We start from the raw sequence: 57671 nt of genomic DNA on the forward strand, positions 1-57671 counted from the left end.
AACTCGCTGCGCCCGGTCACGAACAGGACGGCGCCGGCGATCGCCCACACGGCCGCGACGATCAGCGCGGCCCAGCCGCCGTCCATGACGTTCTCGAGGCCCTGCCAGAGCGCGACGGACAGGAACAGCACGACCATGTAACCGGCGAAGCCGGCGCCGCCGAACATGCCCGCGCCCTTGGCCGCCTTCGCGGCTTCGGCCTTCGTCTCGGCCTTGGCCAGTTCCACCTCCTGGCGCAGCAGGGTGGAGACGTCCTTCATCACGTTGGACAACAGCTCGCCGACCGAGGAATCGGCGACGTCGACCGGCGGGGGCGCCTGCGGCGCGGGGCCGGGAGGCTGCGTCATCACGGCACCTGCCCGGGCGTGGAGTAGCGCGTGGGCTGCGGGAGCGGTTCCGGCGGCGCGGCGTACCCGCCCGGAACCGTCTGCTCACCGGGCTGGGGCGCGTGGCCACCCGGCGGCGCGTTCAGCCCGCCGGCGCCCGGCTGCGGGGCGGTGAACCCGCCCGGCGCGGCCGGCGGCGGCGAGCCGGCCACCCCCGGCTGCGGCGTGGAAGCCGGGGGCACGGGCGGGATCCCGGCGGCGGGCGGCCCGTCCGGCGAGCTCCCGGAGTTCTGCTGCTGCTGGGCCACGACCCCGCGCGTGAGCCGTCCGACGAGAGCACCCGCGACGGCCGCGCCGACGAGGAACGCGCCCGGACGACGGCGCGCGAACCGCCGCACCTCGCCGAGCAGGTCGCCGGGTTCGCGGTGCTCCAGCCAGTCCGCGACCGTCCGGGTGCGGTCCGACACCTGCCGCACGACGTCGGCGGCGACGCCGGGGGAGTCGGTCTGCTCGGCCATCCGGTCCAGCTGGCCGGCCAGGTCGTGGAGGCTTCGCACCGCCTTCCGCTGACCGTCCTTCGCCTGGGACTCCAGCTGTTCCCGGCCTTCGCGGAGCAGGTCGCGCGCTTCCCGTTGAGCGTGCTCCGCGACGTGTTTCGCTTCCTGCGCGGCGGTCTGCGCCACCTCACCCCCGCGATCGACGGCCGTGGTGGCCACCTCGCGGGCTTCGTCCTTCGCGGTGTCCGTCGTCGACGGCGGCGACTGGCCGCCGGATCCCTGTGTCATCTCGACCTCCTGGCGGGTGTGGCACTTCCGGTGCCCCGGTTGCTCAGGGCGGCGGGCTACCCGGGCGCTCCGGCGGTAAACGGGCGCGAGTGTCCGGCGTGAGGGAGTGACGGGCGGCCGTCGGTGCTGGGGCAGCCGTCCGGTCGCGCTGCCGGTGGAAGGGAACTTCGCCCTCGGCGTCGGCGAATTCCCGGGCTGACCCCCACGGCTCAGCCCAGCACCGTGCCCGAGTTCGCGGTGTTCCGGTTGCGCCGCCGCGAGAACGCACCCAGGTCGATCTCCAGGCCGGTGCGCGGGGCCCGGAACCGGACGGGCACCGCGTCGTGGTCGGCGCCGTTCTCCACCCGGTCGATCAGCTCCGCCATCAGCTGCCCCACGACCGGTGCGTTCTTGAACTGGTTGCCGCTCGTCCCGATCGCGAGGTAGAAGCCCTCGAGCCCGGTGCGGTCGTAGATCGGAGTCCAGTCGTCGGCGACGTCGTAGACGCCTGCCACGCCGCGCGCCCGGTTGGGCACCCCCAGGCCGGGCAGCCGGCGCGCGGCCCGCGTGACCTGGGCCTCGAAGACCGCGGCCGTCGGGTGGACGTCGGCCGCGTCCGGGTCGTCGGTCCACTGCATCGGGTCGCACTTCGGTTCCGTGCCGCCGACGAGCAGGCCCCCTCCTGCTTCACCGCGGAAGTAGGTGCCCAGATCCATGTCCGCGACCACCGGCCCTCGATAGCCCTCGAGGACCGGCACGTGCGCCACTTCCTGCCTCATCGGCCGGACCCCGACGGTGAAGTCGGCCCCCACGCCGGCCAGCCGGTTCACCGCGCCCGACCACGGACCGGCGGCGTTGACCACGACGGCGCAGGGAATCCGGGTGCCGTCCGACAGCCGCACCGACGTCACGCGCCCGCCGGCCTGCTCCACCGCCGCCACGGTGCTGCGGAAGCGGAACTCCGCCCCGCACGCCGAAGCCGCGGCGGCGAGGTTCACGGCGGCGAGGGCCGGGTCCGAGACGTAACCGGCATCCGGGGTGTGCACACCACCGAGCGAGTGGTCCGCCTCCGCCCAGAATTCCTCGTCGTCGAGCCGCTTCGGCGGCCAGTAGCGGCCGACGTCGATACCGGGAACGCGCTCGGCCAAGGTGGCGCTGTCCCATTCCTCGTAGGGGACACCGATCTCGTCGAACAACGGGAGCCACGACGCACGCGGAGCCGCCTCGACGTCCAGCATCACCAGCCCGCTCTTGCGGAACACGGCGAGGTCGCCGACGTCGTGCCCGAGGTGCCCGGCCCAGTCGAGCCAGCCGAAGTGCGCCTCCCACGCCGTCGCCACCCCGGCGCGCGTGGAGAAGTTGAACCGGACGACCGCACTCGATGCCGAGGTCGACCCCTGGCCGGGCCCGGCGGCCCGGTCGAGCGCGGTGACCCGGTGCCCCGCCCGGGCGAGCTCGAGGGCGATCGACGAACCGATCACCCCGGCCCCGATCACGACCACGTCGGCGCTCGAGCGCTCACCGGGCACGGCAGGTCCTGAGGTAGCTGAGGAACGAGGCCTGCAGGCCGGTCACGTGCGTTTCGCGCAGCACCGCGCTGGTGACGGCGCCGCCGCGGGCGGTCAGGCGGTGCAGGACGGTGGCCGCGTTCTTCGCGAGGTTCTGGTAGACGGCCAGGTCGCCGAGCAGCTCCTGGTCGTTGACGGTCAGGTGGAGCTTGGCGGCGGGCAGGCTGTCGCCCAGTTCTTCGAGCCGCGCGAAGATCTGGCTGTCTTCACCGACGACACCGGGACTGCCCGCGCCGATGCTTTCGAAGAGCGTGCTGCCGCTGAGCCAGGCGTAGAGGCCGAAGAGCCCGCCGTAGGAGTAGCCGAAGAGGCCGTGACCGCTCGCGGCCGTGCCGTAGTCGCGTTCGATCCGCGGGTGCAGTTCCGCGGTGAGGAAGCCCAGGAACGCGTCGGCGTGGGTTTCGTTCAGTTCGGCGAGGTAGGCGTCGGCTTCCTCGCGGGTCATCGAGCCCGTCCGGATTCCCGTTTCGACGGCGTCGACGAACTCCCGGGCGATGGGCTCGCCGGGCGGTACGAGGTCCCTGTTGCGCAGCCGTGCCCAGTGCGGTGCGTCCTCGCCCGCGTAGCCGACGCTGACCTGGATGTAGGGCCGGATCTGCTGCATGGGGTCCTTCTGGGTGACGATGAGCGGAGCCGTCATGCCCACGGCCCAGTTGCCGTCGAGCACGTACAGGGCAGGCGCTTTCGTCGTGGCGCGGTCGTAGCCCGGTGGCGTGGTGACCCAGACGCCGTAGTCGTGCCCTGCGCCGGAACGCAGCTCGAAGTAGTCGGTGTCGGCCAGGCAGCCCTGCCACATGGTGCTCATCGGAGGTCCTTCACGATTCGGCCGGCCTTGAGGACGAGGACGGCATTGGCGGGATCGGCGAACAGCTCGGGGTCTTCGACCGGGTTGCCGTTCCACAGCACGAGGTCTGCCTGCGCGCCGGGAGCGATGACGCCGGCCTGGCCGGCCAGGCCGAGGATCTCGGCGTTGGTCCTGGTGGCCGCCACGAGCGCGGCCATCGGGGTTTCGAGCTCCGCGCGCAGCCTGAGCTCTTCGCCCCGGCGGTCCTGGGCCGGGCCGATGAGATCGGAACCCAGCCCGATCCGCACCCCGGCCTCCTTGGCGACGGCGAGCGCTTCGGCCATCCGCTCCCGGACACCCAGCACGCGGTCGCGGGTCGAGGCGTCGAGGCCGGCTCCGGCGGTGTCGTGCAGCAGCTGCTCGACGACGGCGAACGTGGGCACGAGCGCGACGTCGTGCGCGGCCATCAGGGTGGCCGTGGCTTCGTCGAGGTCGGTGCCGTGCTCGACGCACCGCACCCCGGCCTCGACGGCGTTGCGGATGCCGTCGTTGTTGTGGGCGTGCACCGTCACGTAGGTGCCCCGGGCCGCGGCTTCCTGGACCGCGACCGCGATCTCCTCGACGGTGAACTGGGTGTCGGTCAGCCGGTCGTGCGCGCCCACCACACCGCCGGTCACGCAGAGCTTCAGGAAGGAAGCTCCGCGCCGGAAGGCCTCGCGCACGTTGCGCCGCAGCTCGTCCGCGTTGCCCGACATCGTGGACAGGGCGCACAGGCCGGGGAGGTGGTGGCCGCTCCACAGCTCGGTGGGTTCCCAGTCGGCTCCGTAGTAGCCGTGCCCGCCGATCTGGCACTGCACCGGTCCGCACGACAGCACACGCGGGCCCCTGACCTTGCCCTTCGCGATCGTGGTCACGAGGCCGCCGTCGACCCCGCCGGTGTCCCGGACGGTGGTGAAGCCGGCGTCGAGCGTCGCCCCGGCCGCGGCGAAGATGTCCGCCGCGAGCTCGGCGGCGCTGATCCGGAACGAGAACTGCGGCTGGATCGGGCTCGCCAAGCCCAAGTGGACGTGGGCGTCGATCAGGCCGGGTGTCATCGTCAGGCCGCCGGCATCGAGGCGCATCCCCGCTGCGCCGGAGGCGCCGACCTGGGCTATGCGCCCGTCTTCGATGCCGACGTCGACGTCGACCGGGTCGCGACCCGATCCGTCGACGACGGTCGCGCCGACCACTGAACACCGTTCCACGAGTCGTTCCTTCCACTGGCGCATCTCTTTTCCAATGGATAAACTGTGGGAGTGACCTTGTCAAGCACGGAACGCACCGGCGACGCACGCGAGCGGCTCTTGGCCCGGCTTCTCGACGCCTTCGCGGAAGGGCTTCCCTCGCCGGAGGTGTCGCTCCGCGAGATCGCCGTCAGGGCCGGAACCAGCCATGCTCTCTTGCGGTACCACTTCGGGTCGCTCCCCGGTGTCCTGGCCGCGATGCTCAAGGCGCAGCGATCCCGTGACAACGAGGCACTGCTCGAGACCGCCCGGCAAGGCACCTTCGACGACCTCGTCGTGGCGATCTGGCGGGCCTACACGCGCCCGGAGCGGCTGTCGCGGGTCCGCGGCTTCTTCCACGTCGTAGGACTCGCCGCGTACCGCCCGGAGGACTTTCGCGAGTTCATCGACTCGCTCGACGACCTGACCGGGATGCTGGCCTCGCTCGCGGAACGCAAAGGGCACGGCACCGAGGAAGCGCTGACGGTGGCCACCGTCACCGTCGCCGCGATCCGGGGGCTGCTCTTGCAGGAGGTACTGAGCCCGACCGCCCGGCCGGAGGACGCGGTCGCCGTGATCCTGCGCATGGGCGCGGTGTGACGGGCGAGGCGAAAGGGCTGTTCGAGGTCGGCCTCGTGGCCGCGGTCGGTGCCGGTGAAGGTCGCGGACCGCCCCGGCGAACTGGGCCTGACGAGCACCGACGACGCCCTGAACGAGGGCTGAACAGTTGCGGTGGGGTAGCGGCTGAGAGCTTTGCCGACGTCCGGCAGCGACGTCCCGCAGTGACGCCGTTGTCAGCTCTCGGCGCGTGGCAGGTCGTCGGCGAAGTGAGCACGGGCAGTGCTGTCCGAAAGCCGGGAAAGCACGTCGAGGAGTTCCTTGGGTGAGCGCATCAGCCGCGGGTCGGTTCGCAGCACGCGCATGGCTTCTGCGGTGGGTACCCAGCAGGTGATCCGACCGTCGACCTTCACGAGCACTGTCGAACTGGTGCAGAGGACGATCTCGTCGTGAACCTGGCACGCATCGAGCAACCGGGCGATCGCGTTGGCTTCCTGTTCGTTCTGCCCCGCGCCTGGCTCGTTCCGGATCGAGATGTCCCGAGCTTGGACGACCTTGCCGTTCACCGTACCGGCCAGGTGGTTGGCCACCGCGGTCGCGACGATCCGGCCGAGCTCTTCCCCGGCTTGCGGATCCTTTTTCGTGACGAACAGCCGCTGGAACCACGACCCGTGCTCGGGTACGTCACGGGAAACGATGGAGAATCCGGCGATCTCCAGGAGATCGACCAGAGCGTCCCGTACCGGTTGGCCCTCGTCGCCGGAGGTGAAGACGGTGATCTCCTCGGCGTCGCTTGCCGTTGCCCGGCGCGACGCGTCCATTCGGTGCCGCGTGTCCGCGGCCTCGTCCAGCCGGCCCTGCGCGGTGAACAGTTCACCGGCCTCGGCCCAGCAACGCCGAGCAGCGTCGAACTCACCGGTGTCCGCGTGGATCTCGCCGACGATACGCAGGGTGTTGGCGACCTGGTAGAAGTCGCGCAGATCACGGCGCAGTCGCAGGGCATCGCCATAGAGAGTGAGGGCTTGCCGGTACTGGTCCGAGTGCCGGGCGAGGTAGCCCAGGGTGTCCAGCGTGTCGGCCTCCCCGGCGCGATCGGGGTGGTAGCGGTGCAACTCCTGCGCCGCCGAGCAGTGATCGCGAGCCTGGTCGAAGTGCCCGAGCCGGGCGGCGTACCGGCCGACGGCGTTGAGCACCTCCGCTTCGGAAAAGCCGTCACCGAGCGAACGGACGCGGTCGAGCGCTCGAAGAGCGTGGTCGAGCGCCCGGCGGCGGTTTCCCTGGCGTTCCCAGATCATCGCCAGCGTTCGATGGGCGTCGGTTTGCTCGGTGGCACCGACCGATTCGGACAGGTCGAGGCATCGCTGCGCGAAATCGAGCGCTTCCGCGTGTCGGCCGGACCTGGAACAGGCATCGCCGAGGACGCGGAGCGCGAGCGCCAGCGGTCCCGGCTCGCCGAGCTGCTCGGCGGCCTCGAGCGCCGTCCGCCAGCTCGCGAGCCGGTCGTCCAGGCTCCCCTTGCGCTGGAGGTAGGTGTCCATGGCGATGGCCAGCTGCCACACGGCGTTGTACCGCCCCAGCGTCGAGGCAAGCCGTTGCACCGGAAGCAGGCAGTTGTACTCGGTGTCGAACCACGCCAAGGCTTCGGTCGCGTCCGCCAAGGGCAAAGGGATGGTTCCGGGCGAGAGCTGACCGAGTTCGAGACGTTCTTTGCGTTGTGACAGCTGCTGGTTCGCGTCCTTGGCCGTGTGCAGGTAGAAGTCGATCACCCTGTTCCGGGCGTCCGATCGCGCGGCTTCGCCGTCCAGCGAAAGGGTTTGTTCGAGAGCATAGGCACGGATGAGATCGTGCAGTCCATATCGACCGGGCACCTGACTGGTGACGAGGCTGCCCAGTTCCAGCGCTTCCAGCACGGCCCGAGCCTGGTCGATGCTCCGCTCGCCCAGGGTGGCGGCGGCGTTGATCCCGAAGTCCGGCCCGGGTAGCAGGCTCAGGAGCCGGAAAGTACGCGCGACCTCGGCCGGAAGAGCTCGGTAAGACCAGGAGAGTACAGAGCGGACACCGAGCTCGGGTTCGTCGTTCTCGAGTGCGGGTACGGCGCGCAGCTCCGCAGCGAGCTCAGCCAGCGGCTGCCGGCCGCGTGAACGGGCGGCGCTGGCGACGAGGGACAAGGCCAGTGGAAGGCCGGCGCAAGCCCTGCTCAGATCGTCGATCGCCTGGGGCTCGGCGGCGACGCGTTCCGCGCCGACGAGGTGGGCCAGCATAGCCCGGGATTCCGCCGCCGGCAGCAACTGCAGATCGAATCTGCCGGCGCCGTAACGTGCAGTCAACTCGGTGAGTGGTCGGCGGCTGGTCACGACAACGGTGCTCGAGGCAGTCCGCGGGAGCAGCGGGATGATCTGAGCGGCTGTGCTCGCGTTGTCCAAGATGATGAGCATCCGTTTGCCCGCGATCAGGGAACGGTACAGCCCCAATTGGGCGGCGGGATCTTCCGGCACCCGGGACGAGGGTACTTCGAGGTCGTCGAGCAAGCCACGAACGGCCGTACCCGCGGGCAGCGGCTCGGCGGGCGAATATCCCCGGAGATCAACGTACAACTGCCCGTCGGGGAACTGGTCGATCCGTCGCCGTGCCCATTCCAAGGCCAGCGAAGTCTTGCCGACTCCCGCCATCCCGGTGATCACCAGCACCGGGGTTCCGGCGGCCCGTTTCGCATCGAGGGTGGTGAGTAGTTCTTCTCTCGCGAAAAACGAGTCGGCAGCAGGAGGGAGCCGGTGCGGAACGGGAGCCGGGCGGGGCGTTTTCGATTCGCGCTGCAAGGGGCCTCCTTCTCCGGTCGCCCTCCCACTATGCACTGCAGTGCGCCCCGGCGACACCGCGCCGCACCCGCGGGCCGGGACCGGAACGATGCTGACCCCGGCGTCGCTCGCGGCCTCAACCGCGAGAATGCCCGCGGGATTCTGCGCCGGTGATCAGCAGGACGGCGCTTCCCGGAATCGGATCCTGTTCGAAAGGCTGCCAGGATGATTGGTCGACATTTCCTCGCCGGGGCCGTGCACCGGTCTCAGCGATCTGTGCGAGGGGAGTAGGTGGTACCGGGCCGGCCCGTGCGTCCCCTCATCTGCCGGATCATTCCTGGAGCCGGGCGAACAGTTCTCTTGCCTCCCGGGATCTGGCTTCGGCTTCCTCGTCCCGGCCCAACGCGCGCAGCGGGGTGGCCATCCTGTCCAGGGTGTTGGCTATGTGCCTGAGGTAGCCGTGGGCGCGGCGCAACGTGAGCGCCCGCTCGTAGTGCTCGACCGACCTGTCCGGCCGGCCGGCGCGGTCCTCGACGTAGGCGAGGGTTTCGCGGCCGGACGCCTCGCCCTCCGGGTTGGGACGCAGGGCGAGAGCGGCCTCGCCGAACGAGCGAGCCCGGTCGAGGTCGCCGAGCCGGGCGGTGAACCACGCGACCGCGTTCAGGGCGTGGGCTTCGCTGGTGGTGTCGTGCAGTTCTCGCGACAGCCTCAGGTTCTCCTGGGCGTGGTTCAGCGCGTCGGCGTCCTCGTCCTGGCGGCCGAGTGCCCAAGCCAGGGCGCGATGGGTGTGCGAGAGCTGGTACAGATCCTCCGACTGCTCAGCGAGGACGATCGCTTCCCGCAGGTGTGTCAGTCCCTCGGAATCCCGGAGGGCCCGGGTAAGCGCTTCGCCGAGCCGTCGGTGGGACGTGATCAGGGTCGGACCGGGTGTCCGCGCGCGCAGTGCGAGTCTCCAGGTGCGGATGTCGGCGTCCGGGTGATCCCGTCGGTGGTGGTACGTCGTGAGTGTGCGTGCCAGGTGCCAGACGACGTCGTGCCACTCGTGCTCCGCGGCGGTGTCGACGGCGGCGAGCAGGCACTGGTGTTCCGCGTCGAACCAGGCCAGCGCCGCATCGAGGTCCGCGGGTGCTTCCGGCCGGCAGTCCGGTGACATCGGCGGCAAGACCGCGGGCGCGCCGTACGGCTGGAGGTGACGGTCTGCCGAGTGGGCGGTGTACAGGTAGTGGTCGGTCACCCGCCGCGTTGCCTCGACGTCTTCGGCACGGACCTCGGCACGGATGAGGTCGTGCATGCGGTAGCGCCCGTCGGCCACCGTTTCCAGCAGGCTGAGGCGCGCCAAGGCAGGCAGCTCGGAGACCGACCCGGTGAGGCCGGCCGCGGCGGCGAGGCCGATGTCCGGTCCCGGTGCGGTGGCGAGCAGCCCGAGGACGCGCGCCTGCGGCGCGGTCAACTCGCGCAGCGACCAGGACAGCGCCGCGGGGAAGCTGTTGGCCGGGTCCTCGTCGTCGAGCCGGCCCAGCTCGTCCGCGATTCGTGCCAGGGACATCTCAGGACTCGTCTCGACGCGGCTGGCGACGATCGCCAGTGCGAGTGGCAGTCCCGCACAGTGCTTCACGATCCGCTGCACGGCCGCGGGATCCGAGGCGATCCGGACGGATCCGAGGCGCGCGCGCAGCAGGTCGTGGGACTCGGCGTCGCCGAGCACGCCGAGTATCCGGTGCCGGGCGCCGTGCCGGGTGTTCAGCGAAGTGAGCCGACGGCGGCTGGTCACCAGTACGGTGCAGGAGGACCCACCCGGCAGCAGTGACTCCACCTGGGCCGCGTCGGCAGCGTTGTCGAGGACCACCAGCAGCCGCTTGTCCGCGGTCAGGCTTCGGTAGAGCGCGACTTGAGCATGCGGATCCGGCGGTATGTCGACGGCTCCGAGCGCGTCGAGGAACCCCCCGTACCGCGGCAGCGGGAGCCATCGGTCGATCCGGGGAAAACCCGCGCAGGTCGACGAACATCTGACCGTCCGGGAACCGGTGTCCGTGGGTGTGGGCCCACTGCACCGCCAGCCACGTCTTGCCGACGCCGCCGCTCCCTACGACCGCGTGCACCCCGGGCTCGTCGGCCAAGCCGGCCAAGTCACCGGCCCGGCCCACGAAACGTGCCGGCGACGCGGGCAGCTGCCGGGGTGCAGGTCGTCCACGCGCGATGACGACCTCTCCGGCCTGCACGACCGTCCCCGTCACGTCGCCGTTGACGACGTTGTGCACCCCGGGCCGGTCAGGCATGCCCACCAGCATGCACCGGCCGCCGCGGTACCACCAGATCTCCGCGCGGCGACCACCGTTGCCGGCGACTCGCGCCGGACGCCGATCGACGCTCCCGAGGGGGATCGGTCCAGTGTGGACGCCGGCTGCGTCAGGCCCCTGCGGCGTCCCGGTGCGTCGCGGCGTGGAACCGGTCGAGGTAGAGCGGCCAGCCCGATCCGGAGCCGAGGCTCGTGAAGCTTTCCCAGTCTTCGCCGTGCCGGTCCAGGTGCCGGTGTTCGAGGGTGACGCGGGTGCGCTCGGCGCCATCGGCGATGAAGCGGATTTCGACCTCGCTGGTGTGACCGGGGTCGGATTCCAGTTGCCAGCGCGGGCTGATGTCCCAGCTGAGGAGCAGCCGGTCCGTCGGCTCGCAGGCGAGGACCCGCGCCCAGGCGCAGCGGCTGCCGTCGGTGCCGACGTCGTGGACGGTGCCGCCGGCGCGGGGCTCGAGGACCGTCCGTTCGATCGGCACCGCGAGCAGGTTGTGCTCGCGCGGCTTGATTTCGTCGAATCGCTCGGTGAACACGCGGAAGGCCCGCTCCCGGGGGACATCGACGGAGATGGCGGCTCGCACCGTGGTCGAGGCTGGTGACGTGCTGCTCATGGGCATCCTTCCGGGTCGGCTCACCGGAGGACGACCGGCTGCCCGGCTTCTCGACAGTCCCAGCACCTTTCCGAGGCTCTGATTTTTGAGGAACGCTCGTTCTTGACTGATCGTTCCTCAAAACGCTACCGTCGTGGCATGGGCAGGCAACGGGCGTTCGACGAGGACGAGGTGGTGCGCGCCGCCGTGAAGTTGTTCGGCGGGCGTGCTTACGACGGGGTTTCCATCGACGACCTCGTCACCCACCTCGGCGTGCACCGCAACAGCCTGTACAAGACTTTCGGCAGCAAGCGGGGCCTCTACCTCGTCGCCTTGCGCCGCCACCTCGCCGAGGACGTCCGTCCCCTGGCCGAAGCGCTTACCGCGGCACCGGATGCCGCGGCCGCGCTGGAGCTCGTCACGTCGGCCGACCTCGGGCTGCTGCTGCTCGCGGTGGTCGAACGGGCGCCGGTCGACGAGGAGGTGGCCGCCGAGGTCGCCGCGGCGCTGGCCGCCGTCGACCAGGCGATCGCCGACGCGCTCGGCATTCCCACCGCCCTGGCCGCCGCTCTCACGGCGGCCGCGCTGGGCATTCTCCTGCGCGGCAACCCCGACGGTGTCGGCGCCGCGCTGACCCACCGCCTCGATCCCCTCGACTGACAAAGGAAAACCGAAATGGCACTGGTCACCATCGATGGCGACGACCTCGTCGTCGTGATCAAAGGTCTGGACAAGCTCTGGGCGTTCAAGAGCAGCCTGACCATCCCGCTGGCCAACGTCCGCGGCGCGACCGCGGACCCCGGCATCGCCGCCGACCCCAAGGGGATGCGGGCGCCGGGTGCCCACGTGCCCGGTGTGATCACCGCGGGCACGTTCCACCTCGACGGCGAAAAGGTCTTCTGGGACGTCAAGGACGCGTCGAAGGCCGTCGTGATCGAACTCGCCGACGAGCGCTACACCCGCCTCGTCCTCCAAGTCGACAACCCGCGTGCGACCGTCGCGCTGGTCGAGAACGCCCTGCGCTGAAAGAGGTTGCCGATGTTTTCCCACCTCGCCGCGGTCACGGTGTCGCTGGCCGTCGTGACCGCCGCCCCGGCCGGGGCGGCACCCCGCGTCGTGCCCGCCGCCGACCGTGAAGTCGTCTTCACCGCCGATGGGACGACGACGTACGGCACGCTGCACGTACCCGCGCACCGCGCCGGGCACCGGCTGCGCGCCGCGTTGGTGCTGCCCGGCAGCGGACCCACCGACCGCGACGGCAACCAGCCGGGCGCGCTGCCGAACACCCTGGCGCAGGTGGCCGGCGTGCTCGGCGCCGACCGGGTCGCCACGCTGCGGTTCGACAAGTACGGCACCGGCCGCACCGGGCTCGGCGCCTACCGCGACCACCCGGAGACACTGGACTACCCGGCGTTCGTCCGCCAGGCGAGGGCCGCCTACGAGGTGTTGCGCGATCAGCCGGAGACCGACCCGCACGCGCTGATGGTCCTCGGGCACAGCGAAGGCGCGATGACCGCGCTGCTGCTCGGCGGCACCGTCCACCCGCGCCCGATCGGCGTGGCACTGCTGCAACCGCAGGCGATCCGCCTGCTGGACCTGGTCGCGCTGCAGCTGCACGCCCAGACCGCCGAGGCGGTCCGGCAGGGCCAGTTCACCCCGGAGCGGCAGCAGGTGATCGACGCGGCGATCGACGCCGCCGTGACCGCCCTGCGCGCACACCGGCCGGTCGGCACCACCGACCTGCCGCCCGCCGTCGCGCAGCTCTTCACGGCCTTCCAAGGACCGAGCGGCCGGTTCGTGGACAGCGACGACGCCGTCTACCCGCCGTCCGCCGCCGCGGCCCTGCGGCCGGGGACCGGGGTGCTGCTGACCTGCGGTACGAACGACACCCAGGTCCCTTGCGCCACAACGGATGCCTTGACGTCCGCGCTGCGCCGCGCGCACGTCGGCGGGCCGGGCCGGGTGCGACTGTCCGGTGTGGACCACCTGCTGCACGACGCCGATCACCCGGACACCCCCGCCCCGGCCGTGCTCGACGCCCTGCACCGGTTCGCGGGGAGCGAGTGACGTCGGATTCGCTGATCTCCCGCAGGGTAGGGTGCCTCCGATGACCGCCCCGGGCTTGTCCCTGCCGCAGCGAGTACGCCGGGTGCTGGCGATCCGGCCCTTCCGCCGGCTCTGGGGCGTGACGTTCCTGTGCAGCACCGCCGACTGGCTCGCCTTGCTCGGCGTGGCCGATCTCGTCTCCAGCGCGGCCGGCAGCTACGCGGTGAAGAGCTTCGCGTTTTCCGGTGTGGTGTTCAGCAACCTCCTGCCCGGGTTGCTGTTCGCCCCGGTCGGCGGGTTGCTCGCCGACCGGTTCGACCGGCGGAAGGTGATGGCCGTCGGCGACGTGCTGCGGTGCGTCCTGCTGCTTTCGGTCGTGGTGGTCGATCTGCCGTGGTGGCCGTTCGCCGGCGCCTTCCTCACCAGCAGCGTCGCGATGCTGTGGATCCCGGCCAAGGACGCCGCCGTGCCCAACCTGCTGCCTCGGCCGGACCAGGTCGAAACGGCCGGCCAGCTCGGCTTGGTGATGACGTACGGCATCTCGGTCGTCGCCGGCGGCGGGCTCTACGCCCTCGCCGGCATCGGGCCTTCACTGCGGCTGCCCGACGACGTGCTGGGCACCAACGGTTCCGTCAAGGTGGCCATCGCCCTCGCGGCCGGGCTCTACCTCGCGAGTTCGTTCCTGATCGCCCGGCGGATACCCGAGCTGTCGGGAACGACGGACCGCAACCGCGTCGGCAAGGGTGGAGCGGACCGCCCCGGCGTCGCCGCGATGGTGCGCGACGCCGGCCGCTTCATCCGCACCACACCGCTGGTGCGCGGCCTGCTCGTCGGTGCGGTCGGCGCGTTCGCCGCCGGGGGAGCGGTCGTCGGGTCGGCCCAGTCCTACGCCAAGAGCGTGCTGGCGGGCCAGGCCGGGTTCGGGTTGCTGTTCGCCGCGGTGTTCGTCGGCCTCAGCGCCGGGATCGCCGGTGCGCCGATGGTGGCGGCGCGCCTGGCGCACGAGCGGTTGTTCGGCGTGGCGATCGTGGGCGCCGGGCTTTCCCTGGTCCTGGTGGCGTTGTCACCGCACCTGTTCGTGTCGCTGGCCGGCGTCCTGCTGGTCGGCGCCTGTGCCGGCGCCACGTTCCTGACCGGCGTGACGATCATCGGGTCCCAGGTCGCCGACGAGGTGCGCGGCCGCGTCAACGCCCTCTACCAGTCCCTGCTGAAGATCGTCCTCGGCGTCGCGGTCGCGGTCGTCCCGCTGCTGGTCGGGCTGACCAACGCGCGGGCGGTCCACTTCTTCGGGAACGAGGTGCTCGTCGACGGCACCCGGCCGGTCCTGCTCGGCGCGGCGGCCCTGGCGTGCGCGGCGGGCGTGCTCGCCCACCGCCAGATGAACCCGCACCGGCCGAACCGCCTGCTCGCCGACCTGCGCGGCAGCCTGTCGCGCCGTCCCCGCCGCCCGGCCGGGTTCCTCATCGCGGTCGAAGGTCCCCCGCGCGCCCGCACGGCGGGTCACGCGGCCGAGCTGGCCGGCTGGCTCCGGCGCTCGGGGGAGCACGTCGTGGTGCTCGCCACGGACCCCGGACGTGACGACCCCCGCTTCGAGGAGCTCATGACCAGCGCGGCGTTGACCGGTCCGCGCGCTCGCGCGCTGGCCGCCGCGGCGATCCGCGCGGACACCATCGAGCAGGAAGTCCTTCCCGCGCTCGAGTCGGGAGCCGTCGTCGTCGTGGAACGGCTGATCGACTCGCCGCTGGACCGGTCGGCGAGTTCGGCCGGGATCGGCTCGGACGTGATGGCCGGCCTGGCCGGCTGGGTCACCGGGCGGCTCCGTCCCGACCTCACCGTCCTGCTCGACCAGGACACGGGCAGTCCCCCGCGGTCGGCCGACGCCTGGAGCGACCGGATCCGCGGCCTGCTGAGCGATCTGGCCGCGACGTCACGGTGCGTCGTCATCGAAAGCGCGGAAGCCACCGCGAGTCAGGACCAGATCCGCGCCGCGGTCGGCGAAGCGCTCGCCCGGCCCCGCCGGCCGCAAGTCGTGTTTGCGCGGGCCCGGACGACGGGTACCGGTACGGCAGCCGAGCCGGACGGGGTGCCTGTCGATGAACGAGCTGCCGGACGTGATCGCCGGGCGGTACGAGATCGGGTCGCTGATCGGTGAAGGGGCCACCGCCCGGGTGTACCGGGCCGTCGACCGGGAACTGGGCCGGGCGGTCGCGGTCAAGGTCTACGACCGCCACGCGGTGGCCGTGGACCAGCTGCGCCGGGCGCGGGAGAAGCGGCTGCTGGCCAGCGTCCAGCACCCGCGGATCGTCGCGTTGCACGACAGCGGCACCGAGGGGGACCGGCCGTACCTGGTGATGCAGCTCGTCGACGGGGAGAACGTCGCCGAACGGCTGCTGGCCGGGCCGTTCACCGCCGAGGAGGTGGGCGAGCTGGCGATCCGGCTGGCGGACGCGCTGGCCCACGTCCACGCCCGCCAGATCGTGCACCGCGATCTGAAGCCCGCCAACGTCCTGCTCGGTCCCGGCGGTCCGGTGCTCACCGATTTCGGCATCGCGCACGCGCTGGACTCCACGCGCATCACCGGCACCGGGCTGGTCACCGGCACCGCCGCGTACCTGGCGCCGGAGCAGATCCTGGGGGAGCAGGCCGGGCCGCCGGCCGACGTCTACGCCCTCGGCCTGATCCTGCTCGAGTGCTTGACCGCGCAGCGTGAGTTCCCCGGCACCCTGGCGGAGTCGGCGATGGCACGGCTGCACCGCGCGCCGCGCGTCCCCGCCGATACCCCGGCTCCGCTCGCGGACACGCTCCGCCGGATGACCGCCCGCGAGCCCGCGGACCGGCCGGCCGCCGCGGAGATCCCGGAGCTGCTGCGCGAGCAGCCCTGCACCGTCCGGGCGGTCCCGGTCGTGGCCCCGGCACCGCCCGGCCGACGACGGGCGTGGGCCGGCGGCCTGGCGGCGGTGGCCGCGGCTGCGGTGCTGGCGGCGGTGCTCGCGAGGCCGGCCGATCCCGGGCCCGAGCCGGCTGTCGTGCCCGAGGCTGTGCCGCCCACCGGTTCCGTCGTGGTCCCGGTTCAGGTCACCTCGTCCCCGGCGACGGCGCTGGTGGTGGCATCCTCCCAAGCCGCCCCACCGGCGGCGGCTGGAGTGGTCGCCGCACCGCCGAAGGCCGGCCCGGAGAAGCAGGCGAGTGGGCCGGCGAAGCCGCATAGCGAGCCGCATCCGGATGTCAAGCAGGCGAAGGGGCGGGGCGGGGCGCCGGGGAAGCCGTGATGTGGTGGTGGTTCGGCGGGGAGCACCAGCGTCTGCTCGGTGGCAGGTCGCGGTGGAGGAGCCTGCGTGTGGGCCGGTGAGGCCGCGTGGTGATCCGCACCGGGACGTTAAGCAGGCGAAGGGGCGGGGCGGGCCGCCGGGGAAGCCGTGACGTGGTGGTGGTTCGGTGGGGAGCACCAGCGTCTGCTCGGTGGCAGGTCGCGGTGGAGGAGCCTGCGTGTGGGCCGGTGAGGCCGCGTGGTGATCCGCACCGGGATGTCAAGCAGGCGAAGGGGCGGGGCGGGCCGCCGGGGAAGCCGTGACGTGGTGGTGGTTCGGTGGGGAGCACCTACGTCCGCTCGGTGGCAGGACGCGGTGGAGGAGCCTGCGGGTGGCCCGGTGAAGCCGCATGGCGAGCCGCATCCGGATGTCAAGCAGGCGAAGGGGCGGGCCGCCGGGGAAGCCGTGACGTGGTGGTGGTTCGGTGGCGAACACCAGCGTCCCGTGTGGACGATGGTTCAGGACTGTTCGCGTCCGTCCGGTGGCAGGACGCGGCGCAGGAGCCGGCGGATGCGGTCGAGGTCGACGTCGGCCGCCAGGCGGGCCTGCTCCGGCGGTTGCTCTGTGAGCGCGTCGACGCCGAACAGCAGGCGGGGGAGTGCCGGGTGGACGGTGAGGCCGATCAGGTCACTCGCCGCGGCGTGCGCCTCGCCGGGCGCGAGCCCCAGCGTCTGCACCAGGTGTGACGCGAGGTCGGCGGTCGTGACCTCGAAAAGGACGTCGTAGAACCCGGCCGCCAGGTCCGGCAGGCGTTCGGCTTCGGCGATCCCGAGGCGGAGCATCCGGCCCACCGACGACCAGCGCAGCAGCTGCACGAAGCGCCCGCAGTACCGCACGACCGCTTCCAGCGGGTCTTCGGCGTACGCCGCGGGCGTGCCCATCCGCTCGCCGAACAGGGCGCGGATGCGCTCGACGACCGCGAGGAACAGCGTGTCCTTGGTCGGGAAGTGCGCGTACAACGAACGCTTCGACGTCTCCGCGCGCGCCGCGATGGCGTCCATGGAGGTCCGTTCGAAGCCGGCTTCCAGGAACGCGAGCTTCGCCGCGTCGAGGATGTGCTCGCGCAGCGCTGCCCCGCGTCGGGCCATGGCGTCCACCTCAAAGTATACGGTACGGTAGAGTTTACTTCTGGTTCCGCTGAACGGAGACATCATCCATGATCGTGGTCACCGCCCCGACCGGGCAGATCGGCAGCAAGCTCGTCGCCACCCTGCTCCAGCGGCGCGAGCCGCTTCGTCTCGTCGTCCGCGACCCCGGGAAGCTGCCCGCCGGAGTGCGGGACCGGGCCGAGATCGTCGTCGGGTCGCACCGCGATCGCGACGTGCTGGACCGCGCCCTCGACGGTGCCGGCGCCCTGTTCTGGCTGATGCCGGCGGACGCGACCGCGAGCAGTCCCTACGAGGCCTACGTGAGCGCCTCGATCCCGGGTGCCGACGCCGTCGTGCGCCACGCGGTTCCCCGGGTCGTGGTCGTCTCCGCGCTCGGCCGCGGCTCGGGGATCTACGCCGGGCACGTGTCGGCCTCGCACGCGATGGAGGACCTCTTCCGCAGCACCGGCGCGCACCTGCGGGCGCTGGCGCTGCCCGCGTTCATGGACAACTTCCTGAGGCAGGCGGCCGGCATCGGGGCCGGGGTCCTCTCCGGCACCCTCCCCGCCGGCTTCGCCACGCCCTGGATCGCGACCGAGGACATCGCGGCGCTCGCCGCCGGGTACCTCCTCGACCGCGCTTGGACCGGGCAGGACACCGTCGACGTCCTCGGTGGCGAAGACCTTTCGCACCACGACATCGCCGAAATCCTCACCGACGTCCTCGGAGCGCCCGTCGCGTACCGGCCCGGGGACCGCGCCGCCGTCGAGCGTTTCCTCGTCGGCCGTGGTTTCTCCGAGGCGATGGCCCGTTCCGTGACGGACATGGACGTCGCCGGCGAACGCGGCATCAACAACGGCACGCCCCGCACCGCCGGGAACACCACGCCCACCACGTTCCGCGAATTCGCCGTCGAAGTGATCAAGCCGGCGGTGGTCGCTGCCGGGCGCTGACGGCGAGAGCACTTCCGGCGGCGGTCGGCGGGTGGGACGTCACCAGTCTCGCTGACGAGCTCGATGCGGCAATGGACTTGTGCGGGTCGGTCCGAAAAAGACCGAAGTTAAGCGGGTTGAACTGGGCGACAGTTTGTGCAACGATCGCCGCCGTCTCAGCAACCTGTTCTTCGCCGGAGTGACCTCAGCCAAGGAAGAAACGCACTATGCGATCCGCTCTTCGTCGACGAAGCCGAAGCATGATCCTCGCGGTCGCCGTCATCGGAACGGCCCTTGCCGGGTGCACCGTGGGTTCCGGGTCCGCGACCTTGGCCACCGCGACGAACCTCGCGGTCGTGCCGACCCTGCACGACGCGCTGCCGCAGGCGATCAAGGATGCCGGGGTGCTCAGGTTCGCCGGTGATTCCCATCCGCCCTACCGCACGGTCGCCCAGGACGGCATGGTCACCGGGATCGACGCCGACTTCCAGGCCGCGATCGGGCAGGTGCTCGGGGTCAGGACGCAGACCGTCGTCGTCGCCGGTCTGCCTGCCGCGCTGCAAGGCATGCTGGGCAACCGGTACGACGCGTTCAACGGCCCGGTCAAGGCCACCGCCGAGCGGGAGAAGCAGTTCGACACGATCACCTGGATGACCACCCGCACCGCCTACGTCTTCCCCGTCGGTTCGACGGCCGGGATCGCGCGGGTCGAAGACCTCTGCGGCAAGCGCATCGCGGTGGTGACCGCCAGCGTCGTCGAGGAGCAGCTGGGCAAGCTGTCTCGCTTCTGCACCGATCACCGGCACCCGGCGACGCAGACCGTCGGCCTCGACGACACCGACGCCACGCTGCTGGCCACCCGCTCGGGCCGCGCGGACGCCGCCGGGATGACGGAGGCGGCCGCGATCGACGTGACGCAGCGGCAGGGCGGGAACAAGTACGTCACCCAGACCGAGGCGCAGGGGGCGACGAAGGACGATCTGGCGTTGTACGTCCCCAAGTCCTCGAAGCTGGGCCCGGTCCTGCAGCAGGTGTTCGAAGAGCTGTTCCGGAACGGCACGTACGTCGGGATCATGTCGCGCTGGGGGCTGAACCAGGTCTCGGTCCCGAAGCCGGTGCTCAACGCGGCCACCTCGGGCTAGGCACGCGCTAGCCGAACACCCGGCGCTGGATCTCGCGGCGGTAGTCCTCCAAGGTGTTGTCGAGGTGGACCGCGGCGGCTTCGGCGGCCGCTTCCGGGTTGCCGGCGCGGATGGCCTCGAAGATCGCCGCGTGTTCCTCGATCGCCTCGGCCGCGTGGCCGCCGACCGTGCCGTGGAGGCCGATGGTGCTGGACTGGCGTTGCAGCCGCCGGGCTTCGCGGACGGACGCCAGGAAGAACTGGTTGTGGGACGCGGCCGCGATGCCGAGGTGGAAGTCTTCGTCGCCGCGGTCGAACAGGGCGGCCTCGCCGGTCAGGTGGCCTTCCCGGCAGGTTTCCGCGGCCGCCTCGATCGTGCGGAGCTCGGCCGGGGTGGCCCGGGTCGCGGCCAGCCGGGCGGCGGTCGTCTCCTGGACGCGGCGGAACTCGAACAGCATGTAGACGTGGTCCAGGTCGGTGGGCAGGAAGAAGCCCGACCACCGGGCCGAGCCGAGCATCCCTTCGTCGTCGGCCACGTAGAGGCCCCGGCCCTTCTGGGCGCGCACCCGGCCGAGGGCGGAGAGGATCTTGATCGCCTCGCGCACCACGGTGCGCGAGGTGCTCAGCCGGGCGGCGAGCTCGTTCTCCGTGGGCATGCGGTCCCCGGGCCGCAGCCGGAGCTCGGCGATGAGCTCGAGGACCCGTTCGGCGACGAGTTCGTACCCCGGCCGGTACGGGGCCGACGGCGGCTCGTCCACCGGCTCACCTCCTTCGCGCTCGGTGGTCGGAGTGTAGAGGGCTGCCGATGAGTATGACTCATTATGACTCGCCTCTTGACGAACCCCCGGCCAAGACGCTGAGATGGTGCCGCCGAAGCAGCCGTCTGCCGAAGATGTGTCTGACACATATCAGGTGCCACGATGAAGTGGAGTACCTCATGACAGTTCGTGCGCGCGCCACCGCAGCCCGTCGGCGGGCGGGCCTGGTCCTCGGTGCGGTGGCCACCCTCGCCGCGGTCACGGCCTGCGGGAACGGGGGGAGCGGCGGCGGCCAGGGCGGGTTCCAGCCGGTGCCGCAGACCGGCGGGAAGATCGTCGTCTGGGTCGACTCGACGCGGCTGCCCGCCGCCCAGGCGTACCAGAAGCAGCACCCCGCGGTGCAGCTGGACATCGTCACCTACGACGGCGACGCCAACGGCTCGAACTACCTGCAGACCAAGGTGGGCCTGTTCAACCGGACCCGCAGCGGCTGGCCGGACGTCGTGTTCAGCTCGCAGAACAACGAAGCGACGTGGGCTGTGCAGGCCGGGTTCACCGCGCCGCTGGACAAGGGCCAGGTCCCGGCCGCCACCCTGAACGGCTGGACCGCCGGCGCCAACGACCCGTGCACGGTCGACGGCACGCTCTACTGCCTGCGCAACGACCTCGCCCAGACCGTGCTCTGGTACAACGCGTCCCTGATGCGGTCCTGGGGTTACCAGGTCCCCAAAACCTGGGAGGACTACCAGGCGCTGGGGCAGCGCGTCGCGGCGGAGCACCCGGGCTACCTGGTGGGCGCGGCCGGCGACAGCTTCGCCCCCGAGATCTACCTCTGGGCCGGCAAGTGCGGCGCCAACGAGATCACCGGCCCCAAGAAGGTCAAGGTCGACACCACCAGCCCGGCCTGCACGCGGATGGCGGCCCTGCTCGACACGCTCGTGCGCAACAAGACGATGTCGACCGGGAGCGTGTTCAGCTCCGACTTCGCCAAGAACGCCGCGGACAAGATCCTCATGCTGCCCGGGCCGTCGTGGTTCGGCGGGTCGGTGTTCCAGGAGTCGCTGAAGACCCCGGCCGGGCAGATCGCCGCCGCCCCGCTGCCGCAGTGGGCCGGCGACCCGGCGCCGTCGGTGGGCAACGTCGGCGGCGGCACCTGGCTGCTGTCCGCCCACAGCGCCAACCTCAAGGACGCCACCGACTTCCTCACCTGGGTCACGACTTCCGACGAGTACCAGGGCAAGACCGCCCCGGGCTACCCGGCGTACGGCCCGGCGGCCAAGACGTGGCTGGCGAAGCAGGCCTCCGGCGGGTACTACGCCAACGACGTCACCGGCCCCCTGCAGGCGGCGGCCCCGCAGGTGTGGCGCGGGTGGGGCTACGGTCAGTTCAGCCAGGAGGCGATCTGGGCCGCGACCGTCACCCCGGGCCTGACGGCGGGCAAGCCGATCGTCTCGATGCTCCCGGAGTGGCAGACCGCGATCACCGACTACGCGCAGTCGAACGGGTACGAGGTCAGCCGGTGACGCGACGGCGGACGTTCCGGCCGGGCCGGTCCGGGCACCTGTTCGTCGCCGCCTACGTCGTCCTGCTGATCGCGTTCGGCGTCGTCCCCACGGTGTACGCGGTGTACTTCGCCTTCACCGACGCGGGCGACGAATTCGCCGGCGTGGCGAACTTCGTCGAGGCCGCGAGCGACTTCCGGTACCTCGCCGCGGTCGGGCACGTGACGCTGTACCTCGTGCTCTGGCTGGTGTCCCTGGTGGTGTTCGTGGTCGCGCTGGCGCTGCTGCTGCACCGCCTGGGAGCGGCCGCCGTCAGCAGGGCGCTGCGGTTCCTCTACTACATCCCGGGCGCGCTGGCCGGGGCCGCGAGCGTCATGGTGTGGCTGTTCCTGCTCGACCCGGCGGTGAGCCCGGTGAGCGCGCTGCTGCGCGCGTTCGGGTTCGACACCTTCGGCCAGGTCGTCGCGCCGGAGCACCTCCCGGTCCTGTTCACGCTGATCGCCTTCTGGACCGGGGCGGGCGGCTGGATCGTCGTGCTGTACGGCGCGCTGAACACCATCTCGCCCGAGCTGCTGGAGGCCGCGCGGATCGACGGCGCCGGGGCGTGGCAGACGGCGTGGCGGATCCAGATCCCCCTGCTGCGCAAGTGGATCGTCTACATGGTCATCCTGGCCTTCGCCGGCGGGACCCAGCTGTTCGTCGAACCGCAGCTGCTGTCGCAGGCGAGCGTCGGCGTGGCCGGGCGCGACTACTCGCTCAACCAGCTCTCCTACGACTTCGCCTTCCAGATCAACAACGTCAACACCGCCGCGGCGATCTCGGTGGAGCTGCTGGTGGTCGGGCTCGTCGTCGCCGGGGTGTTCGTCGCGCGATCGGGGTTCTTCGATGCCGACTGAGGGCGCCCGCCGGCGCGTGAACCCGCTGCCGGCCTTGATCCTGGTGCTGTTCCTGGTGTTCTTCGTGCTCCCGCTGCTGTGGCTCGTGCTGGCGGCCACGAAGACCGACGACCAGCTCGTGCACGGGAACCCGCTGTCCTTCGGCTCGTGGCGGGCGCTGGCGGACAACTGGAGCGCGCTCACGTCCTTCCAGGACAACGCCATCTTCCACTGGCTGGGCAACTCCGCGCTCTATTCGTTCGTGGCGCTGGCGATCACGCTGGGCGTGGCGATCCCGGCCGGCTACGCGCTCGCCATGACCGAGTTCCGCGGCCGCAAGACGCTCCTCGTCGCGACGCTGGTGGTCATGCTGATGCCGAACGCCACCCTCGTCGTGCCGCTGTTCCTCGAACTCAACGCGGTGCGGCTGATCGGCTCGATGTGGTCGGTCGTGCTGCCGTACGCTTTCTACCCGTTCGGCGTGTACCTGACCTACATCTACTTCACCACCGCCGTGCCCCGCGACCTGCTCGACGCGGCCGAGCTCGACGGCTGCACGCAGTTCGGGGTGTTCCGGCGCGTCGCGCTGCCGCTGGCCGCGCCGATCGTCGCACTGGTCGGGTTCTTCAGCTTCGTGGCCAACTGGACGAACTACTTCCTGCCCTACGTCCTGCTGCCGCAGAGCGACCAGTTCCCGGTCCAGGTGGGCCTGGGCACCCTGCTGAACTCGGTGCCGCAGTTCAACCCGACGGTCGGCACCGCGGCGGTGCAGCGCCCGGAGCTGGCGCTGGCCACGCTGCTGGCGATCACGCCGGTGCTCGTCGTTTTCCTGTTCTCCCAGCGCTTCCTGGTCGCCGGGATGCTGGCCGGCGCGACCAAGGAGTGACGTGCACCCCGTCATCACGGCCTCGGTGCCGCTGCTCGAACCGCCGGGCTGGGCGCTCGCCCAGCGGGAGCTGTTCGCCCTGCTCGACCGCGCCTGGCGGCAGTTCGCCCGGGACTTCACCGGCCCGGACGGGCGGCTCGTCTACGCGGACGCGCTCACCACCCGCGACGGCGTCGACGACTTCTACGAGACGTTCTTCAACTGGCCCCAGCTCTACCTGCTCGGCGGCGCCGACGACCTGCTCGCCGAGTCGGAGCGGCACTGGGAAGGCGTCACCCGGCAGCTGACCGAGCTGGGCATGCTGGCCGGCGGATACGAACGCGGCTACGACTGGTTCCACCAAGGCGAAAGCCTGCTGCTGCTGTACTTCCTGTGCATGGCGGCGCCCGGGCGGTGGCGCGCTCGCGCGCTGCGGTTCGCGGAGCTCTACGTCGACCCGGCCCACGGCAACTACGACCCCGCGCACCGGATCATCCGCCGTCCGCACAACGGCAGCGACCCCGCCCGCGAAGGACTCTTCGACGGCGGCTCGTACCCGTGGCTGCCGCACGAAGCCGAGCTGTACGGCTTCCCGCTCGAATGGCTGCTGCCGGCGGACGCCGGGGAGCCACCGCGAGAGCGTGATCCCCGCCTGGGCGAAGAGATGCGGCGGCGGATCGGGGTGGGGGACACCGCGGTCAACCTCGCCGCCTCCGGGCTCGTGTTCAACGCGCTGCTGCTGTCCGGCGAAGAACGCTACCGCGAGTGGCTCGCCGAGTACGTCGGCGCGTGGCGGGAGCGCGCGGCGGCCAACAACGGCATCCTCCCCGACAACGTCGCTCCCGACGGGACCGTCGGCGGGCTGCTGGAGGGCCGCTGGTACGGCGGGCACTACGGCTGGTCCTGGCCGCACGGCTGGTACAGCGTCGGGCACGCGGCCGTCGTCGCCGCCCTGTCCGCCGCGCTCGCCACCGGCGACGACACGTTCACCGACCTGGTGCGCCCGGCGCTGGACGAAATCATCGCCCACGGCAAGGTGATGGCGTTCACCGAAGCGGACTCCAGCCTCGCGTCCAAGTGGACGGTGCAGCTGCGCGAGGACGTCGGCACCCCGACGCTGCACGTGCCTTTCCGCCACGACGACCGGGGCTGGTTCGACCACAACCCGATGCTGATGGGCGTGCCGGTCGCGCTGTGGCACCACTCGGGCGCGGCCGTCGACCGGGACCGCCTCGACCGGCTGCGCGCGGCCGGCGGCCACGACTGGCGGACCGTCCGGCCGTTCCGCAGCAAGGAAGAGGCCGGGCACGAGGAGCCCTGGTTCGCCTACCTGGCCGGGGACAACCCGGAGTACCCGGAGCGGATCCTCGCCGCCGCCCAGGCCCAGGTCCGCCACCGGCTGGCGCGGATGGCGCGGTACCGCGGCCGTCCCGTTCCCGAGGCCGACATCCACCTGTGGCAGCAGTCCAACCCCGTGGTCACCGAAGCGCTGGTGCAGCTCACGTGGGGCGGTCCGCAGGTGATCTACAACGGCGGCCTGCAACAGGCCCGCGTCCGCTACCACGACGCGGCCGCGCGACGCCCCGGCCTGCCCCCGTCGGTGGCGGCGCTGGTCTCCGCCATCGATCCCGGGGCGACCGTGGTCGAGCTGGTCAACCTGGACCCGGCAGCGCCGCGGTCGGTCGTCGTCCAGGCCGGCGCGTTCGCCGAGCACCACTTCCGGACCGCGAGCTACACGACGTGCGACGACCCGTCGTGGATCGGCGGCCTGTACGACTACGGCCACCGCGAACCGGTTGTGACGCAACGCTCGATCGACCTCGACGGCCCGTGGCTGCGGGTGGAGCTGCCGCCCTCCACCCGGATCCGCCTGACGCTGCGGCTGGCGCTGCGGGCCCGTCCGCCGTCGTACGCGACTCCGTTCGAAGAGCCGGAAGGGACGGGGTGACCCGCCCACTTCGCTGGCTGCGAGCGGGGGAGCGCGCCACACCCGCCCTCGCCGTCGCCCGGTCTACTGGCCGCCGCCGAGGCGGTACTCCGCGTTCACCAGCTCCAGCAGCTCGGCCACCGACGTGTCCGCGGATGCCCGGTCGAACGTGATTTCCCCGTGCTGCACCAGGTTCACCCGGTCGCAGACGTCCACCACCTGGCCGTAGTTGTGGGCGATGAGGATGATCGCGATGTCCCCGCGCTGCTTCAGTTCCTGCAGCAGGCGCAGGATCACCGCGCTCTCCTTGGCGCCCATCGCGGCGAGCGGCTCGTCGAGCAGCAGCAGCTTCGCGTTCGAATACACCGACCTCGCGACCGCGATCGCCTGCCGCTGGCCGCCGGAGAGCATGCCGACCTCGGTGGTCACCGACGGGATGCTGATGCCGATCGAGTCGAGCGCCTCGCGCGCGCGGCGCTTCATCTCCCCGCGCCGCAGGAACGGCAGCGGGCGGTGCGTCAGCTCGCGGTTCAGGTGCAGGTTCAGGTAGACGGGCAGGTCGTCGACCATCGCCAGGTCCTGGAACACCGTCTCGATGCCCAGCGACCTCGCGTGCACCACCGACTTCAGCGTCACCGGCTCGCCCTCGAACAGGAGACGGCCGCCGTCGGGCTGGTGGTAGCCGGTGAAGATCTTGATCAGCGTCGACTTGCCCGCGCCGTTGTCCCCGATGAGCCCGAGGATTTCGCCGCGCCCCACGTGCAGGGAAATGTCGGTGAGCGCGGCGACCGGCCCGAAGCTCTTGCTGATGCCTTCGGCACGGATGACGTCGGTCATGCCACCTCCCGGGAGCCGACGCGTTTGCGCACCACGATCAGCGTCACGTTCAGCACCATCGCGCCCAGGATGGCGGCGCCGAGCACGACGTTGAACGCGTTCGCGCTGATCCCGGTCAGGTTGAACCCGTCGAACACGATGCCGAGCAGCAGCGCGCCCAGGAACGCACCGGCCACCGTCCCCGATCCGCCGAGCAGCGCCGTCCCGCCGATGACGGCCGCCGCCACCGCGAAGAACATCGTCGTGAACCCCCCGTTCGTCGGGTCGTACGAGCCGACCCGGGTGCCCTGCAGGATGCCGGCGAGCCCGGCCAGGGTGCTGGTGACCGCGAAGTTGACCACCTTCACCCGGTTGACCGGGATACCGGACTCCGCGGCGCCGACCGGATTGCCGCCGGTGGCCTGCGTGTGGATGCCGAAGCGCGTCGCCGAGAGCACCACCTGCATCACGACGACCACGCCGATCGCCCACAGGAACTCCGTCCAGCGCGCGCCGCCGAACACCTCGAGCACCGCGCTGTCCTTCGGCGCCCCGACCGGCCGGGCGTTGGAGATGACGAGCACCAAGCCCTGCAACAGGAACGCCATGCCGAGGGTGGTGATGAAGGACGGGATCGTCAGCACGGTCCGGATCAGCCCGTTCACCACGCCGATCAGCGCGCTCAGCACGATCGCGGCGAGCAGCGCGAGCCACAGCGGCCAGCCGTTGACGAAGAACTGCATCAGCAGGAACGGGGACAGGGTGAAGACGAAGCCGGCCGACAGGTCGATCTCCCCGCAGATCAGCAGCATCACCTGCCCCGCGGCGATGATCGACCACGGCGCCACGTACTGGGCGATCGTCTGGTAGTTGTCCGCGGAGTTGAACGCGCCGGTCGTCACCGTGAAGTAGATCCCGGCGGCGATCGTGACCAGCAGGATGCTCAGTTCCTTGACCCGCATCACGCCGAGCAGCAGCGATCTCACGTCGTCGCCCCGCTACCGGCTCAGCACCGACGCGGGCGGCAGCGGGATCGAGCCCGGCATCGCGATCACGTCCTTGTTGTCGCCGCCTTCGAACCGGCTCTTGGCCGTCGCGTACGGGCCGACGTTCTCCTTGGTGACGAACGTGAGGCCGGTGTCGGTGACCGGCGGCGCGACCAGCGTGCCGGACAGCCGGAACAGGTACAGGTAGAGCACCGACAGGAAGCCCTGCAGGTACGGGGACTGGTCGATGGTGAAGTCGAGCGCGCCGCCCTTCACCCCGGTGACCGTGTCGTCGAGCAGGTCGAACCCGCCGCCGCCGATCTTGCCGGTCAGGCCGCGGTCGGCGATGAGCTTCGCGCACGCGGCGGTGCTGCCCGCGTCGACCGCGTAGATCCCTTTGGCCGCGGTGTTCCCGGTGTAGGCGGCGGTCATCGCGTTGAGCTCGCCGGCCTGCTCGGCGCCGGTGTTCACCGACTGGACGCGCACGCCGGGCGCGGCCTGCTTGAGGGCGTCGGTGATGCCGTCGAGCCGCGGCTGGACGTTGTTGCCGCCCGGCTGGGAGATGCCGACCAGGATGTCGCCGGAGGTGACCTTCTGCGCGATGCGCTGCCCCATCCGGAAACCGGACAGGTACAGGTCCTGGCCGACGTAGGTCAGCGGGTAGTTGCCGGCCGCGTTGGCGTTGTATGCGATGACGGGAATGCCTTGGCCGAGCGCGCGTTTGGTGAGGTCGACGAACGCGTTGTCGTCGGTCAGGGCCACGGCGATCCCGTCGGCCTTGCCGGTGATCGCGGTCTCCATGGCGCTCGCCATCTGGGCGACGTTGCCGTTCTCCGAGCCGGTCCACTGTGGCTCGGGCACCCCGAGCAGGGCCGCGGCGTCGGCGAGGCCGGTTCGCGTCGGCACGAAGAACGAGTTCGTGGTGACGTGGTTGACGAACACGAACCGCCACTGCGGCGTGCCCGGGAATGGCCCGGACCGGCCCCCGTTCTGGCCTTCTTGGACGCTCGTGCACGCGGTGAGCAGCGCGCTCGCCGCCACGCCTCCGGCCCCCAGATACTTGAGCGCGGATCTCCGGGAAGTGCCTGTTCCAGCTGTCATGGTGACCCCGAATCCATCTCAGCGGCAGTGCTTCGGCTACGACGGGTCTCTCGCGGTGAGGCGTCAAAAAGGTAGCAGACGTATGATGTCTCGACCAGACTTTTGTGGACGCAACCTTGCTTCTGGACTTTTTGGCGGCGGAAGCGTAGCCATACGTATGTTGTCTGTCCGGAGTGTTCGAGGGAGAGGTGGCGACCTTGCCCGAGGTGATCAGCGCGATCGAAGCCGTCGACGTCCGCTTCCCGACGTCGCTGAGCCTCGACGGTTCCGACGCGATGAACCCGGAACCCGACTACTCCGCCGCCTACGTGACCATCCGCACGAGCACGGGGGAGGAGGGGTACGGCCTCGCGTTCACCGTCGGCCGCGGCAACGACGTGCAGGTCGCCGCCGTCCGGGCCCTGGTGCCGTTGGTCGCGGGGATGCCGGTCGAGGACGCGCTCGCCGATCTCGGCGGTTTCTCGCGCCGCCTCACCGGCGACAGCCAGCTCCGGTGGCTGGGCCCCGACAAGGGCGCGATCCACATGGCGGCGGCGGCGATCGTCAACGCCGTGTGGGACCTGCGGGCGCGCCGCGAAGGCAAGCCGGTCTGGCGGCTGCTCGCCGGGCTGCCGCCGGCGGAACTGGTCGATCTGGTCGACTTCCGGTACCTGCGGGAAGCGCTTACCCGGGACGAGGCCCTCGACATCCTCCGCCGCGCCGAACCCGGCCGGGCCGCGCGGCAGGCCGAGCTGCTCGCGTCGGGTTATCCCGCCTACACCACGACTCCCGGCTGGCTCGGCTACGCGCCGGAGAAACTCGCGGCGCTCGCGGCGGAGGCGGTCGAGGCCGGGTTCACCCAGATCAAGCTCAAGGTCGGGGCCGACCTCGACGAGGACGTCCGGCGGCTCCGGCTGGCCCGCGAGGTCGTCGGCCCGGACGTGCGGATCGCCATCGACGCCAACCAGGTGTGGGGTGTCGACCAGGCCATCGCGTGGCTGCGGCCGCTGGCGGAGTTCGACCCGTACTGGATCGAAGAGCCGACCTCACCCGACGACGTGCTCGGCCACGCCGCGATCCGCCGGGCGGTCGCGCCGATCAAGGTGGCCACCGGGGAGCACACGCACAACGCGGTGATGTTCAAGCAGCTGCTGCAGGCGGAGGCGATCGACGTCCTGCAGCTCGACGCGAGCCGGGTCGCCGGCGTCACCGAGAACATCGCGATCCTGTTGCTGGCCGCGAAGTTCGGCGTGCCGGTGTGCCCGCACGCCGGCGGGGTCGGGCTGTGCGAAATGGTGCAGCACCTGGCGATGTTCGACTTCGTCGCGGTGAGCGGGACGCGGCACGACCGCGTCATCGAGTACGTGGACCACCTGCACGAGCACTTCGTCGACCCGGTGCGGGTCGAGCGCGGGAGGTACCTGGCTCCGGAGCGGCCCGGCCTCGGCGCCCGGCTGCACCCCGGATCCCTCGCGCGCTACCGGTACCCCGACGGTCCGGCCTGGCAAGAAGAAGCGGTGGTGGTCGCATGAGCACCGGCCCGCACACCCGTCCGCAGCCCGTCAACGAGGAGAGGTCATGAAGATCCGCTACCTGTGCGCCGTCGCGCTCGTCGCGGCCGGCGTGCTCGCCGGCTGCAGCAGCGGCGGCACGACGGCGTCCGGCGGCACCGTCGTCGGCGTCGACTACCCGCGCTCGGACACCGACTTCTGGAACGCCTACATCAAGTACGTGCCCCAGTTCGCCGGGCGGTTCGGGCTCGACCTCAAGACGACGAACTCGCAGAACGACGTCGCCACGCTGACCGCCAACGTGCAGACGATGATCAGCCAGGGCGTCAAGGGTGTCGTCATGGCGCCGCAGGACACCGCGGCGATCATCCCGACGCTGCAGCAGCTGGCGGGCAAGAAGATCCCCGTCGTGTCCGTCGACACCCGACCCGACCAGGGCAACGTCTACATGGTCGTCCGGGCGGACAACCGCGCCTACGGGGAAAAGGCGTGCCGGTTCCTCGGCACGAAGCTCGGCGGCCGCGGCAAGGTCGTGATGCTGCAGGGCGACCTCGCCTCGATCAACGGGCGCGACCGCACCGAGGCCTTCGACGACTGCATGAAGCAGAACTTCCCCGCCGTCACGGTGTTCGGCGAAGCCACCAACTGGGACGCCGGCACCGCGGCCCAGAAACTGCAGACGCGGCTGACCGCGAACCCGGACATCAAGGGCGTCTACATGCAGTCCAGCTTCGCGCTTTCCGGGACGCTGCAGCTGCTGAAGCAGCGGGGCCTGCTCGTGCCGCCGTCCGATCCGAAGCACGTGTTCGTCGTGTCCAACGACGGTATTCCCGAGGAGCTCGAGAAGATCCGGGCCGGCGAAATGGACGCGACGGTGTCCCAGCCCGCGGACCTGTTCGCCCAGTACGCGTTGCAGTACGTCAAGGACGCGATCGACGGCAAGAAGCCGGTGCCGGGCCGGACCGACCACGACAGCACCATCGTGGCCGTGCGCGACGGCCTGATGGAGGACCAGCTGGCCGCGCCGCTGGTCACCGCCGACGGCGCGGTCTTCGGGCCGGTGGCCAGCGTCAAGGTCGACGACAAGTCGTTGTGGGGCAACAGCAAGAGCTGACCGCCTCGGGAAGGAGGTGACCATGAGCACGGTGCCCGTCGTCGAAGCGCGGCAGGTGGTCAAGCGCTACGGCGCCACCACCGCGCTGGACCACGCCGACCTCACCGTCCTACCGGGACAGACGCACGCCCTCGTCGGCCGCAATGGCGCCGGGAAGTCGACGCTCGTCGCCGTCCTCACCGGCCTGACCGCGCCGGACTCCGGATCGCTGCTGATGAACGGCGAGCCCGTGCCCCGGCTGTCCGAACGGGACGGCTGGCGGTCGCGGGTCGCCTGCGTGTACCAGCGCTCGACGATCATCCCGGACCTTTCGGTGGCGGAGAACCTGTTCCTGAACCGGCAGGAGACGCTGCGCGGGTTCGTGCGCTGGTCCGCGGTGCGGCGGGCGGCCACCCAGCTGCTCGAACGCTGGTCGGTGGACGTCGACGTCCGCCGGCCGGCGGGGGAGCTCGGGGTCGAGCAGCGGCAGTTCATCGAGATCGCCCGATCGCTGTCCTTCGGCGCGCGGTTCGTCATCCTCGACGAGCCGACCGCGCAGCTGGACGGCGGCGCCATCACCCGGCTGTTCGGCCACATCGCCGAGCTGCAGCGCCAGGGCGTGACGTTCCTGTTCATCAGCCACCACCTGCAGGAGGTCTACGACATCTGCGACACGGTCACGGTCTACCGCGACGCCCGCCACGTCCTGACCGCCCCGGTCGCCGACCTGCCGAAGCCCGACCTCGTCGCGGCGATGACCGGCGAGAACGCCGTCGTGGCCGAAGAACGCGCGTCGTCGGCGCGGCGCGGCCCGGCCGTGCTCCGGGTGCGCGAGCTGAGCCTCGCCCCGCACTACGCGGGCGTGTCCTTCGAAGTCGCGCCCGGCGAGATCGTCGGGCTGGCCGGCGCCGGCGGCAGCGGCAAGACCGAGGTCGCCGAAACGCTCGCCGGACTGCGGGCGGCCGATTCGGGCACCGTCGACGTCGGTGACCACCGCCCCCGCCCCGGCGACGTTCCGGCGGCACTCGCCGCCGGGCTCGGCTTCGTCCCGGAAGACCGCCACCACCAGGGGCTCGTGCCCGGGATGTCGGTCGCGGACAACACCACGTTGTCCGTCATGGACCGGCTCGGCCCGGGCATCTTCGTCCGGTCCGGGCTTCGCGACCGGCTGGCCGGGACGATGATCGACCGGCTCGAGGTGAAGACACCCGGCCCCGGGCTCGCGGTGTCGGCGTTGTCCGGCGGCAACCAGCAGAAGGTCGTCATGGCCCGTGCGCTCGCCGGTGATCCCCGGGTGCTCGTGCTGATCACCCCGACCGCGGGCGTGGACGTGCGGTCGAAGGAATTCCTCCTCGGCAAGGTGGCCGAAGCCGCGGCCGGGGGCACCGCGGTGCTGATCGCGTCGGACGAGCTGGACGACCTGCGCCTCTGCGACCGCGTGCTGGTGCTGGTCCACGGCCGGCTCACCACCGGGCTGGCCGCCGGCTGGCGGGACCACGAGGTCGTGGCCGCCATGGAAGGAGTCGACCTCGATGCCTGAGAGCCCCACCGCGTTGCGTGCCGCGGCGCGGACCGGATCCGCTGCCGCGCGACCGCCACGGCGTATCGCCTTCGCCCGCCTGCGCGATTTCGCCCTGGTGCCCGGGATCCTCGCGATCGCCGTGGTCGGCCAGCTGGTGAACCCGGTGTTCCTGCAGTACGACAACGTGCTCAACATCCTGCAGACCATGTCGGAGATCGCGTTGCTGGTGCTGGCGCAGACCCTCGTCCTGGTCGTGGGCAAGATGGACCTGTCGCTCGAATCCACTTTCGGCCTGGCGCCCGGCGTCGCGGCCTGGCTGACGATCGAGGGCGGCCACTCGCTCGGCCTCCTGCCCTCGTGGACCGCGGTTCCCGTGGTGCTCGCGGTCGGCGTGCTGGTCGGGGTCCTCAACGCCCTGCTGATCGTCCGGTTCGGGCTGAGCGGGTTCGTGGTCACCCTCGGCATGCTGATCGTGCTGCGTGGCCTGCTCACCGGGATCTCCGGCGGCCAGACGTTCTTCGGCATGCCCGAGTCGATGCTCTACCTCGGCACCACGCTGTGGGCCGGGATCCCGGCCTCCATCTGGATCTGCGTGCTGCTGTTCGCCGGCGGTGCCGTGCTGCTCGGGTACACCCGGTTCGGCCGCAGTCTCTACGCGATCGGCGGCAACGAGGACGCGGCGAAGGCCGGTGGGATCCGGACCGACCGCATCGTGTGGATCGTCCTCATCGGCGCGAGCGTGCTGGCCGCGCTCGGCGGGCTGCTGCTTTCGGGCCGGCTCGCTTCGGTGGCCGCCGGCCAGGGCAACGGCTACATCTTCACGGTCTTCGCCGCGGCGGTCATCGGCGGCGTCAGCCTGAACGGCGGCCGGGGCACCGTGTTCGGCGCCTTCACCGGGATCCTGCTGCTGTACATGATCCAGAACGTGCTCACGCTGGCCGGCGTGCCCGCGCAGTGGATCGGGGCGCTCAACGGCACGATCATCCTGGTGGCGCTGGTGATGTCCCGCATCACCAGCGGTAAACGGCAGGGTTGAGAGGCGGTCTCGCCGTGGCTACCCGACCACGCTCGTGAGGAAGGTGCGGACTTCGGCGGCGAGGGTGCGCATCTCCTCACCGGCCGCGTGCACGGTGGTGGTCTCGAAGCGCCACTCCTCGGCCGGCGGCCGGTCGTGGATGCCCCACGTCAGGTGGACGTGGCCGCCCGAGCGGTGTTCGGCCGAGATCGTCAGGTCGTGTTCCAGGGAATGCCAGGCGCGCGCCCCTTCCCAGCCGCGGAAGTCCTCGGCCAGCGCGGCGAGGAAGGCGTCGAGGCCGTCGCCGTCCCACGTCCGCACCCGGGTCTCGACGCTCACCTGTGTCCCGCGGGCCTTCACCAGGAAGTCGAGCGCGGGATCGTTCCCGAACGGCCTCGCCGGCTCGGTCAGGAGCAGGTGGACCGGTCGTGGTCCGGGATCTCCCACGTGGACCGTCGGGCCGTCTTCGATCATTCGAGCAGGTTAGAAGCCGTGAGACTCGATGACCAACTGCCGGCTCCGCGCCGTCGGTACCCGCTAAGCGTCGTCCAGGGTTCGCAGCTCGGCCAGGTGGTCGCGCAGCCAGCGCTCGGACGTGTCCACGTGCATCAGCGCGGCGGCGGTGGCCACGGCGGGGTCGCGGCCGGCCAGCGCGTCGTAGATCGCCCGGTGCTGGGACAAGGTCTCGTGCGTGGCGCCGCGGTCGACGGTGCCGCGCCAGATCCGCGCGCGCAGCGTCCGCGAGGAGATGCCGTCCAGCAGGGCGGTCAGGGTTTCGTTGCCCGCGGCGGTGATCACCTCGCGGTGGAAGGCGGCGTCGAGCACGGTCAAGCGCTCGACGTCTTCGACCGCTTCCTGCATCGCGTCGAGCAGCTCGGCCACGGTCCGCAGCCGGTCGTCGGTGATCCGGGTGGCGGCGAGGCCGGTGGCCGCCGGTTCCAGGAGCCGCCGCACCTCGGTCAGCTCCAGCACGGTGCCGTCCTGCATGAGCGAGACCGCGTTGCCGAGGCCTTCCAGCAGCAGGCCGGGCGCGAGGCTGGTGACGTAGGTGCCGTCGCCGCGGCGCACTTCGAGGACTCGCGCCAGCGCCAGCGCCTTGACGGCTTCCCGCGTGGGACTGCGGGAAATCCCGAGTTCGGCGGCCAGCTCGTGCTCGGGCGGCAGCCGCGAACCCGCCGGGAACCGGCCGGAGCGGACGAACTCCCGGATCCGGTCGATCGCTTCGTCGGTCAGGGACCTCGCCATGGTGCTCCTCGGACAGTGCTTGGCGAGATCCTATCAGTCATGTGATGAATGCTTGCGGATCGCGGCGTTGTTCGCCTTATTCGACGGATTCTCCGGCAGATGATCACCAGACGTATGATGTTCACGCTGCTGTCGTCAAATCAGGCCGGTCGGTGTCACCGCCGGGCGGCGGCCAGCCACTCCCGCAGCGCGGCCGCCTGGTCCGGGTCGGCGTCCGGCACCGGCGCGCCGCTGATCGTCGCCACCAGCGTGTGGTACTTCTTCAGCAGCTTCAGGCCGGTCGACTCGGCCGGCCACCGCGCGGCCCTGCCGTCCGGGGCGGCGTAGGCGGACTCCTGTGGGCCACGCTCCCCGGTCATGGCGGCGACGAGGTCGGCGGCGCCGTCGGCCTGCCGCGCCGCTCGGGCTTCGAGCATGAGCTTCCGGTGCTCTTCGAGGCGGGCCAGCATCTCCGGCGTGGTCATCAGCCGGCCGCGATCGGCGGCGAAGGTGCGGTGGTAGAAGTCCCGCACCGACGTCCGGAAGTCCTCGTCCCGCACGAGATCGGCCAGCTCGATCCACGCTTCGAGCTGCTCGACGTACGCGGGGTGGACGTCCAGCCCCTCGGTCACGAACTCCCAGAACGCGGCGACGAGCCGGTCCCGCTCGTCGTCGGACAGGGAGACGAGCTTGTGCAGCAGGCCGACCTGGTCCGCGGTCGTCTCCTGCCGCACGATGGTCCGCAGCACGGCGCGGCGGGCCCGGAACTGCCGCAGCCGGTCCTCCACCAGCCGCAGGTGCGCGCGGGCCAGGTCGGGCAGGGTGCTCTCCTCGGCCAGCACCCGGCGGATGTCGGCCAGCCCGGCACCGAGGTCGCGCAGGGTTCGCACGAGCTCGAGCCGGGAAATGGCCTGCACGTCGTAGCGCCGGAAGCCGCCTTCGGTGAGAGCGGTGGGCGTGACGACGCCTTCGTCGGCGTAGAACCGGATCGCGCTCACGCTCAAGCCGGTGCGGTGAGCGACGTCCCCGATGGGGTACAGCTCGGTCATGACACCACTATGGGAGCTCAAGTGGCTTGAGGGTCAAGGACTCCGCTGCCAGCCCGGTCAGGTGGCGAACTGCCACCAGTTCACGTTGAACAGGTAGCCGCTGCCGCCGGTGAAGCGCAGCACCAGGTCCTGGGTGCCGGTGGCGCCGGTGACCGGGCAGGACACCGACGTCCACGTCTGCCAGCCGCCGGTCCCCGCGACCGTGCAGCGGCCCACGACCGTGCCGGTGGTGCTGCCCAGGCGCAGCTCGATCGTCCCGCCGGCGGCCGCGGAAGCGACTCGCGCGGTGAACGTCTTCGCGCCCGCGCCGAAGGCGACGTTGCGGACCTTGATCGAGTCGCCGTTTTCGAGCCACCCGACGTCCATACCGCCTTCGGCAGCCGGTTCGGTTTCGATGCCGGAGCCCCAGGCGATCGTCTCCGCCTCCTGCCGGGTGTACGGGTTCAGCGTGTCGGCCGGTGGCGGCCCGGCGCCGGTCATGGTGATCGCCGGGATGCTCCCGTCGGCGTTGTAGGCGAACTTCTCCACCGCCACCGAGCGGGTGTAGCCGCCCCCGCCGGGGAGGGCACCGTTGTGGTAGAAGAAGTACGAGCCGCCCTTGAAGTCCACCAGCCCCGGGTGGTTGGTGAAGCTGCTGCCCTGCGTCGGCATCACCGTGCCCCGGTAGGTCCACGGACCGGTGGGGCCGGGCGAGGTGGAGTAGCCGATGAACTCCGAGCAGCACTTGGCCGCGAACACGTTGTAGTACAAGCCGTTGCGCTTGAAGACCCACGGGCCTTCCTCGTACAGCGTCGGGCGGCTGGCGTTGCCGGTCCGCGTGCCGAACCCGGCCGTGGTGAGCGGGATCTGCGTGGGACCGCTCGAGATCGACGTCATGTCGGCGTTCAGGCGCACGTACCAGAGGTTGGGGTTGCCCCAGTACAGGTACGCCTGGCCGGTGTCGTCGATGAACACCGTGGGGTCGATTTCGCCGTTCTCGACGAGCGGGTGGCCGAGCGCGTCGCGGAACGGCCCGGTGGGGCTGTCCGCGACGCCGACGCCGATGGCCATCCGGCCGGTGGCGCGGTCGACCACCGGGACGTACCAGTAGAACTTGCCGTTGCGCTCGACGGCCTGCCCGGCCCAGGCGTCCTGCTTCGCCCAGCTGAACGTCGCCAGGCTCATCGGCGAGCCGTGGTCGGTCCAGTTGACCATGTCGGCGGACGACCAGACGCGCCAGTCCTTCATGGTGAAGTACGTGGAGCCGTCCTCGTCGTGCCCGGTGTAGAGGTAGACCCGGCCGTTGTGCACCAGCGGCGCCGGGTCCGCCGTGTAGATGTGCTGCACGATCGGGTTGTCCGCCCGGGCGGCGCCGGGCAGGACGGCGACGGTGGCGACGACGGCGGTCGCCCCGGCGAGCAGGCGGGTCAGGCGGCGGCGCACGTGGACGTCACCCCTTCGGCGCTGCCGGTGCCCTGGAAGCCGAACTCGGTGGACTGCCCGGCCGCGACGGTGCCGTTGTAGCCGACGTTGGCCCACGTGACGGTGCCCGACGTGCCGCTGTTGCCCGCGCTCCACGAGCTGGTGACGGCGGCACCGGACGGCAGGACCGTCGTCACGCGCCAGCCGGTCAGGCCGGCGGCGCCCGCGGTGACCTTGACGGTCGCGACGAAGCCGCCGTTCCAGGAGTTCAGGGAAACCGACGCGCTGCAGCTGCCCGGGACCGGTGTGGTCGTGGTCGTGGTGGGCGTCGTCGGGGTGGTCGGGGTCGTCGGCGTGGTGGTCACGGTCGGGCCGCCGGCGTTCAGTGCGTCGAGAACGCTGTTGTACGCGGCTTTTTTGTTGCCGTTGTTGTCGAAGAGCAGCGGGTTCTGGCCGGTGCGCCACGAGTCGCTGTCGCGGATGCCCCAGACCGTGATGCCGGCGCAGCGCGAGACGGCGAGGCAGGCGCGGGTGACCGTGCCGTAGACCGCGGCCTGGTTGGAACCGGAGATGTCCAGCTCGGTGATCTGGACCTCGACGCCGAGGTCGGCGAACCGCTGCAGGTTGGCCTGGTAGTCACCGGGCGCGGAGTTGGTCAGGTGGGACTGGAAGCCGACGCAGTCGATCGGGACGCCGCGGGACTTGAAGTCGCGGACCATGTTGTACACACCGGTGCTCTTCGCGTTGACGCCGTCGGTGTTGTAGTCGTTGTAGCAGAGCTTCGCGCCCGGGTCGGCGGCGCGGGCGGCGCGGAAGGCGGCTTCGATCCAGTCGTTGCCGGTGCGCTGCAGGTTGGAGTCGCGCCGCCCGCCGCCGCCACCGTCGGCGAACGCCTCGTTGACGACGTCCCACGCGTACACCTTGCCCTTGTAGTGGGTGGCGACCTGGGTGACGTGGTTGAGCGCGGCCTGGCGCAGGTCCGAGCCGCTCAGGCCCTGGGCCCAGCCCGGTTGCTGCTGGTGCCACAGCAACGCGTGCCCGCGCACCCGCTTGCCGTTGCCGACCGCCTGGTTGAGGATGCGGTCGCCGCCGCTGTAGTTGAACTGCCCGCGGTTGGGCTCGGTGGCGTCCCACTTCATCTCGTTTTCCGGCGTGACCATGGTGAACTCCCGGTTCAGGAGGTTCACGTAGGTCGAGTCGCCGAGCTTCCCGGCCGAGACGGCGGTGCCGAAGTACCGGCCGGTCTGGGCGGCCGACGCACCGAGCGTCGTGGCCGCGCCGGCGGAGGTGGCCAGCGCCAGCGAAATCCCGAGTGACGCCGCGAGCAGCGCCGAGGCGAGTGCCGCGCGGGACAGGGACCGCGATGTCAGCTTCATGGTGGGCTCTTCCTGGGGAGCACCTGGGGTGGGCCAGGCGGGGGTGGGCAGGACGCGGGGTCGGCTGGGCTGTTATCGCTAACACCTTCGGCTCAGCCTGAGCTTCCGGCCGGACGGGTGTCAATCACCGCGGCCGGGGCGCCGGGAGGCCGGGCGCCGGTCCGGACGGGCGCGCACTTCAGGGCGCGATCGTGCGTCCACGACGGACAGTCCGGCCGTGAAAGTTGCATGCGCGGCAACGCCGGGGCCCGCCGGGCCGAGAGGTCCGGTCCGCGTCTCCGGGCGTGAAGCTCCCCCGAACGCACCAAGACAGGACGCGATGTTAGCGCTAACGTCATCGTGCCCTCCCGACCGCAGTGTGGCTGAACGGAGAATCCGGTGACCTCGTCCTTCACCCGCCGGCAATGGCTGCGCGCCGCCGGCGCCGCCGCGATCGCTTCCGCCGCCGGACCCGCCGTCGGAGGCGCTTTCGCCGACGCCGCGGCCGCTCCGGCCCGCGCGGCGGCGGCCGGGGCGGCCGCGTCCCCCTTCGGCCTCGGCCAGGTGCGCCTGACCGCGAGCCGGTGGCTGGACAACCAGCAGCGGACGCAGAACTACCTGCGGTTCGTCGACGCCGACCGGCTGCTGTACAACTTCCGGGCCAACCACCGCCTGTCCACCGGCGGCGCCGCCGCCAACGGCGGCTGGGACGCGCCGGACTTCCCGTTCCGCAGCCACGTCCAGGGCCACTTCCTGACGGCCTGGGCGCAGCTCTGGGCGGTGGCCGGCGACACCGTCTGCCGGGACAAGGCCGCGTACGTGGTGGCCGAGCTGGCCAAGTGCCAGGCGGCCAACGGGTCCGCCGGGTTCGCCGCCGGCTACCTGTCGGGCTTCCCCGAGTCCGACTTCGACAACCTCGAGGCCGGCCGCCTGTCGAACGGCAACGTGCCGTACTACTGCATCCACAAGACCATGGCCGGCCTGCTCGACGTGTGGCGGTACTGCGGGAGCACCCAGGCCCGCGATGTGCTGCTGAACCTGGCCGGGTGGGTCGACCGGCGGACCGCCCGGCTCGACCAGAGCCGGATGCAGTCGGTGCTCGGCACCGAGTTCGGCGGCATGAACGCCGTGCTGACCGACCTTTCGCTGGACACCGGTGACACGCGGTGGCTGGCCGTCGCGCAGCGGTTCGACCACGCCGCCGTGTTCGATCCGCTGGCGGCGGGCCGCGACCAGCTCGCCGGGCTGCACGCCAACACCCAGATCCCCAAGTGGATCGGCGCCGCGCGGGAGTACCAGGCCACGGGCACCACCCGCTACCGGGACATCGCCACCAACGCGTGGGCCATCACCGTCGGCGCGCACACCTACGCCATCGGCGGCAACAGCCAGGCCGAGCACTTCCGCGCGCCCGGCGCGATCGCCGCGTACCTGAACCAGGACACGTGCGAGAGCTGCAACACCTACAACATGCTGAAGCTGACGAGGGAACTGATCACGCTCTACCCGGACCGAGCCGACCTGGCCGACTACTACGAGCGGGCACTGCTCAACCAGATGATCGGCCAGCAGAACCCCGCCGACAGCCACGGGCACGTCACCTACTTCAGCTCGCTGAACCCGGGTGGCCGGCGCGGGCTCGGCCCGGCGTGGGGCGGCGGCACGTGGAGCACCGACTACACCTCGTTCTGGTGCTGCCAGGGCAGCGGGCTGGAGACCCAGACCAAGCTCTCCGACTCGATCTACTTCCGCGCCGGCACGACGCTGATCGTCAACCAGTTCCTGCCCTCGGTGCTCACCTGGACCGAGCGCGGCATCACCGTCACCCAGACGACGTCCTTCCCGGCCGGCGACACGACCACCCTGACGGTCACCGGGACCGTGAGCGGAACCTGGGACCTGCGCCTCCGCATCCCGGGCTGGACCAGCGGGGCGAGCATCGCCGTCAACGGAGTGACGCAGAACGTCGCCACCACCCCCGGCAGCTACGCGACCGTGACCCGGTCCTGGGCGACCGGCGACACGGTCACCGTCCGGCTGCCGATGAAGGTCGTGCTGCGGCAGGCCAACGACAACGCGAACGTCTCGGCGATCACCTACGGACCGGTCGTCCTGGCCGGCGACTACGGCACCGGCACGCTCAGCGGCCTGCCCGCCCTCGATCCGGGCTCGGTCACCCGGACCAGCGGCAGCGCGCTCACCTTCAGCGCCAAGGCCAACGGTGCCACCGTGGGCCTGGTGCCCTTCTACGACGCGCAGGGCTTCAACTACACGGTCTACTGGAAAACCGGCGGGTCGGCGACCTACCGGTTGGTCAACGCGGGCAGCGGGCTGCTGCTGGGCATCGAGAACATGTCCACCGCCGACGGCGGCCGCGCCCTGCAGTGGACCGACAACGGCACGGCGGACCACGAATGGGAAGTCGTCACCGACGGGACGGCCGTCCGGTTCCGCAACGTCAACAGCGGCAAGGTGCTCGGCGTCCGTGACATGTCCACAGTGGACAATGCCCAGGTCCTGCAGTGGGCGGACAACGGCACGGCCGACCACCGGTGGACGGTCGCCGACCAGGGCGACGGCACGGCGAAGATCCGCAACGTCAACAGCGGCAAGCTGCTGACCGTCGCGGGCGGCTCGACCGCCGCGGGCGCGTTCGCCGTCCAGGGGCCCGACAACGGCACCGCCGCGACCCGGTGGCGCCTCGTGCGCACCGGCTGATCCCGGCGACCTCGCCGGCGGGCGCCGGATCAGCTTAGGGACCATTGCTAGTTTGGTTGTCCGCTGCAGGTCCAGAGGATTAGTGCGGTGCTGTTGGTCGTGTCTTGTCTGGTCGCGTCGAGGCACAGTCCGGACTGGACCCCCGTGATCGTGCCGTTCGCGGTGGGTGCCGGGTCAGCGTAGGGACCATTGCTGGTTCGGTTGCCCGCCGCAGGTCCACAGGATCAGTGCGGTGCCGTTGGTCGTGCCTTGTCCGGTCGCGTCGAGGCACAGCCCGGACTGGACCCCCGTGATCGTGCCGTTCGCGGCGACCGTCCACTGCTGGTTGGCTTGGCCGTGGCAGGCCCAGACGATCACCGGGGTGCCGTTCGCCGTGCCGTGGCCGGATGCGTCGAGGCACTTCGAGCCCGCGACGACCAGCTGCCCGCCGGCCGGGGTCCACGCCTGGCCGGTCTGACTGCCGCAGTCCTGCAGCCGCACCGGGGTGCCGTCGGCCGCGCTGCCGGCGTCCGCGCAGCGGCCCGATTGCGCGCCGACGATCTGCCGGGCACCGCTGGTGCCCGGGGAGCCGATGCTGCCGGCCACGGACCGCAGCGCGGCGAACCAGGTGGCGGCCATCTTGTCGTAGCCGGCCGCCGTGGGGTGGATGCCGTCGACCAGGTCGGCGGCGGTCAGCGCCGCGTGCATGTCGACCAGGTGCACGTGCTTGCCGGCGTTCTGCTTCGCCTGCACGATCCCCGGGATGGCGGAGTTGAAGGTGCGCGCCGCGGACTCCTGGCCCGCGTTGGCGAGCGGGATGATCGTCGCGACGAAGACCTCGGCGTCCGGCGCCGTCGCCGTGATGTGGTCGACCAGCGCGGACAGCCGGGCGGGCGCACGGGTGACGTCGTAGTTCTGCAGGACGTCGTTGGTGCCGATGTGCAGCAGGACCGTGTGCGGGGTGCTCGTCCGCAGCCAGCCGGTGACGTTCGCGTCGATCTGGTCGATGCGCCACCCGGGGTGGCCTTCGTGGTCGTGGTCGCCGAGGGCGGCCGGGCCGTTGTACTGCGAGCCGGTGAAGTCGACCTGGTAGCCGCCCGCCGCGAGCCGCTGCCAGAGGCCGATCCGGTAGCCGCCGGGCACCTGCGTGCCTTCGGTGATCGAGTCGCCGAGCGGCATCACCCGGGTCCCGCCGTTCGACTCGGCGGCGGCCGGGCCGCCCGGGAGGAACGCGCTCAGGAACAAGGCCGTCACGGCCGCGAAAACCCGGATCTTCATGATTCTCCTCGAGTCAGCCGAAGGTCCACTTCTGACCGGCCTGGCCGGTGCACGTCCACAGCCGGACGGCGGTGCCGTTCGCGGTGCCGCCGTCGGTCACGTCCAGGCACAGCCCGGACTGGACGCCGGTGATCGTGCCGTTCGCGGTCGCCTGCCAGCGCTGGTTGGCCCCGCCGTTGCAGGTCCAGCTGACGACCTTGGTGCCCGGCGTGGTGCCCTGGCCGGAGGCGTCCAGGCAGCGGGTGCCGCCGAAGGTGGTGAGCTCGCCGGCGGCGGTCCGGGCCCACGACTGGTTGCCGCCGCCGGTGCAGTCCCAGAGCTGCACCCGCGCGCCGGGTGTGGTGCTCGCGCCGTCGACGTCCAGGCACTTGCCGAGCGCGCGCACCGGGCCCGCGGCCGGGCCGGTGGTGCCGGTGCCCGCGGCGGCGATGACCTGCTGGGCGCCGGACGGCCAGTTCGTGCCGCTGACCTGGACGTTGCCGGTCAGGACGTTGTTGTGGGGCGAACCGGTGGCCACCTGGGTGGCGCCGCCGTTGTACCAGTTGCCGCCGAAGGTGCTGTCGTTGGTGTTGTTGGTGCCGCTCGCGTTGGTGAAGGCCCAGACCCCGGAGTCCTGGATCACGTTGGCCGACAGCGTCACGTAGCGGGAGCCCTCGTCGAGGTACAGCCCGACCGTGCGGTTGTTGTCGAAGACGTGGTTGTGGTCGACGGAGCTGCCCGGGTCGGCCGACAGGTGGTAGATGCTGCCACCGTCGTGCATCAGCTTCTTCGTGCCGTGCACGCGGTTGTAGCTGATGACGGTGTCCCGCAACGTCGTCGGCGTCGAGTACACCGGCTGGTAGTCGTACAGGCCGCGGTTGCGGTAGTCCTGGCTGCCGCCCGGGTCGTTGGCGCCCCAGCCCCAGCCGACGTCGATCCCGTCGTAGGTCAGGTCCGCCACGTCGTTGTGCGTGATGACGGTGTGCGTCGCGTAGGTCGAGAGGATGCCGGCCATTTCGCGGTAGTCCAAAGCGACGCGGGACACCGTGTTGTACGACAGCGTGACGTCGCGGTTCGTCATCGCGGCGTTCGCCGGGTGGTGCGCGTCGGGGCGCACGCCGCCGACGACGATGCCGCCGCCCGAGACCTCGGTGAAGGTGTTGTGGTCCACGGTGATCGACGACGCGCCGAGCCCGGTCCCGGCGGCGTGCGCGTTCGCGTCGTTGGCGATGCCCAGCGCGACCTGCCCGAGGTGGGTGAAGGTGTTGCCGCTGAACGTGATCCCCGTGGCGGCCGAGACCTGGACGGCGGCGGGCACCTGCGCCCAGCCGTTGCGGGCGCCCTCGAACTGCTTGCAGCCCGACTGGCACGAGGTCAGGAAGTCGCCCGGCATCGGCGCCGCGGCCGGGAGGAACGTGCCGGTCTGCTGGTTCGCGTACCCGGCCGGCGTGCTCGGCCCGAGCCAGGTGGTGTGCTCGAAGTGCAGGCCCTGGAACGCGATGCCCCGCACCGGGTCGTCGTAGCTGCCGCCGAGCTGCAGCAGCGACGTCAGCCGCGGCAGCTCGACGTCGTGGCTGCCGGGCACCCAGCCACCCGGTGCCTTGTAGTAGAGCTTCCCGGCCGCCGGGTCCAGGTACCACTGGCCGGTGTTCTTGAGGAACGAGTACGAGTTCTCGAGGAACAGCTGGCCGCCGCCGAAGGGTTTCGCGAGGGTGTCGTAGCCCCAGTTGTTGTTGTTCCACGCGGGTTGCTGCATGACGATCGAGGTGCCGCTGATGTGGTCGACGGGGGAGTACCGGTCGGTGAACGAGTTCTGGCTCTCCACCTCGATCCGGTTCTGCCGGGGCAGCGTGGCCAGGTAGTTCAGCGCGGAGTTGGTGATGGTCAGGCCGGACGTCGTGACCTGCACGTCGCTGCGCGAGACCGGGATCGACGCGCGCGGCGCCAGCGCGCCGTCCACGAACAGCTGGCGGGAATCGGCGCCGGCCGGCACGGCCGCCACCCAGATGTTCTGGCTCGCGTCCTGCACGCTCCAGCCGGTGACCTGCGTGCCGCCGGACAGGACCGGCGTCTGGCCGGGCGCGGCCTGCCAGGTGACGGTGTGGCCGTTCCGGCCGGAGTCGGCGCTGGTGAACGAAAGCGGGGCGGCCAGGCGGTAGGTGCCGCCGGCGAGCTGGACGACGACGTCGTTGCCCGCCGACTGGGCGCGGGCCAGCTGCTGGGCCTTCGCCGGGGTCGCGACGGGCCGGTCGGGCGTGCCCGGGCCGGTGTCGTCGCCGCCCGGCGCGACGGCGATGGTGACGGCCGCGGCGCGGGCGGGCGGCGCGGCGAACGCCGTCACCACGAGGGCGGCGGCGAGCGCGGCGGCCAGGGATCCGGTGCGCGGCGGCATGGTGGGTACCTCTCCGGGGAGTTGATGTGTCCGACTCATTCGAAGCCGGGATGTGGGCCAGGTCAATTCCCCGGCTCTTTTCGAAGGCTTCAACTGCGGGAACACATGTAAGTTTCACGGGGTTTCGCGGGAATTGACCGGACGGCGGGGCCGCGAGGTACAGTCACCCTCCAGCACCCGGTGAGTCATACTCATCGGGTGACCCGCAACGAGGAAGCCGCACCGTACCGGCCCGGGTACGAGGTCGTGGCCGAGCAGCTGCTGCACCTGATCGCGGAGCTGCGGTTGCGGCCCGGTGACCGGATGCCGACCGAGGTCGAGCTGGCGGCGCGGATGGGAACCAGCCGGACCGTGGTGCGGGAGGCCGTCAAGATCCTCTCGGCGATCGGCCGGGTGCGCGCGCACAAGGGACGTGGGCTGTATGTGTCGGACGACGAAGGCATGCTCGGCGCTTCCCGCTGGGGCGGCTCCTTCCTGCCCGCCGACCTCGACCACGTGTACTCGCTCTTCGAGTTCCGCCGGGTCCAGGAAACCGCGGCCTGCCGGCTGGCGGCGACCCACGCCACCCCGGCGGAGCTGCGTGCGATCGAGGCCGCCGCCGAGACCTGCCGCCAGGGGCACCTGACCGGGCAGGCCGCGTTGTTCGACCGCGGCGACGACGACTTCCACCTGCGCGTCGCCACGGCGTCGCACAACCAGTTCCTCGTCGCGGCCGTGCGCGAAGCCCGCGGCCTGCAACGCCAGACGAACGTCATCGGGATGTCCGGCTCGGTCGGCGGGCACGCTCCGGGCGCGATCGAGGAGCACGCCGCCATCCACCGGGCGATCCGCGACGGCGAACCGGACGCCGCGGCCCGGGCCATCGCCGTCCACCTCGACAACACGCTGGCGGACTACCGCCGGGAGATCCAGCGGCGTCTCTTCGGCCGGTGAGCGCACCCCGCCGAACACCGTCCTTTGTGGACTTGTGCTGCCTTCACGCCGGTGGAATCCGTTGTGGGTGAGTAAGTTTCACCCCGCATTGACCTTTGCGGCCGGCCGCTTCTATCTTGGCTCATGTCCGTTCGGTCGGTGATCGGGCGAACGCACAGCGCGCACCCCGCGCGTTCCCTGCACTCCTGAGAAGGAGCACCCGTGACGATGCTGTCTCGCTCGCTCCGCGCGGCTGTCCTGCTCGCGGCACTGGTCCTGGGGCTCGTGGCACCCGTGTCCGCCGCGCCCGCGGCGGCCTTCAAGGTCCTGGTGTTCTCGAAGACCACCGGCTTCCGGCACGACTCCATCCCGGCGGGGATCGCCGCGATCCGGCAGCTGGGCCAGCAGAACGACTTCGCGGTCGACGCCACCGAAGACGACGCTCAGTTCACCGACGCCACCCTGGCCCAGTACGCCGCCGTCGTCTTCCTGTCCACGACCGGCGACCCGGTCGGCACGCAGGCCGGCAAGGACGCGTTCCGCCGCTACATCCAGCACGGCGGCGGGTTCGCCGGCGTCCACGCGGCGTCGGACAGCGGGTACGACTGGGCCTGGTACGGCCAGCTCGTCGGCGCCTACTTCAAGCAGCACCCCGCCCAGCAGAACGCGCTGGTGAAGGTGGAAGACCCGAACCACCCGTCCACGCAGGGGCTGCCCGCGCAGTACACCCGGTACGACGAGTGGTACGACTTCCGCGCCGACCCGCGCCCGTCCGTGCACGTCCTGACCACTGTGGACGAATCCAGCTACACGGGCGCCACGATGGGCGCGGACCACCCGACGACCTGGTGCCACGCCTTCGACGGCGGCCGCGCCTGGTACACCGGCATGGGCCACACGATCGAAAGCTTCAGCGAACCGAACTTCCTGCACCTGCTGCTGGGCGGGATCCGCACCGCGGCCGGAGCCGCCCCTGCCGACTGCTCGGTCACCACCACGCCACCCCCGGCCGGCAAGCAGATCGCGGGCGCGCAGTCCGGCCGGTGCGTCGAGGTGCCGAACTCCGCCACCACCAACGGGACGCAGGTGCAGCTGCGGGACTGCGTCGCCGGGCAGGCGAACCAGTCGTGGACCTACACCGCCGGCAAGCAACTCGTGGTCTACGGGAACAAGTGCCTGGACGCGTCCGGCCGCGGTACGGCCAACGGCACGCAGGTGATCATCTGGGACTGCACCGGACAACCCAACCAGCAGTGGGATGTTAACGCGAACACGATCACCGGCGTCCCGTCGAACCTCTGCCTGGACGCCTCCGGCCGCGGTACGGCCAACGGCACGAAGATCATCCTGTGGTCCTGCAGCGGCCAGGCCAACCAGCAGTGGTCCCTCCGCTGACCGTCCCTCCCCCGTCTCGAGGAGAGCTCGTCATGTCCGGATTTTCCGCGCTGCGCCGCGGCGCGCTGGCGGTGGCCGGGGTCCTGGCCGCCGCACTGGTCCCGGTGCTCACGACCCCGGTGGGCCCGGCGGCCGCGGCGGCGCTGCCGCCGGACTCGAAGTTCCAGAAGGTCACGCTGCACACCGAAACCGGCAACCCGATGGCGATGGACGTGGCGGCGGACGGGCGGGTGTTCTACATCGACCGCCTCGGTGACGTCAAAGTCGTCAAGCCCAACGGCACCGCGGTCCTCGCGACGCACCTGAACGTCTTCACGGCCAACGAGTCCGGCGGGCTCAACATCGGGCTCGACCCCGGGTTCGCCGCGAACCAGTGGGTGTACGTCTACTACTCGCCGAACAACGCCGGCAACGTCGACCGCCTGAGCCGGTTCACCGTCAGCGGCGACACGATCGACCAGTCGACCGAGAAGGTCGTGCTGGACGTGCCGGTGCAGCGCGCCGAATGCTGCCACCACGGCGCGGGCCTGGTGATCGACAAGAAGAACGGGAACCTGTGGTTGTCGCTGGGGGACAACACCAACCCGTTCGCTTCCGACGGGTACAGCCCGCTCGACCAGCGCTCGGGGCGCGCGTACTGGGACTCCGAACGCACCGCGGGCAACACCAACAGCCTGTCCGGCAAGGTCCTGCGGATCCACCCGGAGACCAACGGCACCTACACGATCCCCTCCGGCAACCTGTTCGCCCCCGGCACCGCGAACACCCGCCCGGAGATCTACACGATGGGCGAGCGCAACCCGTTCCGGATGGGCCTCGATCCCAAGACCGGCTACCCGCTCGTGGCCAACTACGGCCCCGACGCGCCCAACGCCAGTTCCACCCGCGGCCCGCAGAACACCGTCGAGTGGGACGTCGTCAGCAAGCCCGGCAACGCCGGCTGGCCGTTCTGCGTCGGCCCGAACCTGGCCTACAACCAGTACAACTTCGCCACCGGCGCGTCCGGCGCGCAGTTCGACTGCGCCGGCGGCCCCACCAACAGCTCGCCCAACAACACCGGCCTGACCAAGCTGCCGCCCGCGATCCCGGCCCAGGTCTACTACCACTACCAGGCCGACCCGGCGCACTTCCCGCAGCTGTCCGGCGGCGCGCCGATGGCCGGCCCGGTCTACCGGTTCGACCCGAACCTCGCCTCCACCCGCAAGTGGCCGGTGGACTTCGACGGCCGCGCGGTCTTCGCCGAGTGGAACACCAGTGCGATGTACACCTTCCAGCTCGACGGGAACGGCACGAACGTCACCTCGATCGACCCGCTGCTGCCGTCGGTGAAGTTCAACCGGCCGATGGACTTCAAGTTCGGCGCGGACGGCGCGCTCTACGTCATCGAGTGGGGGACCGGGTACGGCGGCGGAAACAGCGACGCGTCGATCGACCGGGTCGACTACCTCGGCGGCGGCTCGGCCGCGCCGGTCGCGAAGGCCACCGCGGACCGCACCAGCGGCCCGGCCCCGCTCACCGTGAACTTCAGCAGCGCCGGCTCGGCCGACCCCGGCGGGTCCGCGTTGCGCTATTCGTGGAACTTCGGTGACGGCACCACCTCGACCGCGGCGAACCCGGGTCACACCTACGCCGCCGGCAACTACACCGCGGTGCTCACCGTCACCAACTCGGCGGGCGCCACCGGGACCGCGAGCGTCACCGTCACCGCGGGGAACACGGCACCGACCCTCACCTTCACCACGCCACCGAGCGGCGGGGTGTTCGACTGGGGCGACAAGGTGAACGTCGCCGTCACGGTCACCGACCCCGAAGACGGGACGGTCGACTGCGGGCAGGTGACCGTCCAGGCCTACCTCGGCCACGACGAGCACGGCCACCCGCTCGACCAGTACCACGGCTGCACCGCCTCGATCCAGACCACGCTTTCGTCCGGGCACAGCGAGAACGACAACATCTTCTACGTCCTCGAGGCGTCCTACACCGACAAGGGCGGGTCCGGCGGCGCCAACCCGATCACCGGTCGCGCGCAGGTGGTCCTGCAGCCCAAGCACAAGCAGGCGGAGTTCTACACCGCCACCGGCCGCACCGCCGACGGGAAGGGCACCGACACCGCGGGCGTCACCGTGGAGGCCGCCACCGACCCGATGGGCGGCGGCAGCAGCGCGGCGTTCATCCAGGACGGCGACTGGTGGTCGGTCGACCCGCTCGCGCTGAACGGCGTCACCGGCCTCGAGGTCCGGGCGTCCTCGGGCGGGTCCGGCGGCACGCTGGAGGTGCACCGCAACGCCCCGGACGGCGCGCTGGTCGCCTCGGTGCCGATCACCGGGACCGGGGGCTGGCAGAACTGGCAGGACTTCGCCGTCGGCCTGGCCAACCCCCCGGCCGGCACGGGAACGCTGTACTTCGTCGCCCGCAACCCCGCGGGGCAGACCGGAGCCGCGTACCTGTTCAACGTCAACTGGATCCACTACACCGGCGCCGGGGTCGGCCTGCCGGGTACCCCGCCGCCGTCGGGGAAGCAGATCGTCGGCACGCAGTCGGGCCGGTGCGTGGAGGTGCCGAACTCCTCGACGGCGAACGGCACCCAGGTCCAGCTGCGCGACTGCGGCAGCCAGGCCGCCAACCAGCAGTGGACCCCGACGAGCGGGAAGCAGCTGACGGTCTACGGGAACAAGTGCCTCGACGCGTCCGGCAAGGGCACCGCCAACGGCACGCAGGTGATCATCTGGGACTGCACCGGCCAGCCGAACCAGCAGTGGAACGTCAACGCGAACGGCACCATCACCGGTGTCCAGTCGGGGTTGTGCGTGGACGCGAACGCCCAGGGCACGGCGAACGGCACGAAGATCATCCTCTGGTCCTGCGGTACCCAGGCCGCCAATCAGCAGTGGAGCCTCCGATGAGACACGTGATCCGCGCCCTGCTCGCGACGCTGCTCCTGCTGCCCCTGACGGTGGCGCTGACCGCCGGTCCGGCGTCGGCCGCCGCGTTGACCCGCGTGACCGGCTTCGGCGCCAACCCGACCAACCTCGGCATGTACCTCTACGTGCCCGACAAGCCGGCGGCCAAGCCGGCGCTGCTCGTGCTCGTGCACTACTGCAGCGGTTCGGCGGGCGCGATCTTCAACGGCAACGGGCACGACTACGCGACGGCGGCCGACCGGTACGGCTACCTCGTCGTCGTACCCGAAGCGACGCGTGACGGGCACTGCTTCGACGTCTCCACGAAGGCGGGCCTGACCCGCGACGGCGGCAGCGACTCCACCGGCATCATGGCGATGGTCGCCTGGACCCGCCAGCACTACAACGTGGACCCGGGCCGGATCGTGGTCAGCGGCTTCTCATCGGGAGCCATGATGACGAACGTCCTCGCCGCCGAGTACCCGGACGTCTTCTCCGCCGCTTCCGCGTTCTCCGGCGTGCCGGCCGGGTGCTTCGCGACCACCGACGGTTCGCTGTGGAACAGCCAGTGCGCGGGCGGGAACGTGGTCAAGTCCGCGCAGCAGTGGGCCGATCAGGCCCACGCGATGTACCCCGGCTACTCCGGCGGCTACCCGAGGATGCAGCTGTGGCACGGGAACCAGGACACCACCCTGGCGTACCCGAACTACGGCGAAGAGATCAAGCAGTGGACCGCCCTGCGCGGGCTGAGCCAGACGCCGTCCGCCACCGACCACCCGCAGTCGTCGTGGACGCGGAACCGCTACGGCGGCACCGGCACCCAGGCCCCGGTCGAGGGCATCACCATCGCGGGCACCGGGCACACCCTGCCGCAGAACGGGATGCTCGCGTACGCGATCTCCTTCCTCGGCCTCGACAGCACGGGTGGGAGCACCCCCACCGGGAGCCCGGTGCGGTCGGTCGCGGCCGGGCGGTGCCTGGACGTACCCGGCCAGTCGGCCACGCAGGGGACGCGGCTGCAGCTGTGGGACTGCCACGGCGGCGCGAACCAGTCGTGGACGGCCACCGCGGCCGGGGAACTGACCGTCTACTCCGGCGACACCCTCCGCTGCCTGGACGCCGAAGGCGGCGGGACCAGCGCCGGCACGGCCGCGATCATCTGGGCGTGCCACGGCGGGGCGAACCAGAAGTGGCAGGTCAACGCGGACGGCACGATCACCGCGCCGCAATCGGGGCTCTGCCTCGAAGCAGCCTCGACCGCGAACGGCGCCGCCGTTCGGCTGGGGACCTGCACCCACGCCACGAACCAGCAGTGGACCCGGACCTGATCGGCGTCCCCTGTGACGAGAAAGGAGCTCGCGCGATGGTGAAGTTCAGACGTCTGTTCGCGTCCGCCGCGATCGGGGCGCTGGTGGCGATGTCCGGGGCGGGGACCGCGCAAGCCGCCGCCCCCGCCGCGGGCACCGCGGGCTGCGGAGCCGCCCCCGGGCTGGCGAGCGGCAGCCACACGATCTCCAGCGGCGGCCAGAACCGCAGCTACATCCTGCGGGTCCCCGCGAACTACGACAGCACCCACGCCTACCGGCTGTTCGTCGGGCTCCACTGGCGCGGCGGCACGGCCAACGACGTCGACTCGGGTGGGACCGACGGCTACAACTGGTCCTACTACGGGCTCCGGCGGCTCGCCGACACCGCGGGCAACAACACGATCTTCGTGGCGCCGCAGGGCAACGGCAACGGCTGGGCCAACCCCGGCGGCCAGGACGTCACGTTCGTCGACGACCTGCTGAGGCAGCTCGAGAACGCGCTGTGCGTCGACACCTCCCAGGTCTTCGCCGGCGGGTTCAGCTACGGCGGCGCGATGAGCTACGCGCTCGCCTGCGCCCGGCCCGCCGTCTTCCGCGCGGTCGCCGTCTACTCCGGGGCGAACCTCAGCGGGTGCGCCGGCGGCACGCAGCCCGTCGCCTACATCGGGATGCACGGCATCGGCGACAACGTCCTGCCGATCGCGTCCGGCCGCTCACTGCGCGACCAGTTCGTCCGGAACAACGGCTGCACCGCGCAGAACCCGCCGGAGCCCTCGAGCGGCAGCCACACCCACATCGTCACGGCCTACTCCGGCTGCCGGGCCGGGTACCCGGTGGTCTGGGCCGCCTTCGACGGCGGCCACGACCCCGGCCCGCGCGACGGGTGCACCTGCAGCGGCTGGCAGACCTGGACGTCCGGCGAGGTCTGGAAGTTCATCACCCAGTTCGACTCGTCGACCCCGCCGTCCGGGGCACCGGTCCAGGTCGGCGTGAACTACACCCTCGCGGCCGAGCACAGCGGCAAGCTCCTGGACATCAGCGGCGTCTCCACCGCGGCCGGCGCGCTGCTGCAGCAGTGGCCGGCGACCGGCGGCCAGAACCAGCAGTTCGACTTCCTCGACTCCGGCGACGGCTACTACCGCATCCGCGCCCGCCACAGCGGCCTGGTCCTGCAGGTGGCGAGTTCGGCCACCGGCGCCGACATCAGCCAGCAGCCGGACTCCGGCGCCGCCGCCCAGCAGTGGCGGGTGACCGACCAGGGCGGGGGCGTGGTCGGCCTGGTCAACCGGCTGAGCGGCCTCGCGATGGACGTGTGGGGAGCCTCGACCGCCGACGGCGCCCGGATTTCCCAGTGGACGCCGTCGGGCGGCGCCAACCAGCGGTTCCGGGTTCAGCGCACCTGAGGCACCCGGCGATATCCTCGAGCGAGCCCGCGAAGACAACGACGTCTTGGGAGAGCCACCGTGTCCATCGCCGAGTCACCCGAATTCCGTCCGACCCTGGCCGACGTCGCGCGAGCGGCGGGGGTGTCCACCGCCACCGCGTCCCGCGTGCTCAACGGCTTTCCCCGGGTCCGGCCGAAAACGCGCAAGCAGGTCGAGTCCGCGATGTCGGCGCTCGGCTACGCCCGCCAGCGGGCCGCGCGAGGGGCGGCGGGACCGACCGGATCGGTCGCGCTGGTCGTGTGCGAAGAGGTCCTGCGGCTGTTCGCCGACCCGTTCTTCGCCCGCATCGCCGCGGGTGCGGGGCGGGAGCTGACCGCGGCGGGGCTGCAGCTGGTGCTGCTGACCGTGCCCGCGACGGAGGACTACCAGGCGCCGGTGGTGCGCTACCTCGACGGCGGTCACGTCGACGGGGCGCTCGTCGTCGGGATGCACGGGCGCCGCCCGCTCGACCTGGGCTGGCTCGGGATCCCGGTGGTGTTCGGCGGCCGTCCGGTGTGCGCGGGGGAGCCGGGCCGGTTCTCCTACGTCGACGTGGACAACCGCGGCGGCGCCGAGCGGGCGACCCAGCGGCTCCTCGACGCGGGGCGGCGGTCGGTGGCGACGATCGCCGGGCCGCAGGACATGACCGCGGGCGTGGACCGGCTGCTGGGCTACCGGCAGGCCGTGGTGGGTGCCGGGCACGGTGACCGGGGGCTGGTGGTCTTCGGGGACTTCGGCCAGGCGTCCGGCCAGCAGGCGACCGCGCGCCTGCTGGAGCGCCGGCCGAACGTCGACGCCATCTTCGCGGCTTCGGACATGATGGCGGTCGGCGCGCTGCGTGCGCTGCACCGCGCCGGTCGCCGGGTACCCGCCGACGTCGCCGTCATCGGGTTCGACGACCTGCCGATCGGCCTGCGCACGGATCCGCCGCTCACCACCGTGCGCCAGCCGATCGAGGAGATGGGCGCGCGGATGACCGACGAGCTGCTCGCGATGCTCGGGGGCTCGGCCACTCCGTGTTGCGCGGTGCTGGACACCGAGCTGGTCCTGCGCGCTTCCGCTTGATTGTGTTAACGCTAACACTCAGTTGCCTCTAGGAGGATTCGTGACCACTCGAGTCAACGCGGTGCGGGCCGTACTGGTCCTGGCCGCGATGGTGGCGGCCGCGCTGACCGGCGCGACGCCGGCGTCCGCGGCCGCGACGGCGCTGACCGGCGTGGCGTCGGGCCGGTGCCTGAACGTCCAGGGCGGCGTCGACACGCCGGGCACCGCGCTGGAGATCCGGGACTGCACCGGCCAGGCGAGCCAGGCCTTCGAGTTCACCACCGCCGGTGAGCTGCGGACGCTGAACGGGACGCGGTGCGTGGACGCCTACGGCAACCGGACCGCGCCCGGGACGGCGGTGATCATCTGGTCCTGCACCGGCGGGGCGAACCAGCAGTGGCGGCAGAACTCCGACGGGACGGTCACCGGCGTCCAGTCCGGGCTGTGCCTCGACGTCACCGGCGCCGGCACGGCCAACGGCACCGCGGTCATCATCTGGACCTGCCACGGCCAGAGCAACCAGCGGTGGAGCACCGGGAGCACACCACCCTCGGGGTCGGGCCCGTGCGACATCTACGCCTCGGGCGGGACACCGTGCGTCGCCGCGCACAGCACCGTGCGCGCGCTTTACGGCTCTTACGGCGGAAACCTGTACCAGGTCCGGCGCGCGTCCGACAACGCGACCCGCGACGTCGGCGTGGTGGCCGCGGGCGGCGCCGCCGACGCTTCGGCCCAGGATTCCTTCTGCACCGGGACTTCCTGCGTCGTCACGGTGGTCTACGACCAGTCCGGCCGGGGGAACGACCTGTGGTACCAGGGCTCGAGCGTGGTCCCCGGCTCCAGCCAGAGCAGTCCCGCGAAGGCGACCTCGGAGTCCCTGACGGTCGGCGGCCGGAAGGCGTACTCGCTCTACATCAACCCGGGCAACAGCTACTGGCGCGACGGGCACCTGACCGGCGTGCCCACCGGCAGCGCGCCCGAGGGCATGTACATGGTGACCAGCGGGACGCACGTCAACAGCGGCTGCTGCTTCGACTACGGCAACAGCGAAACGACCAGGAAGGCCGACGCCGCCGGCGCCATGGACGCGATCAACTTCGGCAAGCAGTGCTGGTTCGGCGGCTGCTCCGGCACCGGCCCGTGGGTGCAGGGCGACCTGGAGTGGGGGCTCTACCCCGGCGGCAGCCAGACGTGGAACCCGAACCAGCGGGCGTTCACGAGCAAGTTCGTCACGGCGGTGCTGAAGAACAACGGGACTTCGCGGTTCGCCCTCAAGGGCAGCGACGCCCAGTCCGGCGGTCTCACCACCCTGTGGGACGGCGGCCTCCCGAACGGGTACAGCCCGATGAAGAAGCAGGGGGCGATCGTCCTGGGCAGCGGCGGCGACTGCTGCAAGCCCGGCGGCGGCGCCAACCTCAGCGCGGGGACGTTCTACGAGGGAGCGATGGTCGCCGGCTACCCGTCCGACGCGACCGAGAACGCGGTGCAGGCCAACGTGGTCGCCGCCGGCTACCGCTGAGGGCCGCTGCACCCGCGGGGAGAGCGGGGTGGGGCCGGTCGATCGGGCGGCCGCCCCCACCCCGTCTCCGTTCCCCTGGGGTCGTGAGTGTTCAGGAGGGTTGGAACCCCTCGGGTTCTAGCGGTCGTCGCAACACCTGACACTGGAGGTGTTGCCATGACGGAAAACCGTCGACGCTGACTGCCCCGCGACGTCCGGGTGGCGTTCTGGGGCCGCTATCTGTCCCTGGCGAACGCGAAGAAATCATGGTCCTGCACGACCGGGTCCAGCAGGACCTGACCGCCCGGTGGTCCCCGCAACAGATCGCTGCCAGGCTGATCGCCTGCCTGCGCACCGGACGCGCGATCCGCGCACCCCAGCGCACCCCCGACGGGCGCCGCACCCGCGCAGGCAAGATCACCGGGATGGTGCCGATCTCCGCCCGGCCGGCCGAGGCCGCCGACCGGGCCGTCCCGGGGCACTGGGAAGGCGACCTGATCGTCGGCAAGGACAGCCGGTCGGTCATCGGCACCCTGGTCGAGCGCACCACCGGAGCTGCGCCGGTCGCTGGCCTGGGATCAGGGCACCGAGATGGCCCGGCACGCCACGATCACGATGGCCACCGAGATGGCGATCTACTTCTGCGACCCGCATTCACCCTGGCAGCGCGGGTCGAATGGGAACACCAACGGCCTGCTGCGTCAGTACTTACGGTCGTCCTCGTAAGACGCTCGGCTGGGACACCCCAGCCGAGCGACTCAACCAGCTACTGTCTACTCAAGGGCCTGTTGCGGCAACCACTTGAAACACCCACGTTTCCCACTCACGCCCCGGCCGGTCCGGGAGGGGTCAGGCGCGGGCCCACCGCTGGTTGGCCTGCCCGTTGCAGGTCCACAGGAGCACGCGGGTCCCGTTGGCGGTGGCCGCGCCTTCGGCGTCCAAGCAGAGCCCCGACTGGCCGTTGCGGATCGTCTCGTCCTGGGCGAACGTCCACTTCTGGTCGTCCTGCCCGGTGCACGGCCGGCTGAGCACGCGGGCGCCGCTGGTGGTGCCGGCGAGGCACTTGTCGCCGAACACGCGGACCTCACCGGTGTCCCAGGTGGTCCAGAGCTGGTTCGCCGCGGTCTGGCAGTCCCAGATCACCGTGCCCGCGCCGGCGGCCGTCGAGGCGTTCTCGACGTCGAGGCAGCGGCCCGATCCCGTGCCGCGCAACCGGGACGTCGTGGCGGCCCGCGGGGAACCGCCGGATACCCGGTAGGCGGCGATCCCGTGCGCCGGCACGCTCGCGCTGATCGCGCCGGTGGTCGTCGAGGTGGTGCCGGTCCACAGGTCGGTCAGGGTGAACGCGGTGCCGGACAGGCCGATCTGCGCGGCGGTCGTGCCGGCGGTCGTCGTCGCGCTCCCGCGGTTGAGCAGGCCGACCGCCACCGACCCGTCGGACAGGGGCTTGGCGAAGACCTCGACGTCGCCGTCGTCGCGCACCCGCCGGCCGCCGGCGCCGAGCCGGTCCTGGTCCACCGCCAGCAGCCGCGGGTTGCGCAGGATCGCGCCGACGTCGGCGGACATGGTGCGGATGTCGTTGCCCGCCATCAGCGGCGCGGCCATCAGGGCCCACAGGGCGAAGTGGGCCCGGGACTCGGTCAGCGACAGCCCCGGCCGGCCGACGACGAGCATGTCCGGGTCGTTCCAGTGCCCCGGACCCGCTTGCGCGGCCAGCGGGGCGGTGACGTCGAGGACGTTGCCCACGCCCATCGGGTAGCTGTTGGTGTTGCCGTTCTGCCAGATGTCGAGCAGGTCTTCGGTGGTGCGCCAGAGATCGGCGACCTGGCCCCAGTCGTACTTGTCACCGGTGATCGCGTGGTAGCTGTTGGGGTTGATGCTGTAGACGATCGGGCGGCCGGTGGCGCGCAGCGCGTCGCGCATCACGGTGAACCGGGCGACCTGCTCGTCGCGGGTCCCGGCGGGGGAGCACCAGTCGTACTTGAGATAGTCCACACCCCACGACGCGAAGGTGCGGGCGTCCTGGGCCTCGTGGCCCGCGCTGCCGGTGGAGCCGGCGTAGGTGCCGGTCCGCTGGGCGCAGGTCCGGTCGGTCGGCACCTGGTAGATCCCGAACTTGAGGCCGCGGCTGTGGATGTAGTCGCCCAGCGCCTGCATGCCGCCGGGGAACTTCGACGGGCTGGCGCGCAGGGCACCCTGGCTGTCGCGCTGCGGGTCGAACCAGCAGTCGTCCACGACCACGTACTGGTAGCCCGCGTCCTTCATTCCCGAGGAGACCATCGCGTCGGCCGCTTGGCGGACCGCGCTTTCGCTGACCCCGCAGCCGAAGCTGTTCCAGCTGTTCCAGCCGAGCGGCGGGGTGAGCGCCGGGCTGCCGGGCGCGGCCGTGGCCGGTGGTGACCAGGCCGTGGCGGCCACCGCCACGGCGGTGAACA

45 protein-coding genes and 1 pseudogene (2 of these 46 only partly in view) are annotated in these 57671 nt (G+C 71.3%); 25 read left to right on the plus strand and 21 right to left on the minus strand.

Annotated features, from left to right (window positions below):
- The 5 genes from ACLJQM_RS36825 to ACLJQM_RS36845 all read right to left on the minus strand — a co-directional run.
- Positions 1-347 carry the 5' portion of a phage holin family protein gene (locus tag ACLJQM_RS36825; protein ID WP_410634943.1) on the minus strand. It extends 82 nt beyond the left edge of the window, so the window shows 347 of its 429 coding nt (coding positions 1-347); the start codon lies at positions 345-347; the stop codon falls past the left edge of the window.
- Entirely contained in the window at positions 347-1111 is a 765-nt protein-coding gene (locus ACLJQM_RS36830; protein WP_410634945.1) for a hypothetical protein, read from the minus strand. Before ACLJQM_RS36830 ends, ACLJQM_RS36825 begins: the two co-directional genes overlap by 1 nt.
- 209 nt (positions 1112-1320) lie before the next feature.
- Positions 1321-2619 carry an NAD(P)/FAD-dependent oxidoreductase gene (locus ACLJQM_RS36835; protein ID WP_410634946.1) on the minus strand — a complete coding sequence of 433 codons (1299 nt, stop codon included), beginning with the start codon at positions 2617-2619 and terminating at the stop codon, positions 1321-1323.
- A complete protein-coding gene (locus tag ACLJQM_RS36840) occupies positions 2609-3463 on the minus strand; it encodes an alpha/beta hydrolase (RefSeq protein WP_410634947.1) in 855 nt (284 codons plus the stop codon). The genes ACLJQM_RS36835 and ACLJQM_RS36840 overlap by 11 nt, the downstream gene beginning before the upstream one ends.
- Complete coding sequence (locus tag ACLJQM_RS36845) at positions 3460-4686, minus strand: amidohydrolase family protein (protein WP_410634949.1); 1227 nt, start codon at positions 4684-4686, stop codon at positions 3460-3462. The genes ACLJQM_RS36840 and ACLJQM_RS36845 overlap by 4 nt, the downstream gene beginning before the upstream one ends.
- A 51-nt stretch (positions 4687-4737) precedes the next feature.
- Between ACLJQM_RS36845 and ACLJQM_RS36850 the strand changes: the two genes are divergently transcribed.
- Positions 4738-5304, plus strand: a complete 567-nt coding sequence (locus tag ACLJQM_RS36850) for a TetR/AcrR family transcriptional regulator (RefSeq protein ID WP_410634950.1) — start codon at positions 4738-4740, stop codon at positions 5302-5304.
- Between the two features lie 194 nt (positions 5305-5498).
- On the opposite strand, the gene ACLJQM_RS36855 is transcribed toward ACLJQM_RS36850, so the two are convergent.
- The 3 genes from ACLJQM_RS36855 to ACLJQM_RS36865 form a co-directional block, all read right to left on the minus strand.
- Positions 5499-8078, minus strand: coding sequence for an ATP-binding protein (locus ACLJQM_RS36855; protein WP_410634952.1), 2580 nt, complete (start codon positions 8076-8078; stop codon positions 5499-5501).
- A gap of 310 nt (positions 8079-8388) precedes the next feature.
- Positions 8389-10032: an NB-ARC domain-containing protein gene (locus ACLJQM_RS36860; protein ID WP_410635064.1), complete on the minus strand. Its 1644-nt coding sequence runs from the start codon at positions 10030-10032 to the stop codon at positions 8389-8391.
- A gap of 431 nt (positions 10033-10463) precedes the next feature.
- Complete coding sequence (locus ACLJQM_RS36865) at positions 10464-10958, minus strand: SRPBCC family protein (RefSeq protein WP_360772991.1); 495 nt, start codon at positions 10956-10958, stop codon at positions 10464-10466.
- Positions 10959-11096: 138 nt separating this feature from the next.
- Between ACLJQM_RS36865 and ACLJQM_RS36870 the strand changes: the two genes are divergently transcribed.
- Genes ACLJQM_RS36870 through ACLJQM_RS36890 form a run of 5 tightly spaced genes read left to right on the plus strand, consistent with a single transcriptional unit; the run spans position 11097 to position 16252 of the window.
- Positions 11097-11597, plus strand: a complete 501-nt coding sequence (locus ACLJQM_RS36870) for a TetR/AcrR family transcriptional regulator (protein WP_247024956.1) — start codon at positions 11097-11099, stop codon at positions 11595-11597.
- A gap of 15 nt (positions 11598-11612) precedes the next feature.
- On the plus strand, positions 11613-11963 hold the full coding sequence (locus tag ACLJQM_RS36875) for a hypothetical protein (RefSeq protein ID WP_247024955.1): 351 nt from the start codon (positions 11613-11615) through the stop codon (positions 11961-11963).
- 12 nt (positions 11964-11975) lie between these two features.
- Positions 11976-13004: an alpha/beta hydrolase gene (locus ACLJQM_RS36880; protein WP_410634953.1), complete on the plus strand. Its 1029-nt coding sequence runs from the start codon at positions 11976-11978 to the stop codon at positions 13002-13004.
- Between the two features lie 40 nt (positions 13005-13044).
- Positions 13045-15135, plus strand: coding sequence for an MFS transporter (locus ACLJQM_RS36885; protein WP_410634954.1), 2091 nt, complete (start codon positions 13045-13047; stop codon positions 15133-15135).
- Positions 15077-16252, plus strand: a complete 1176-nt coding sequence (locus tag ACLJQM_RS36890) for a serine/threonine-protein kinase (RefSeq protein WP_410634955.1) — start codon at positions 15077-15079, stop codon at positions 16250-16252. Before ACLJQM_RS36885 ends, ACLJQM_RS36890 begins: the two co-directional genes overlap by 59 nt.
- A gap of 497 nt (positions 16253-16749) precedes the next feature.
- On the opposite strand, the gene ACLJQM_RS36895 is transcribed toward ACLJQM_RS36890, so the two are convergent.
- Positions 16750-17379, minus strand: coding sequence for a TetR/AcrR family transcriptional regulator (locus ACLJQM_RS36895; RefSeq protein ID WP_360772977.1), 630 nt, complete (start codon positions 17377-17379; stop codon positions 16750-16752).
- A gap of 68 nt (positions 17380-17447) precedes the next feature.
- On the opposite strand from ACLJQM_RS36895, the gene ACLJQM_RS36900 reads away from it, so the two are divergent.
- Together ACLJQM_RS36900 and ACLJQM_RS36905 are read left to right on the plus strand one after the other, a co-directional pair.
- Positions 17448-18332, plus strand: coding sequence for an NAD(P)H-binding protein (locus ACLJQM_RS36900; RefSeq protein ID WP_410634956.1), 885 nt, complete (start codon positions 17448-17450; stop codon positions 18330-18332).
- A 239-nt stretch (positions 18333-18571) separates the two neighbouring features.
- A complete protein-coding gene (locus ACLJQM_RS36905) occupies positions 18572-19453 on the plus strand; it encodes a transporter substrate-binding domain-containing protein (RefSeq protein ID WP_410634957.1) in 882 nt (293 codons plus the stop codon).
- Between the two features lie 7 nt (positions 19454-19460).
- Here the strand turns inward: ACLJQM_RS36905 and ACLJQM_RS36910 are convergent, their stop codons facing one another.
- Positions 19461-20189 (minus strand): FadR/GntR family transcriptional regulator, encoded by a 729-nt coding sequence (locus ACLJQM_RS36910; RefSeq protein ID WP_410634959.1) that lies wholly within the window; start codon positions 20187-20189, stop codon positions 19461-19463.
- Positions 20190-20368: 179 nt separating this feature from the next.
- Between ACLJQM_RS36910 and ACLJQM_RS36915 the strand changes: the two genes are divergently transcribed.
- From ACLJQM_RS36915 to ACLJQM_RS36930, 4 genes are read left to right on the plus strand one after another with little or no spacing between them, the layout of a single operon-like run.
- Positions 20369-21712 carry an ABC transporter substrate-binding protein gene (locus ACLJQM_RS36915; RefSeq protein ID WP_410634960.1) on the plus strand — a complete coding sequence of 448 codons (1344 nt, stop codon included), beginning with the start codon at positions 20369-20371 and terminating at the stop codon, positions 21710-21712.
- The gene (locus ACLJQM_RS36920) at positions 21709-22587 is read left to right on the plus strand and encodes a carbohydrate ABC transporter permease (protein ID WP_410634962.1); all 879 of its coding nucleotides are present in this window, start codon (positions 21709-21711) and stop codon (positions 22585-22587) included. The genes ACLJQM_RS36915 and ACLJQM_RS36920 overlap by 4 nt, the downstream gene beginning before the upstream one ends.
- Positions 22577-23452 carry a carbohydrate ABC transporter permease gene (locus tag ACLJQM_RS36925; RefSeq protein WP_360772961.1) on the plus strand — a complete coding sequence of 292 codons (876 nt, stop codon included), beginning with the start codon at positions 22577-22579 and terminating at the stop codon, positions 23450-23452. The genes ACLJQM_RS36920 and ACLJQM_RS36925 overlap by 11 nt, the downstream gene beginning before the upstream one ends.
- A 1-nt stretch (position 23453) precedes the next feature.
- A complete protein-coding gene (locus tag ACLJQM_RS36930) occupies positions 23454-25379 on the plus strand; it encodes a hypothetical protein (protein ID WP_410634964.1) in 1926 nt (641 codons plus the stop codon).
- A 63-nt stretch (positions 25380-25442) separates the two neighbouring features.
- Here the strand turns inward: ACLJQM_RS36930 and ACLJQM_RS36935 are convergent, their stop codons facing one another.
- Genes ACLJQM_RS36935 through ACLJQM_RS36945 form a run of 3 tightly spaced genes read right to left on the minus strand, consistent with a single transcriptional unit; the run spans position 25443 to position 28201 of the window.
- Positions 25443-26195 carry an ATP-binding cassette domain-containing protein gene (locus ACLJQM_RS36935; protein WP_410634965.1) on the minus strand — a complete coding sequence of 251 codons (753 nt, stop codon included), beginning with the start codon at positions 26193-26195 and terminating at the stop codon, positions 25443-25445.
- Positions 26192-27160, minus strand: a complete 969-nt coding sequence (locus ACLJQM_RS36940) for an ABC transporter permease (protein ID WP_360772952.1) — start codon at positions 27158-27160, stop codon at positions 26192-26194. Before ACLJQM_RS36940 ends, ACLJQM_RS36935 begins: the two co-directional genes overlap by 4 nt.
- A gap of 12 nt (positions 27161-27172) precedes the next feature.
- A complete protein-coding gene (locus tag ACLJQM_RS36945; protein ID WP_410634967.1) occupies positions 27173-28201 on the minus strand; it encodes a substrate-binding domain-containing protein in 1029 nt (342 codons plus the stop codon).
- A 248-nt stretch (positions 28202-28449) separates the two neighbouring features.
- Between ACLJQM_RS36945 and ACLJQM_RS36950 the strand changes: the two genes are divergently transcribed.
- Genes ACLJQM_RS36950 through ACLJQM_RS36965 form a run of 4 tightly spaced genes read left to right on the plus strand, consistent with a single transcriptional unit; the run spans position 28450 to position 33402 of the window.
- Positions 28450-29772 (plus strand): enolase C-terminal domain-like protein, encoded by a 1323-nt coding sequence (locus ACLJQM_RS36950; protein WP_410634968.1) that lies wholly within the window; start codon positions 28450-28452, stop codon positions 29770-29772.
- 46 nt (positions 29773-29818) lie between these two features.
- Positions 29819-30865, plus strand: a complete 1047-nt coding sequence (locus ACLJQM_RS36955) for a sugar ABC transporter substrate-binding protein (protein ID WP_410634969.1) — start codon at positions 29819-29821, stop codon at positions 30863-30865.
- Positions 30866-30887: 22 nt separating this feature from the next.
- Complete coding sequence (locus ACLJQM_RS36960; RefSeq protein ID WP_410634970.1) at positions 30888-32384, plus strand: sugar ABC transporter ATP-binding protein; 1497 nt, start codon at positions 30888-30890, stop codon at positions 32382-32384.
- Positions 32377-33402 carry an ABC transporter permease gene (locus tag ACLJQM_RS36965; protein WP_410634971.1) on the plus strand — a complete coding sequence of 342 codons (1026 nt, stop codon included), beginning with the start codon at positions 32377-32379 and terminating at the stop codon, positions 33400-33402. The genes ACLJQM_RS36960 and ACLJQM_RS36965 overlap by 8 nt, the downstream gene beginning before the upstream one ends.
- A gap of 18 nt (positions 33403-33420) precedes the next feature.
- On the opposite strand, the gene ACLJQM_RS36970 is transcribed toward ACLJQM_RS36965, so the two are convergent.
- The 5 genes from ACLJQM_RS36970 to ACLJQM_RS36990 form a co-directional block, all read right to left on the minus strand.
- Positions 33421-33855: a DUF6228 family protein gene (locus ACLJQM_RS36970; RefSeq protein WP_410634972.1), complete on the minus strand. Its 435-nt coding sequence runs from the start codon at positions 33853-33855 to the stop codon at positions 33421-33423.
- Positions 33856-33918: 63 nt separating this feature from the next.
- Positions 33919-34626: a FadR/GntR family transcriptional regulator gene (locus tag ACLJQM_RS36975; RefSeq protein ID WP_410634974.1), complete on the minus strand. Its 708-nt coding sequence runs from the start codon at positions 34624-34626 to the stop codon at positions 33919-33921.
- Between the two features lie 155 nt (positions 34627-34781).
- Positions 34782-35654 (minus strand): MerR family transcriptional regulator, encoded by an 873-nt coding sequence (locus ACLJQM_RS36980; RefSeq protein WP_410634975.1) that lies wholly within the window; start codon positions 35652-35654, stop codon positions 34782-34784.
- A gap of 57 nt (positions 35655-35711) precedes the next feature.
- Positions 35712-37076 (minus strand): glycoside hydrolase family 43 protein, encoded by a 1365-nt coding sequence (locus ACLJQM_RS36985; RefSeq protein ID WP_360772932.1) that lies wholly within the window; start codon positions 37074-37076, stop codon positions 35712-35714.
- Positions 37061-38431: an endo-1,4-beta-xylanase gene (locus ACLJQM_RS36990; RefSeq protein ID WP_247024932.1), complete on the minus strand. Its 1371-nt coding sequence runs from the start codon at positions 38429-38431 to the stop codon at positions 37061-37063. Before ACLJQM_RS36990 ends, ACLJQM_RS36985 begins: the two co-directional genes overlap by 16 nt.
- A gap of 378 nt (positions 38432-38809) precedes the next feature.
- On the opposite strand from ACLJQM_RS36990, the gene ACLJQM_RS36995 reads away from it, so the two are divergent.
- Entirely contained in the window at positions 38810-41128 is a 2319-nt protein-coding gene (locus ACLJQM_RS36995) for a beta-L-arabinofuranosidase domain-containing protein (RefSeq protein WP_410634977.1), read from the plus strand.
- Positions 41129-41302: 174 nt separating this feature from the next.
- Here the strand turns inward: ACLJQM_RS36995 and ACLJQM_RS37000 are convergent, their stop codons facing one another.
- Positions 41303-42385, minus strand: a complete 1083-nt coding sequence (locus ACLJQM_RS37000) for an RICIN domain-containing protein (protein WP_410634979.1) — start codon at positions 42383-42385, stop codon at positions 41303-41305.
- Between the two features lie 13 nt (positions 42386-42398).
- Positions 42399-44756: a ricin-type beta-trefoil lectin domain protein gene (locus ACLJQM_RS37005; protein ID WP_410634981.1), complete on the minus strand. Its 2358-nt coding sequence runs from the start codon at positions 44754-44756 to the stop codon at positions 42399-42401.
- A 198-nt stretch (positions 44757-44954) separates the two neighbouring features.
- On the opposite strand from ACLJQM_RS37005, the gene ACLJQM_RS37010 reads away from it, so the two are divergent.
- The 8 genes and pseudogenes from ACLJQM_RS37010 to ACLJQM_RS37045 form a co-directional block, all read left to right on the plus strand.
- On the plus strand, positions 44955-45689 hold the full coding sequence (locus tag ACLJQM_RS37010) for a FadR/GntR family transcriptional regulator (RefSeq protein ID WP_247024927.1): 735 nt from the start codon (positions 44955-44957) through the stop codon (positions 45687-45689).
- Between the two features lie 207 nt (positions 45690-45896).
- Complete coding sequence (locus ACLJQM_RS37015) at positions 45897-47063, plus strand: ThuA domain-containing protein (protein ID WP_410635065.1); 1167 nt, start codon at positions 45897-45899, stop codon at positions 47061-47063.
- Between the two features lie 32 nt (positions 47064-47095).
- The gene (locus ACLJQM_RS37020; protein WP_410634983.1) at positions 47096-49966 is read left to right on the plus strand and encodes a PQQ-dependent sugar dehydrogenase; all 2871 of its coding nucleotides are present in this window, start codon (positions 47096-47098) and stop codon (positions 49964-49966) included.
- Positions 49963-51291, plus strand: a complete 1329-nt coding sequence (locus tag ACLJQM_RS37025) for a PHB depolymerase family esterase (protein WP_410634985.1) — start codon at positions 49963-49965, stop codon at positions 51289-51291. The genes ACLJQM_RS37020 and ACLJQM_RS37025 overlap by 4 nt, the downstream gene beginning before the upstream one ends.
- A 35-nt stretch (positions 51292-51326) precedes the next feature.
- Entirely contained in the window at positions 51327-52673 is a 1347-nt protein-coding gene (locus ACLJQM_RS37030; RefSeq protein ID WP_410634987.1) for an RICIN domain-containing protein, read from the plus strand.
- 60 nt (positions 52674-52733) lie between these two features.
- Positions 52734-53759 carry a LacI family DNA-binding transcriptional regulator gene (locus ACLJQM_RS37035; RefSeq protein WP_247024923.1) on the plus strand — a complete coding sequence of 342 codons (1026 nt, stop codon included), beginning with the start codon at positions 52734-52736 and terminating at the stop codon, positions 53757-53759.
- A gap of 40 nt (positions 53760-53799) precedes the next feature.
- Positions 53800-55257 carry an arabinofuranosidase catalytic domain-containing protein gene (locus ACLJQM_RS37040; protein ID WP_410634989.1) on the plus strand — a complete coding sequence of 486 codons (1458 nt, stop codon included), beginning with the start codon at positions 53800-53802 and terminating at the stop codon, positions 55255-55257.
- A gap of 299 nt (positions 55258-55556) precedes the next feature.
- Positions 55557-56041: pseudogene (locus ACLJQM_RS37045) on the plus strand (transposase); the annotation flags it as partial.
- A 44-nt stretch (positions 56042-56085) separates the two neighbouring features.
- Here the strand turns inward: ACLJQM_RS37045 and ACLJQM_RS37050 are convergent.
- Positions 56086-57671: the 3' portion of a glycoside hydrolase family 27 protein gene (locus tag ACLJQM_RS37050; protein ID WP_410634991.1), read on the minus strand. It continues 34 nt past the right edge of the window; 1586 of the gene's 1620 nt are visible here — the last part of the coding sequence; the start codon falls outside the window, past its right edge; it ends in the stop codon at positions 56086-56088.

This window comes from Amycolatopsis sp. cmx-4-83 (assembly GCF_046548815.1).
Taxonomy (GTDB): domain Bacteria; phylum Actinomycetota; class Actinomycetes; order Mycobacteriales; family Pseudonocardiaceae; genus Amycolatopsis; species Amycolatopsis pretoriensis_A.

Coding starts and splice junctions, on each gene's coding strand:
- ACLJQM_RS36830 (WP_410634945.1), bottom strand. CDS start 1,111: ATGACACAGGGATCCGGCGGCCAGTCGCCGCCGTCGACGACGGACACC.
- ACLJQM_RS36840 (WP_410634947.1), bottom strand. CDS start 3,463: ATGAGCACCATGTGGCAGGGCTGCCTGGCCGACACCGACTACTTCGAG.
- ACLJQM_RS36865 (WP_360772991.1), bottom strand. CDS start 10,958: ATGAGCAGCACGTCACCAGCCTCGACCACGGTGCGAGCCGCCATCTCC.
- ACLJQM_RS36870 (WP_247024956.1), top strand. CDS start 11,097: ATGGGCAGGCAACGGGCGTTCGACGAGGACGAGGTGGTGCGCGCCGCC.
- ACLJQM_RS36875 (WP_247024955.1), top strand. CDS start 11,613: ATGGCACTGGTCACCATCGATGGCGACGACCTCGTCGTCGTGATCAAA.
- ACLJQM_RS36880 (WP_410634953.1), top strand. CDS start 11,976: ATGTTTTCCCACCTCGCCGCGGTCACGGTGTCGCTGGCCGTCGTGACC.
- ACLJQM_RS36885 (WP_410634954.1), top strand. CDS start 13,045: ATGACCGCCCCGGGCTTGTCCCTGCCGCAGCGAGTACGCCGGGTGCTG.
- ACLJQM_RS36890 (WP_410634955.1), top strand. CDS start 15,077: ATGAACGAGCTGCCGGACGTGATCGCCGGGCGGTACGAGATCGGGTCG.
- ACLJQM_RS36895 (WP_360772977.1), bottom strand. CDS start 17,379: ATGGCCCGACGCGGGGCAGCGCTGCGCGAGCACATCCTCGACGCGGCG.
- ACLJQM_RS36900 (WP_410634956.1), top strand. CDS start 17,448: ATGATCGTGGTCACCGCCCCGACCGGGCAGATCGGCAGCAAGCTCGTC.
- ACLJQM_RS36905 (WP_410634957.1), top strand. CDS start 18,572: ATGATCCTCGCGGTCGCCGTCATCGGAACGGCCCTTGCCGGGTGCACC.
- ACLJQM_RS36915 (WP_410634960.1), top strand. CDS start 20,369: ATGACAGTTCGTGCGCGCGCCACCGCAGCCCGTCGGCGGGCGGGCCTG.
- ACLJQM_RS36925 (WP_360772961.1), top strand. CDS start 22,577: ATGCCGACTGAGGGCGCCCGCCGGCGCGTGAACCCGCTGCCGGCCTTG.
- ACLJQM_RS36935 (WP_410634965.1), bottom strand. CDS start 26,195: ATGACCGACGTCATCCGTGCCGAAGGCATCAGCAAGAGCTTCGGGCCG.
- ACLJQM_RS36955 (WP_410634969.1), top strand. CDS start 29,819: ATGAAGATCCGCTACCTGTGCGCCGTCGCGCTCGTCGCGGCCGGCGTG.
- ACLJQM_RS36960 (WP_410634970.1), top strand. CDS start 30,888: ATGAGCACGGTGCCCGTCGTCGAAGCGCGGCAGGTGGTCAAGCGCTAC.
- ACLJQM_RS36965 (WP_410634971.1), top strand. CDS start 32,377: ATGCCTGAGAGCCCCACCGCGTTGCGTGCCGCGGCGCGGACCGGATCC.
- ACLJQM_RS36970 (WP_410634972.1), bottom strand. CDS start 33,855: ATGATCGAAGACGGCCCGACGGTCCACGTGGGAGATCCCGGACCACGA.
- ACLJQM_RS36975 (WP_410634974.1), bottom strand. CDS start 34,626: ATGGCGAGGTCCCTGACCGACGAAGCGATCGACCGGATCCGGGAGTTC.
- ACLJQM_RS36980 (WP_410634975.1), bottom strand. CDS start 35,654: ATGACCGAGCTGTACCCCATCGGGGACGTCGCTCACCGCACCGGCTTG.
- ACLJQM_RS36990 (WP_247024932.1), bottom strand. CDS start 38,431: ATGAAGCTGACATCGCGGTCCCTGTCCCGCGCGGCACTCGCCTCGGCG.
- ACLJQM_RS37000 (WP_410634979.1), bottom strand. CDS start 42,385: ATGAAGATCCGGGTTTTCGCGGCCGTGACGGCCTTGTTCCTGAGCGCG.
- ACLJQM_RS37005 (WP_410634981.1), bottom strand. CDS start 44,756: ATGCCGCCGCGCACCGGATCCCTGGCCGCCGCGCTCGCCGCCGCCCTC.
- ACLJQM_RS37015 (WP_410635065.1), top strand. CDS start 45,897: ATGCTGTCTCGCTCGCTCCGCGCGGCTGTCCTGCTCGCGGCACTGGTC.
- ACLJQM_RS37020 (WP_410634983.1), top strand. CDS start 47,096: ATGTCCGGATTTTCCGCGCTGCGCCGCGGCGCGCTGGCGGTGGCCGGG.
- ACLJQM_RS37025 (WP_410634985.1), top strand. CDS start 49,963: ATGAGACACGTGATCCGCGCCCTGCTCGCGACGCTGCTCCTGCTGCCC.
- ACLJQM_RS37030 (WP_410634987.1), top strand. CDS start 51,327: ATGGTGAAGTTCAGACGTCTGTTCGCGTCCGCCGCGATCGGGGCGCTG.